This window comes from Pandoraea terrae (assembly GCF_902459695.1).
GTDB lineage: Bacteria > Pseudomonadota > Gammaproteobacteria > Burkholderiales > Burkholderiaceae > Pandoraea > Pandoraea terrae.
This window is the reverse complement of sequence record NZ_CABPRZ010000019.1, coordinates 1-57,671: the sequence shown is the minus strand read 5'-3', so window position 1 is coordinate 57,671 and position 57,671 is coordinate 1. Positions and strand designations below refer to the sequence as shown.

The window sequence follows — 57,671 nt, the reverse complement described above, 5'->3', positions numbered from 1 at the left end:
CGGTGTAAAGCTGGTCAACATCTTCCCGGACAACGCTAAGCAGGGGCTACCTGGCTTGCACTCGGTGTACGTGCTCTTCGACGGAAATACCGGTGCACCGCTGGCGACACTCGATGGCGACGTGATCACGTCGCGGCGTACGGCCGCAGCGGCGGCATTGGGCGTCTCGCTGCTCGCCAACGTCGAGGCGTCGAAGCTGCTTGTCGTCGGCGCGGGGCGCGTGGCCAGTTTGCTCGCACCGGCGATTGCCAGCGTGCGCGGACTGACAGATGTCGCAGTGTGGAACCCGACACCTGAGCACGCTGTGCAATGCGCCGAGCAATGGCAATCGATGGACATTCCCGCGCGGCCTGTGGCGGACCTCGAGCGCGCCGCGCGGGAGGCGGATATGATCAGTTGCGCCACACTTGCGACGCAACCGCTGATTCACGGCCAGTGGCTCAAGCCGGGTAGCCATCTCGACTTGGTCGGGAGCTTTACTCCTGCCATGACCGAAGCGGCACCGGCTTGCTTCGCGGGCGCGGGCGTGTGGGTCGACACAGATGAAGCAACGCAGAAGTCCGGTGACATTCTGAACGCCGTGTGCGAGGGCTCGCTGAATGCTGCTGACGTCAAGGGGACACTGTTCGACCTGTGTCGCGGTGTCTGCGAAGGACGTACCTCGGCCGCGCAACGCACGGTGTTCAAGGCCGTCGGGTCCGCGTTGGAAGACTTGGCGGCAGCCGTTATGGTTTATGAACAGAGTCGGCCTGATAGGGTCTTGCCTGGATAAATTTCATACCCGGTAAAACAATGGTGCCACCCCGACGACGAGGCGCCCTGATCGCGTGGCGCCTTGTCGTTCTGGTGGACAACCGGAGCGCGGACAGGCGGGCACAAATGCTCTTGGCGAGTGCCCGCCCTGTTCGGCGCTAGTCAGAACGACTGCCAATCGGCGTTACTTTCCCCTGACGTTGCCGGCACCGCGCGCAATGCCGTTGTACGAGTCATCGTACGAGAAACAAGGGGTTCGCGCCGCGACGTAGTTGGCACAACGGATAATGGCGTGGCCCCGGCAGAGCGCACCGCGGCCGCGCCGGCAGCGCCAGCGCCATGACCATCACTGACCCTGAACACTGCCACCGCGTCCCGCAGGATTTTCGCCTGTTCCGCCAGCGACTGCGCGGCTGCCGACGCCTCTTCCACCAGTGCGGCGTTTTGTTGGGTTACCTCATCCATCTGTCCGACGGCAGTATTCACCTGTTCGATACCGGTGCGTTGTTCGCCCGATGCTGACGAAATTTCTCCAACGATGTCGGTCACGCGCTTGACGGATCGGACAATCTCGGTAATGGTTCCGCCTGCTTCCTCAACCAGCTTGGCTCCCATATCAACGCGCGCGACCGACTGATCGATCAGCGACTTGATCTCCTTCGCCGCTGCCGCGCTACGCTGCGCCAGTGTCCGCACTTCTCCCGCGACGACCGCGAAGCCGCGTCCTTGCTCTCCGGCACGCGCCGCTTCCACCGCGGCGTTGAGCGCCAAAATGTTGGTCTGGAACGCAATGCTGTCGATCACGCCGATGATCTCGGCGACTTTCGAAGAACTCTCCGAAATGCCGTGCATCGTATCGACGACACGGCCAACCGTCTCGCCACCTCGAGTGGCCACCGCCGACGCATTCGCGGCGAGCGTAGCGGCTTGTTTTGCGTTGTCGGCATTGTGCCGCACCGTCGCGGTGAGCTCTTCCATGCTCGCAGCGGTCTCCTCCAGGGAAGCCGCTTGCTCTTCGGTGCGCTGCGACAAATTAGTGTTGCCCTGGGCGATCTCGTCGGCCGCCACCGCAATCGCATCGCTCGAGACCTTGATGCCGCGCATAATGTTCGTCAGTTGATCTTTCATGGCCGCCAACGAGAACATCAGGCTCGATCGGTCGCGCGGGTGCAAATGAACCTGGGCCAGTAGATTGCCGTTGGCGATCTCGCTGGCGAGCGTGGCCGCATCGCCGGGCTCCCCACCTAATTGTTTCGTCAGGCCGCGGGCAATGACATATGCCAGCGCGATACCCAAAACGGTCGCCACGCCCAAAACGATGAGCACCGCCAAACGCGCTGCAGCGTAAATTTGGGCAGCTTCCTTACCGGAGCGTTCGGAGCCATCGACGTTGATTTCGACAATACGTTTCAGCTTGTCATCAATTGCGTGTCGCAAACGGGAGGCATCTCCACGTACCAGTTGAAGTGCTTCCTCGTTCTTGTTCTGGCGGGACAGCGCGATAATCTTGGCATGCTCATTGAGATAATCAGTCAGCAATTTCCCGATATCACTATACAGTTGCCGCTCCTCCGGCTCGGTGATGAGCTTGGCATAGATGCTGTCGGCCTTGCGGTAATTCGCCAGCGCGTTATCCATTTGCTTCTCATACTTCGTCATGTCGGCGTCAGTGGTCGACTGTACATGCTGAAGCTCTCCGTTCCTGAACTCTCCCAGGCTGCCGGCCATCGCGGCGGAACTTTGTACGCTTGGCAACCAGTTGTCCCTGATTTCAACGGCTTGGTCGTTGACCCGGCTGAGTTCGTAGATCGCAAATACCCCAACGCCAATTAACATCGCCACCACCATCAGAAACGCGGCGAGAAGCTTATTAAATACTTTCATTTGGTTAAGAGGTCGCATGTTTTTCCGATTACCAGCATGTTTCCATTAGAAATTTGTGCGTCGGCGGCCAGCGATGGGTTTGACCAAAACATTAAAATTGTGCGACTGATTCGTGGTTTATCGACGACATCTTCCATAGCTACAATAGTGATATCGCATCGCATTTTCCCGTCGATGTTGATTGTTCATAGTACATCGAGATGACCAGATTGTGGATAGGTTCCAGTGTGTAAATGCAGGAGCGAAAAACGGAATTTTCTTGATTGCCGATGCGCTCCCGGGGCTGCGAAGTTAGCGTCACCACATTCGAGAGATTTCTTTAAACGATCGTTTGAATCCCGGCATTAATTTACAATCGAATGCGTGCGACATCGGCAGTCAACCACCAAGGCACTCGACCGACGAACACGTTCGTCGCGCGCCCTCACTAGCGGTCGATTTCAAGATCAACAGTGCCAACTTAATAACTGCAGGCAGAAGAAAGTAGAGGTGGCTCCGCTTGCTTGGGTAGTGCTTGCGCGGAAAGTCGCGAACGCTTGTGACCGGGCAAATGTAATTTGCCCCCAAGCTCCCATAAAGGGTGAAATGCATCTTCTGCGTCATTGCCCCGCAATTGTGCAGATTTTGTCGGCGCAGATGTAATCACGCGAGCCGCCGCCATTGCAATTTTTTCGAGCCGCGGTGCGCCCTTGGCGGCGCTAATCTGCATGAATGAGAACGGTCCCGCTGCGCCACAATTGGGCGCGCTGAGCGAACGGGATAACAGGGCGAGATCAGGCGGACTTCGTGAAGCGCGGAGCTTCCTCCGACGCGCTTGTGGCGTTGCCGGCGCTGTACGAGTGCGCGCCGACACCTGCGAGCCTACCATCTTGCACGATCAGATACTCGTTGCGGATCGGCCTACCTTGGAAATGGCATTCGAGAATTTCGCGGGTGCCTGCCGCGTAGCGCGCCTGTGCCGACAGGGTGGTGCCCGAAATGTGCGCCGTCATGCCGTGGTACGGCCTGTGGCGCCAAGCATGGTCCGCCGGCGCCGGCTGTGCGGGAACCACACGTCGCCCCCATCGCCCGCCAATTGAGCGCTTTCGAGCGCTGCCGCCACCGCATCCCGACCAGCCGCCATTGAGCACCCATTGATGAGACGGCAGGTAATTGCGCACGAGCGCAAGCGTGGTCATCAGGACATGCTCGGCTACGCTGTTACTGTTGCAGTAAGTGACTTCCGCGACCGTTCAAAGTCGTCCGATTTGTCACAAACGTGTCACGGCGACTGCCAAAACCCTTGATGGGCTGGTCCCCCCGACAGGAATCGAACCTGTATCTAGCGCTTAGGAGGCACTTGTTCTATCCATTGAACTACGGAGAGCAGGACCAGATCGCTGACTTGCGAAGCCCGATGGCGCGGGGCCTTGTACGGCGCGGCCCGGCGCGGCGGGTTCGGTCCGTCGCGAAGGCAAGAGTATAGCAAAGAGAAGGCGTGGTCCGTGTCGAATCTGTCCCGATGTTCATCGGGAATTTTCCCACTGCATACCCCTCACGTGCCGCGCATTGGTCCGGTCGCAACCACCGGGCCGGTCGGTTGGCCGGTGGGCGAGCCGCCGCGCGGCTCGATCGACACCGCCAGCGCGGCCTTGTCGCTCAGCTGTGCAGCGATCTGCGGCGGCAGCGTCACAGTTGCCGGCGCGTCCGGCGTGAAGACGCCGAGCGAAATCGGCTTGGCGCCCGGTGGAATCAGCCACAGTTCCGTCGACCGGTCTGTCGCGACCGTCGCAGGGGCGGCCGGCACCAAGACCATCCGGGCCCGGCGCAGATCCACCGTGACTGTCCAGTGCACGATGCCGTCGCTGCGCGCAATGGCGGCGGCCATATAGGCATCGGTGGCAGTGGCAACTTGCGGGGTAACGCGGAGCACGCCGAGACTCACGGCGAGCAGCGTAACGGCCGCCACGCTTGCGCCCATCCCGACCCAACGCCACAGCGCCAGGTTGTCCCACCAACCGCGCCGCGCCGCCGCCGCAGGTGCAGCGGCAGCGACCGCCGCCGTGCCGCCCATCAAGCCAAGATCGCGTTGAATGCGGGTCCAGACACGTGGCGGGGCGCCGATTTCGGGGACGTCTTCCGCGAGCGGAACGAGCCGTTGCTGCCAGCGCTCGAGTTCCGCACGCATTGCGGGATCGCGCGCCAGGGCGTCTTCGAACGCGCGCCGCTCGGTGGCGTCGAGCACACCCAGTGCGTATTCCGCGCAGCGGATTTCGTTATCGGGGTCGAGGGGCGTATTCATTGTTCGAGACACGTCTTGAGTTGCATCAGGCTGCGCCGGATCCAGCTTTTCATGGTGCCGAGCGGCACGCTCGCGCGTTCCGCCAGTTCACTGTATGAAACACCGGTAAAGAACGCTTCCCGGACTGCATTTTTCTGTTGCGGGCCCAGCGCCTCAAGGCAACGCTCCAGACGTTGCCGCTCCTGGCTGCTTTCAGCCAATGCGGCCGGCGACGGGTCATCGTCGGCGATGTCGATTTCCTGTCCGTCCTCGAAGAGCGTCTCGCGATGTTGGCGGATGCGGTCGATCGCGCGATTGCGCGCGAGCGAAAACAGCCACGTCAGCGCTGTGCCTCGCGCGGCATCGAATCCGTCAGCCTTGCGCCAGACGGTCGTAAACACCTCCTGAAGGACGTCCTCCGCCTCGGCGCGATCCCGCAGAATGCGCAAGACGACGCCGTAGACGCGGCAAGAGGTGAGCCGGTAGAGCTCCGCAAACGCTTGCTCGTCGCCTTGGGCCACGCGCCGCAGGTTCTGATTCAGCAACTCGCGGCGCGCCTGGTGCTGCTCGTCTGCCAATCGATTGGCTTCGTGCGCTGCATTGCCTGCGATGTCGGTCATGGGCAGAATCGGGCAAATTTCGCCCCGGCGTGGGTGTTCATCACAATATATCACCTGTCCGGGCAGCGAATTCCTGAGCATGTGATCCTCCGTGCCACGCCGAGCCTGTGGGCGAGTGGGTGAGTGGGTGGGCGATTTTGCCGGCGAAAACCGCCCCATCCACCCCCTTACGGATGACCGCATCATTCGGATGCAATCAGACGATACCTGCCGCCCTTAGCGCCGCGATCTGCTCGGGGCCGTAGCCCAGGCGTTCCTGCAGGATCGCGTCGCTGTGCTGGCCCAGGGTTGGCGGGGCCATCTCGGCGCGGACCGGCGTCGCGCTCAGCTTGATCGGATTCGCAACGAGCCGCGCCGTGCCGCCCGATGCATGCGGCAGGTCGACCTGCATGCCGCGTGCCCGCACCTGCGGATGTGCGAAGACTTCCGGCAGTGTGTTGATCGGCCCGCATGGCACGCCGGCAGTTTCGAGCCGCGCGATCCATTCATCTTTCGTCAGGGTGCGCACCATATCGGCCAGCAACGGCACGAGCAGGTCGCGATGGCGTACGCGTGCCGGGTTGGTCGCGAAGCGCGCGTCGTCCGCAAGCCCCGGCTGTCCGCCGGCTTCGATGAACTTCCTGAACTGGCCATCGTTGCCCACGGCGACGATGATCCAGCCGTCGTCGGCACACTGGAACGTCTGGTACGGCACGATGTTCGGATGCGCATTGCCCCATCGCACCGGGGCGCGCTCGCTTGCCAGGTAATTGGTATTCATGTTGGCCAGCATGGCAACTTGCGTGTCAAGCAGCGCCATGTCGATGTACTGGCCAACGCCGGTGCGGTCGCGGTGCGTGAGCGCGGCCATGATCGCAAGGCTGGCGTACATGCCGGTCATCAGGTCCGCGATCGCCACGCCGGCCTTCTGCGGGCCGCCGCCGGGCAGTTCGTCGCGCTCGCCCGTCACGCTCATGAATCCCCCCATGCCTTGCACGATGAAGTCGTAGCCCGGGCGCGCAGCATAGGGGCCGTCCTGTCCGAAGCCGGTGATCGAGCAGTAGACGAGATCCGGTTTCACGGCCGCAAGCGTTGCGTAGTCGAGCCCGTAACGTGCCAACTGTCCGACCTTGTAGTTCTCGACGACGACATCGCTTTGCGCGGCCAGCGCCCGTACTACGGCCTGCCCCTCGGGGTGCGAGATATCGAGCGTGAGCGAGCGCTTGTTGCGATTCGCGGCGAGGTAGTACGCAGCCTCCGCCGTGTCGTGGCCTTCGGCGTCACGTTGGTACGGTGGGCCCCAGGTGCGTGTGTCGTCGCCGGCGCCGGGCCGTTCGATCTTGATCACGTCGGCCCCCAGGTCGGCCAGGTTTTGTGTGCACCACGGGCCGGCGAGCACGCGCGACAGGTCCAGTACGCGGATATGGCTGAGTGCGCCCATCGATTGTCTTCTCCCTCGAATTGTCGTTATCCGGCGCGCATTGTCCGGGCGCGTCGAAGCTTGCGGAACGTTGTCTTGCTACGCGGAACATCGTGGCGAAAAGTGTACGGCCAGCGCGGCGCGCTGCAAAGTCGCATTCCGCTATGCGGATCGCTTTGTCCCCCCGGCGGCTGCGGTATCCCGGCGGTGCCGGCGGGACGTTTTCCCGTATAATCAAAAGTTTGCAAAATACCTGCCTGGCGCCGCCAGCACGTCTCCTACCGCACGCTATGAAAGCCGCAGAAATCCGGGAAAAATTCCTCAAGTTCTTCGAGTCCAAGGGGCACACGATCGTGCGCTCGTCGAGTCTCGTGCCGTCCAACGATCCGACGCTGCTGTTCACGAACTCGGGCATGGTGCAGTTCAAGGACGTCTTTCTCGGTCTCGAGTCGCGTCCATACACGCGCGCCACGACGGCCCAGCGCAGCGTGCGCGCCGGCGGCAAGCATAACGACCTGGAGAACGTGGGCTACACGGCCCGTCACCACACGTTCTTCGAAATGCTCGGCAATTTCTCGTTCGGCGACTATTTCAAGCGCGACGCAATCAAGTACGCGTGGGAATTGCTGACGGTCGATTACGGCCTGCCTCAGGACAAGCTGTGGGTAACGGTCTATCAGGAAGATGACGAGGCTTACGACATCTGGGCCAGGGAAGTCGGCGTGCCGACCGAGCGCATCATCCGCATCGGCGACAACAAGGGCGCGCGTTACGCGTCCGACAATTTCTGGCAGATGGGCGATACGGGCCCGTGCGGTCCCTGCACGGAAATCTTCTTCGACCACGGCCCTGAAGTGTGGGGTGGCCCGCCGGGATCGCCGGAAGAAGACGGCGACCGCTACATCGAGGTCTGGAATCTCGTGTTCATGCAGTTCAACCGCGACGAGCAGGGCAACATGGCCCCGCTGCCCAAGCCGTGCGTGGACACGGGCATGGGGCTCGAGCGTATCGCCGCGGTGCTGCAGCATGTGCACAGCAACTATGACATCGACCTGTTCCAGCACCTGATCAAGGCCGCCGCCCGTGAAACGGGCGTGACCGACCTGAGCGCGAACTCGCTCAAGGTGATCGCCGATCACATCCGCGCGTGCTCGTTCCTGATCGTCGACGGCGTGATCCCGGGCAATGAAGGCCGGGGCTATGTGCTGCGCCGGATCATCCGCCGCGCGATCCGTCACGGGTACAAGCTCGGCTGCAAGAAGGCATTCTTCTACAAACTGGTGCCGGACCTGGTGGCGGAAATGGGCACCGCCTATCCGGAACTGGCCGACGCGCAACAGCGCGTGATGGACATTCTCAGGCAGGAAGAAGAGCGTTTCGGCGAGACGATCGAGAACGGCATGGAAATTCTCGAAAGCGCGCTGGCCGACATGCAAACGCGCGGCGTGACCACGCTCGATGGCGAAGTGGCGTTCAAGCTGCACGATACCTACGGCTTCCCGCTCGACCTGACGGCGGACGTCTGCCGCGAACGCCAGATGTCGGTCGACGAAGCGGCGTTCAACGCTGCGATGGGCCGTCAACGCGAGCAGGCGCGCGCCGCCGGCAAGTTCAAGATGGCCGCTGCGCTCGAATACGCCGGCGCCAAGACCGAATTCCGCGGTTATGACGAACTCACGATCGAAGGCGCCAAGATCACGGCGCTGTACCTCGACGGCGTCAGCGTCGGTTCGCTGTCGGCCGGCCAAAGCGGCATCGTCGTGCTGGACCGCACGCCGTTCTATGCCGAGTCCGGCGGTCAGGTCGGCGATCAGGGCCTGCTCCTTGCGAACGGCGCCCGCTTTGCGGTCTCCGACACGCAAAAGATCCAGCCGGATGTCTTCGGTCACTACGGCACGCTCGAATCGGGTGCGCTCAAAGTGGGCGACGCGCTCACCGCGGAAGTCGATGCCGTTCGCCGCGCGCGCACGATCCGGAACCACTCGGCCACCCACCTGATGCACAAGGCGTTGCGTGAAGTTCTCGGCGGCCACGTGCAACAGAAGGGCTCGCTGGTCGACGCCGACAAGACCCGCTTCGACTTTGCGCACAACGCCGCGATGAGCGCCGACGAAATCCGCCGCGTCGAAGAACTCGTCAACGCCGAAGTGCTCGCCAATCAAGCCACGCAAGCGGCGCTGATGTCGTTCGACGACGCGGTGAAGGGCGGCGCGATGGCCCTGTTCGGCGAAAAATACGGCGATGAAGTCCGCGTGCTCGACATCGGCACGTCGCGCGAACTGTGCGGCGGCACGCACGTAAGCCGCACCGGCGATATCGGCCTGTTCAAGATCGTGATGGAAGGCGGCGTGGCTGCCGGTATCCGCCGCGTGGAGGCGATTACGGGCGACAACGCATTGCATCTCGTGCAGAAGCTCGATGCGCAGATTTCCGAAGCTGCGGCAGCATTGAAGACGCAACCGGCCGAACTGACACAGCGTATCGGCCAGGTCCAGGATCAGGTGAAGTCGCTCGAGAAGGAGCTGGCGGCGCTGAAGTCGAAGCTGGCGTCGAATCAGGGCGACGAACTTGTCGCACAAGCCATCGACGTGAGCGGCATCAAGGTGCTCGCCGCAAAGCTCGACGGCGCTGACGTCAAGACCCTGCGCGAAACGATGGACAAGCTCAAGGACAAGCTGAAGACGGCGGCTATCGTGCTGGCGGCGGTCGACGGCGGCAAGGTCAGCCTGATTGCGGGCGTTACCGCCGATGCCACGTCGAAGGTGAAGGCGGGCGAACTCGTGAACTTCGTTGCCCAGCAGGTTGGCGGCAAGGGCGGCGGCCGTCCGGACATGGCGCAAGCCGGCGGCACCGATCCGACGCATCTGCCCGAAGCCCTCGCAGGGGTTCAAGGCTGGGTGGCCGGCAAGCTGTAAGCCTTAAGCCGGTCGTGCTGCGACACGGTTCGGAAAACGCGCGCTTCGGCGCGCGTTTTTCATTGCACGCCGAAACAGTTGCGAGGGCAGGTGGCCCGGGTGCGCTCAGCCGTTTCCATGTAAAGTAATCGTCTCTCGCCTCCCACCGAAGAAGACAAACGTCGTTATGTCCGCAACGTCAACCGGAACGTCTGCCGGCGTGCCAACGCGCGAGCGCGCCGCGTGGCGCATCGCGCTGTCCTGCATGCTGGCCCTGTCCATCGCCATGGGGATCGGCCGCTTCGCTTTCACGCCGATCCTGCCGCTCATGCTGCACGAAGGCATCATCGACATCCAGCACGGCAGCTGGCTCGCCTCGCTCAATTACGCCGGGTATTTCATCGGCGCGTTGTCGTGCATGGTCCTGCGGCTCACGCCGACGCGGATCGTGCGCTTCGCGCTCGCCGCAACCGCCGTGCTCACGCTCGCGATGGGCGTGTTCGACAATTTCATCGTCTGGGCTGCCGTACGTACGGCCGCCGGCGTCATGAGCGCCTGGGCCATGGTGTTCTCCGCTGGCTGGGGTTTCCGCAAACTTGCGGAACTGCGCATGCCGAGCCTCGGTGGCGTGATCTTTGCGGGCCCTGGCGCCGGTATTGTCGTCACGGGGATCCTGGCGAGCCTGAATGCTTCGCTGCACTGGCCTGCCCGTGGCGGCTGGCTGATCTGCGGGGTTTTGGCCATCGTCCTTCTGGCCACGATCTGGCGTACCTTCGCGGCCGATTCGCCGGCACCGGCGCCGGTCCACAGCGCGAAGGCCGCATCGCCGCACGCGATCCAGCACGGCAGCGGCGAGAGCGTCGTGCCGCTGACGGTCCTCTACGGCCTCGCCGGCTTCGGTTACATCATCACGGCGACGTTTCTGCCGGTGATCGCGCGCCAGGCCTTGCCCGGCTCGCCGTGGCCCGACCTGTTCTGGCCGCTGCTCGGCCTGATGGTGATGCCGGGCGCGATCATCGGCGCGCGCGCCCCGGTCGTGTGGGATAACCGTGTGCTGCTGGCCATCTGTTACCTCATGCAGGGGCTGGGCGTCGTGCTCGGCATCCTGATGCCGAACGTCGCCGGTTTCGCCATCGGCAGCTTGCTGGTCGGTCTGCCGTTCACGGCGATCTCGGTCTACGGCGTGCGCGAGGCGCGCCGCCTGCGGGGGGATAATGCCAATGGCCTGATCGGCCTGATCACGGCATCGTACGGCATCGGCCAGATCCTCGGGCCGCTGGTGGCTGCGCCGCTTGTCGCGCACACCGGCAGCTTCAACGTGGCGCTGTTGTGCGCGTCGGGCGCGTTGGCGGCCGGCGCCGCCGGCTTCCTGTGGGAGCGCCAACGCTCGCTCGGCCGCGCGCCGTAATTTCGCCGTATCTGGAGACCAAGCCATGTCCTTTACCCTGCAAGGCGGAAAACGCGCGGCGGCGACGCCGGCAAGCGACGCCGAACGGCAAATGCGCGTCGATCTGGCGGCCTGTTACCGGCTGGTTGCACTGAACGGCTGGGACGACCTCATCTACACGCATATCTCGGCGATGGTGCCGAACGAGCCGGGCCACTTTCTGATCAATCCGTTCGGCCTCGCATTCGACGAGATCACCGCGTCCAATCTCGTCAAGATCACGCTGGATGGCACCATCGTCGGCGAGAGCGAATATTCAGTGAACGTCACCGGCTTCGCGCTGCACGGCGCAGTTCACGCGGCGCGTCCCGATGCGATCTGCGTCATGCACCTGCACAATACGGACGGCATCGCCGTGTCGATCCAGCCGCACGGTCTGCTGCCCATCTCGCAACACGCGCTGCGTTTCCATGAACGCCTCGGCTACCACGATTACGAAGGCCTGGCGTTCTCGCCGGCCGAAGGCGAGCGCCTCGCCGCGTCGCTCGCGCAGCACCCGGCGATGCTGCTGCGTAATCACGGCACGCTGACGGTCGGGCGCACCGTGGCCGAAGCCTATGTGCTGATGGCCACGCTGTGCAAGGCGTGCGAGATCCAGTTGAAGGCCTTGGCTGGTGGCGCGCCGCCCCATCTGCCGTCGCCTGCGGTGCAGGACAAGACGGCGGTGCAGCTCGAAGACGGCGGCGCCGTCGAGGGTGTGCTGGAATGGCCGGCGTTGCTGCGCAAACTCGATAAAATAGACTCCTCCTACCGCGACTGATACGAGACTTATATGCCCACATTCCATGTCGAATTGTTTGAAGGCCGCACCGTCGAGCAAAAGCGTGCGTTCGTCGAAGCCATCACCCGCGTCACTTGCGAGACGCTGCAATGCGGTCCCGAATCGGTGGATATCATCATTACGGACGTGAAACGCGAAAACTGGGCCACCGCCGGCGTGCTCTGGTCGGATCCGCGCCCCGCATAACGTGCAGGAGTCATCCATGTCCGCCCCTCTCGCGCCGAACGCGCCGCTTGCGCTGTCCCAGCATTTCGCGTCGGACAACTATGCGGGCATATGTCCCGAAGCCCTGAAATACATGGTCGAAGCCAACGGCAGCGGCCATGAAGTGGCGTACGGGGACGACACCTGGACCCAGCGCGTATGCGACGGTCTGCGCAAGCTGTTCGAAACCGACTGCGAAGTCTTTTTCGTCTTCAACGGCACCGCCGCCAACTCGCTGGCGCTCGCGTCGCTGTCGCAGTCGTATCACTCGGTGATCTGCCACGAGCTGGCCCATGTCGAGACCGATGAATGCGGCGGTCCCGAATTCTTTTCGAACGGCGCCAAGTTGCTGACGGCCAGGGGCCGCGAGGACAATGGCAAGCTGACGCCGGAGGCGATCGAAGCTGTCATCATCCGCCGCTCGGACATTCATTTTCCGAAGCCGAAGGTCATCACCCTCACGCAGTCGACGGAAGTCGGCACCGTCTACACGGTCGATGAAGTCGCGGCGATTTCGGCGGTCGCGAAGCGGCGCAATCTGCGCCTGCATATGGACGGTGCGCGCTTCGCCAACGCGGTGGCGACCCTCGGTGTGCATCCGGCCGACATCACCTGGCGGGCAGGCGTAGACGTCTTGTGCTTTGGTGGCACGAAGAACGGCTTGCCGGTCGGCGAGGCAGTCGTATTCTTCAACCGCACGCTGGCGGAGGACTTTGCCTACCGTGTGAAGCAGGCAGGGCAGCTCGCGTCGAAGATGCGTTTCATCTCCGCGCCGTGGCTGGGCATGCTGGAAAACGACGTCTGGCTGAAGAATGCCCGTCACGCCAACGCGATGGCGCAGTTGCTGGCCTCGCGCATCCGCGATCTGCCGGGCGTGACAATCATGTTCGAGACGCAATCGAATGCGGTGTTTGCCGAGTTGCCGCTGCATGTCATCGAGGCATTGCGAGCGCGCGGCTGGCGTTTCTACACGTTCATCGGCGCGGGCGGTTGCCGGTTGATGTGCGCGTGGGATACCACGCCAGAGACGGTGGAAGCCCTCGCGGCGGACATCGCCGCGCTGTGTAAGCCGTGAGTTGAACGGACGCGCCGGCATGCGGCCGGAAGGGCGGCCGGCGCAGCGCAACGGTGCGCTCGAATCACGGTCTACGCGCGGCGAGGCGCAGGCACCGTCGGTGTGAGGAACCCGTGCGCCAGCGTGTGATAGAACGGCGACGAAAATGCGCGCGAGACCTGGCTGGCAAGCAGCGCAACGGCCATCAGCGGGATGACCATCTGGTGGCCGTCGATCATTTCCATGACGATGACGAACGACGTGATAGGCGATTGCGTGACCGCCGCGAGATAGCCGACCATGCACAGCGCGGCAAGCACCGGGAGCGGCACGGATGCCGTGATCATTGACATCAGATCGCCCAGGCCGGCGCCGATCGACAACGATGGCGCAAAGATCCCGCCGGGGATGCCCGACAGGTACGACACGATCAACGCGGTGAACTTCAGCACGGCATAGAAGGGCGACAACGCCTCATGACTTTCGAGCAGGCCCCGCGCCTCGGCGTAACCGCTGCCGAACGTGGTGCCGCCCGAGACGAGGCCGATGACCGCGATCGCCACGCCGCAAAGCACGGCGAAATGCACGGGGCGGCTACGACGCATCTCCACGAGCGGCGCAGGAATCCAGCGTGTGGCATTGAGCAGCAGCCAGCAGAAAACGCCGCCTGCAGTGCCGGTCAGTACGCTTGCACCGATGACGACGGGGAACATGACCCAATGGAAATCGCCGATCGCCTGAATCCGGCCGAAGTACAGATAGTTGCCCTGTAACCCGAGCGCAACGACCCCGGAGAAGATGATTGCGGTAATCAGCGTGCCGCTGTTGCGCGCGACGAAGCTGCGGCTCAACTCTTCAATGGCGAAGACGACGCCGGCCAGCGGCGTGTTGAAGGCGGCGGCAAGGCCGGCAGCGGCTCCGGCGAGCGTGAGCTGGCGTTCGATATGCATGCTGCTGCGGTGGTAGCCGCGGCGCATGGCGTACATGAGCGACGCGCCAATCTGCACCGTCGGGCCTTCGCGGCCGATCGTGAAGCCGCACAGGATGCCGATGAACGACATGGCGATCTTGCCGAACATGATGCGCAACGACAGGAGCGAGCGGGACAGCCGCCCGTCCTGCAGCGAGGCGATCACTTGCGGAATGCCGCTGCCTTGCGCGCCGCGGAAGAAGCGCTGCGTCAACCAGATTGCGATGCCTGCACCGACCGGTGTGATGATGAACGGCAGCCATAACGCATGCGCCGTCATGTGGCGAAACGTCTCATAACCGAAATCGATCAGTTTGGCGTAAAGGACGGAGACGAGGCCGACGAGCACGGCGCCGAGCCAGAACACGCCATAGTTGAGCCAAAGGCGTTGCGCGCGGCGCGCGGTTTGGCGGGAGACGCGTGAAGTGAGCGGCATGGGAAGCGGGGGGCAGGGTGTCATGGGATTATACGCTCCGGCCCTCCCCGCGAAAACCCGCAGCGGCCGAGATGTGCAGGGCGGTGCGACTTCCGTTAACATGTTCAGATCACCCGATTCCGATCATGAGCGAACATCAATATTGCCCCCGTTGCGCGTCGCCGCTCGATATGCGCGAAATTGCCGGGCGCGTGCGCCGCGCCTGCCCCGATGCCCTGTGCGGATTCGTCCATTGGGACAACCCGCTGCCGGTCGTCGCCGGCCTTGTCGAATACCGGGGCCAGATCCTGCTGGCCCGCAATGCCGCGTGGACGGAAGGCATGTTTGCGCTGATCACCGGTTTTCTGGAGCGCGACGAAACGCCCGAAGACGGCATCCGTCGCGAGATCAAGGAAGAGACGAATCTGGACGCTCGTGCAATCTCGCTGCTGGGCGTGTACGAGTTCATGCGCAAGAACGAATTGATCATTGCGTATCACGCTGTCTGCGACGGTGACATTGCCCTGTCGGAGGAGCTGGCCGAGTACCGGCTGGTGGCGCCGGAGCGCTTGCGTCCGTGGCGTGCGGGTACCGGTCACGCCGTCGCCGAATGGCTGCGCCGGCGCAGCCTGCCGATCGAGTACGTCGATTCGGCGCGCCTGTCGATCGCCGCCGACTGAGCGGCACGGGCACGGCGTTCCCCAGGCAAGACGGAGGTGGGCACCGCACGCGTATTGCCCGGCTTCCCCGTTCGCTGGGGTAAAATCCCGACAGGCACAAGCTTATATACGAGAAGAGGGACAGAGCATGGAATTCCAGAAAGAAGTCGACGCGCGGGGCCTGAACTGCCCGCTGCCGATCCTGCGCGCCAAGAAGGCGCTTGCCGACATGCAAAGCGGTGAAGTGCTGCGCATCGTGGCGACGGATCCCGGCTCGGCGCGCGATTTCGCCGCGTTCGCCAAACAGACCGGCAACGAACTGATCGAATCGCGCGAAGAGGACAAGACGTTCTTCTTCCTGATGCGCCGCCGCTGATCGGCTGACCGAAAAAGCAAAACGCCGGCCCCGTGCATGCACGCGGGCCGGCGTTTTGTTCTTGTGCGTAGGCGCGTTATCCGTGGTTGACCGCGCGCAGATACTCGCGGAAGTCATCCTTGAGTTCCGGGTGACGCAGCGCGAACTCCACCGTCGCCTTCAGGTAGCCCAGCTTGCTGCCGCAATCGAAGCGCGTGCCCTGATATCGATAGGCCAGCACGACTTCATCCTGCAGCAGTTTCTGAATCGCATCCGTCAACTGCAGCTCACCGCCAGCGCCCGGTTTGATCTGGCGAATGCAGTCGAAGATGCGCGGACGCAGCACGTAGCGGCCGACCACGCCCAGATTCGATGGCGCATCCTCCGGCGCAGGCTTCTCGACGATATCGGAAAGCTTGACGATGTCGTCTTCCCACTCCTTGCCGTCGATGATCCCGTATGAGCGGCTTTGCTCTCTCTCGATCTCTTCCACGCCGATGATCGAGCTGTGGTACTGGTTGTAGATGTCGACCATCTGCTTGAGCACCGGCGGCTCGCCGTCGAGCAAGTCGTCGGCAAGGATGACCGCGAACGGTTCGTCGCCCACGAGCTTTTCGGCGCACAGCACGGCATGTCCCAAACCCAGTGCCTCGGGCTGGCGCACGTAGAAGCAATCGACATGTGCCGGCTTGATCGAACGCACGGCCTCGAGCAGCTCATGCTTGTTCTTCATTTCGAGTTCGGCTTCGAGTTCATAAGCCTTGTCGAAATGGTCTTCGATGGCCCGCTTGTTGCGTCCCGTGACGAAAATCATCTCGGTGATGCCCGCGGCCGCCGCCTCTTCAACAGCGTACTGGATCAGCGGCTTGTCGACGACGGGGAGCATTTCCTTGGGGCTGGCCTTGGTGGCCGGCAAGAAACGCGTTCCCAGGCCAGCAACGGGAAAAACGGCCTTGGTGACGATAGGTTTCATTGGACTCTCCCTGTAAGGATTTCTTTGGACTCAGGCCGGCAGGCGCGACAACTGCGCCTGCAACTTCTTCACTACGGCATCAAAGTCGACCAATCGTTGTTTCTCAAGTTCCACAACCGCTGCTGGCGCGCGCGCCACAAAGCTCTCGTTGCCAAGCTTGCTCTGGCATTTCGCGATTTCACCCTCGAGCCGCTTGATTTCCTTGCCCAGGCGTTCCCGTTCGGCCGCGACGTCGATTTCGACCTTCAAGGCGAGCTTGTTGGCGCCCACCACGGCGAGCGGCGCACCGTGCGCCTGGGCGTCCAGCGTCGCTTCATCGGCGAGCACCTGCACCTCCGAGAGCTTGGCCAGCGTTTGCAGATACGGGGCGATCGAGTTCAGGAATTCTACGTCGCCGGCCACCAGCAGCGGCACCCGCTGCGCCGGCGACAACGACATTTCGCCGCGCAAATTGCGGCATGCGTCGACAGCGGCCTTCAACTGCGCCATCCAGGCTTCGTCGCTTTCATCGATCTTGCCCATGTCCGCGACCGGGTAGGGCTGGACCATGATGCTTGCTTCGCCCGGGGCCTTGTCGGCCGGATAACGGCCGGCCAGCGGGGCCACCTTCTGCCACAACGCTTCGGTGATGAACGGAATGACCGGATGCGCCAGGCGCAGTACCGATTCGAGCACGCGCAGCAGCGTGCGGCGCGTGGCGCGCTGTTGCGCCGGCGTGCCATTCTGCACTTGCCACTTGGCGAGTTCGACGTACCAGTCGCAATACTCGTCCCACACGAACTTGTAGATCGCGCTGGCGATATTGTCGAAGCGATAGTCGGCGAAACCCTTCGCGACGTCGGCCTCCACGCGTTGCAGCAGCGACACGATCCAGCGGTCGGCGCGCGAGAAGTCGAGCTGGCCTTCAGGCCCGCAGTCGCCCACGCACGGCGCGAGACCGCAATCATGCCCTTCGCAGTTCATCAGCACGAAGCGCGTGGCGTTCCAGAGCTTGTTGCAGAAGTTGCGGTAGCCTTCGCAGCGCGCCAGGTCGAAGTTGATGTTGCGGCCCAGCGTGGCCATCGACGCGAAGGTGAAACGCAGCGCGTCGGTGCCGAACGGTGCAATGCCGTCCGGGAATTCCTTCCTGGTCTTCTTCTCGATGCTGGCGGCCTGTTTCGGATTCATCAGGCCGGTCGTGCGCTTGGCGAGCAGCGCGTCGAGCGACACCCCGTCGACGATGTCGATCGGGTCAAGCGTGTTGCCCTTCGACTTGGACATCTTCTGGCCTTCGGCGTCACGCACGAGCCCGTGCACGTAGACCGTCTTGAACGGCACCTGGCCGGTGAAGTGCGTGGTCATCATGACCATGCGCGCCACCCAGAAGAAAATGATGTCGAAGCCGGTGACGAGCACCGACGACGGCATGAAGTGCGCCATTTCCGGCGTTTTCTCGGGCCAGCCGAGCGACGAGAACGGCACCAGCGCCGACGAGAACCACGTGTCCAGCACGTCTTCGTCGCGCTTGAGCGCGCCCGTGCAGCCCGCCGCGCGCGCCTTTTCGAGCGCCTCGGCTTCGGTCTTCGCGACGTACGCGTTGCCCGCGTCGTCATACCATGCGGGAATCTGATGCCCCCACCACAGTTGGCGTGAAATACACCAGTCCTGGATATTTTCAAGCCACTGGTAGTACGTTGTCGTCCAGTTTTCAGGGACGAACTTGATCTGGCCGCTGCGCACCACGTCGAGGGCCGTTTCGGCGATCGACTTGCCGGGAAAGAACGTGCCTTCCGGCGCCGGCTTGCTCATGGCGACGAACCACTGGTCGGTCAGCATCGGCTCGATCACGGTGCCGGTGCGGTCGCTGCGCGGCACCATCAGCTTGTGCGGCTTGACGGAATCGAGCAGGCCTTGCTCCTCGAGGTCGGCGACCACTTCCTTGCGCGCGACGAAACGGTCGAGACCGCGATACCGTTCGGGCGCGTTGTCGTTGATCTTTGCGTCGAGCGTGAGGATGTTGATCTGCGGCAGGCCGTGACGCTGGCCCACGGCATAGTCGTTGAAGTCATGCGCCGGCGTGACCTTGACCACGCCCGTGCCGAACTCGCGGTCGACGTAGTCGTCGGCAATGATCGGAATCTCGCGGTCGCACAACGGCAGCTTCACATGCTTGCCGATCAGGTGCCGGTAACGCTCGTCTTCGGGGTGGACCATGACCGCGACGTCGCCGAGCATCGTTTCCGGACGCGTCGTCGCGACCGTCAGATGGCCCGGGCCCTCCGCCAGCGGATAGTTGATGTGCCAGAGGAAACCGTCTTCCTCCTCACTGACCACTTCGAGGTCGGACACCGCGGTCAGCAGGGTCGACTCCCAATTGACGAGCCGCTTGCCCCGGTAGATCAGGCCTTGCTCGTACAGCTGGACGAACACGTCGCGCACTGCGCGCGACATCTTGTCGTCCATCGTGAAGTATTCGCGGGTCCAGTCGATCGAGGCGCCAAGGCGGCGCACCTGATTCGTGATGGTATTGCCCGACTGCTCCTTCCACTCCCAGACACGTTCCACGAACTTCTCGCGGCCGAGGTCATGACGCGACACCTTCTGGGCGTCGAGTTGACGCTCCACGACGATCTGCGTGGCGATACCCGCATGGTCGGTGCCGGGCACCCACAGGGTGTTGGCGCCCTTCATGCGGTGGTAGCGCGTCAGGCCGTCCATGATGGTCTGATTGAACGCGTGGCCCATATGCAGCGTGCCGGTGACGTTCGGCGGCGGCAGCTGGATGCTGAAATCTTCGCGGGTGTCGTCGAGGGTCGGCTGGGCATAGCCGCGCCGCTCCCATTCGGGGCCCCAGTAGGCTTCGACGTTCTGCGGCTCGAAGCTTTTGGCTAGCGTGTTGTCGCTGTCGCTCATGGATTGGATGAACCGTGGAATGCGTTAAACATTGAATTATAAAAGATTCGGGGGCGGTTCCGCCGCGAAGGGCGATTTATAATCGTGGCTTGCCCGTTTTTTGGTCCCGACATGCCCGATTTGCTCGCCAACCTGAATCCCGAACAACTGGCCGCCGTCACGTTGCCCGACGAACCCGCCCTGATTCTGGCGGGCGCCGGCTCCGGGAAGACGCGCGTCCTGACCACGCGGATCGCCTGGCTGATCCAGAACGGGCACGTCAGCCCGGCCGGGATTCTTGCCGTCACCTTCACGAACAAGGCCGCCAAGGAAATGCAGGCCCGTTTGGGCGCGATGCTGCCCATCAGCACCCGCGCGATGTGGATCGGCACGTTTCACGGGCTGTGCAACCGCATGCTGCGTGCCCATTACCGCGACGCCGGACTGCCGCAAAGCTTCCAGATTCTCGATCAGGCCGATCAATTGTCCTCCATCAAGCGCATGATGAAGGGCCTGAACGTCGACGACGAGAAATATCCGCCCAAGAACCTGCAGTATTTCATCAACAGCGCGAAAGAGCAGGGCTTGCGGCCGAACGAGGTCGAGGCAAACGATGCTTTCAACCAGAAGTTCGTGGAACTGTACCAAGCGTATCAGGATCAGTGCCAGCGCGAGGGCGTGGTCGATTTTGCCGAATTGCTGCTGCGCTGCTTCGAGCTGCTCAAGCACAACGAACCGTTGCGCACGCATTATCAGGCGCGCTTCCGGCACATTCTCGTCGACGAGTTCCAGGATACCAACAAGCTGCAGTATGCCTGGCTCAAGATGCTGGCCGGTCAGCAAAGCGCCGTGTTCGCCGTCGGCGACGACGACCAGAGCATTTACGCCTTTCGTGGCGCCAATGTCGGGAATATGTCCGATTTTGAGCGCGAATTTCGCGTTCGCCACCTGATCAAGCTGGAGCAGAACTACCGCTCCCACGGCAACATCCTGGATGCGGCAAACGCGTTGATCGAGAACAATGCGCGACGGCTGGGCAAGAACCTGCGCACGGACGCCGGGCAGGGCGAACCGGTGCGCGTGTTCGAGGCGGCCACCGATCTGCAGGAGGCGAGCTGGCTGGTCGAGGAGATCAAGGCGCTCATCCAGCAAGGCCTGTCGCGTCAGGAAATCGCCATCCTGTACCGCAGCAACGCCCAGTCGCGGGTGATGGAACACGCGCTGGTCGGTGCGGGCATTCCGTACCGCGTCTATGGCGGCCTGCGCTTCTTCGAGCGCCAGGAAGTCAAGCATGCGCTGGCCTACCTGCGCCTGATCGAAAACCCGAACGACGACACCGCGTTCGCGCGCGTGGTCAACTTCCCGACGCGCGGCATCGGCGCCAGGTCGCTGGAGCTGCTTGCCGATGCCGCGCGCCTGTACAACTGCTCGATGTATGCCGCCGTGCCGTATATGACGGGCAAGGCGGGCTCGAACCTCGGCGCCTTCGTCAAGATGATCGAGAAGATGCGCTTCGAGACGCAACAGCTGACGTTGCCCGAGACCGTCAGCCATGTCATCGAGGCGAGCGGCCTGATCGCGCATTACCAGACCGAGAAAGAGGGCCAGGACCGGATCGAGAACTTGCAGGAAGTGGTGCATGCCGCCACGGCATTCGTCACGGAAGAAGGGTATGGACTCGACGCGCCGGCGCGTCTGCTGGCGCCTCGTCCGGCGGCGCTGAGCGCACCGGATGCGACCGGCATTCCCGTGACGGACGGGGTGGTCGATGCAGACGTGCCCGTCGAGATGACGCCGTTGGCCGGTTTTCTGTCGCACGCTTCGCTCGAGGCCGGCGACAACCAGGCCGAAGCGGGACAGGATGCCGTCCAGCTGATGACGGTGCACGCCGCCAAGGGGCTGGAATTTACGTCGGTGTTCGTGACGGGGCTGGAAGAGGGACTGTTCCCGCATGAGAACAGCGCGCTCGAACTCGACGGTCTCGAAGAGGAACGCCGCCTGATGTATGTGGCGATCACGCGTGCCAAGGAGCGGCTGTATCTGTCGTTCACGCAAAGCCGCATGCTGCATGGACAGACGCGCTATAACGTGCGCTCGCGCTTCTTCGACGAGATTCCGGAGGAACTGTTGAAATTCCTCACGCCGCGGGCGCAACCCGGCGCCCGTTTGAGTGGCGGTGGCGGGGACAGTGCCTGGGGACGCGACTGGTTTTCGCGCCCGCAGGTCGCGGCGCCGCGTCAGGAGGCGTGGGCCGCGACGCGTTCGGATCAGGCGCTGGCCGAGCGCTCACGCGCGGCCGACACCGGCTTCAAGGTCGGTCAGGGTGTGTTTCATCCGAAATTTGGCGAGGGCAAGATCACCGGGCTGGAGGGCACGGGCGCCGAGGCGCGCGTGCAGGTGGCGTTCGGCCGCCATGGCACCAAGTGGCTGGCCTTGGCGGTCGCGAAGCTTCAGGCGATCGAGTAAGGCGGGGCTGGCGCCGGTTCAGGTGTTCGGCGGCGCGACGTTCGGGTCGATCGCGCCGATTTCCTGAACCCCGAAGCAGCCGCGATAGCTCGCATAGAACGAACAATAGAGCACTGCGGTAAACAGGATCGAGAACGGCATCAGCACGATCGCAAGAAACTTGCCCAAGCCCAGCAACAGCATGATGAGGGCGATCAGCATCGGCACCAGCGTGGCGATGACACCCGTTAGCACACCGTACACGATAAACGCGCGGCCATTGCGCACGCATGCGGTCCAGCTGAAGAACATGGCCTTGGCCGGTGTGATTTCATGCCACGCGACCAGCACGGGCGCGAACCAGAACAGCAGCGCGACGGGCACGTAGGCGATCGCGGTGGCAAGCATCGCGCCGCCCATGGGGCCGGCGAAGGTTTCGTCGTCGGGCCGTCCACCGAAGATCATCAAGCGCAGCAAGTCACCGCCGTCGAACAGTGCCGAGAATACGAACACCAGTGCCATCGCTGCAGCGTAATAGCCGCCGAGCACGAGCAGGCGCCGGGCGACGACATTGCCGTGATTGCGGAAACCGTCGAGCAGCACGTTCGGAAAAATCGGCTTCTTCTGGATGGCGTCGCGACAGGCGGCCATGAAGCCGACGGACAGGCCGGGCATGAAGACCAGCGGCAGGAACGCGCCGACGATCGGCAGGACCGACAGCAGGAGGATGCCGAACAGATACGCGAACAGCAGCGTCAGGATCGCGAGCGGGTTCCTGCGAAAGAGCCAAAGGCCCTGGCGCAGCCACACATAGCCACTTTTCGGCGGGACTTCAAGCAGTTGCATAGGTCAGGGTCGGGTCACAGCCATGGCATCGAAGCCACTTCGATGCGCTGGCGCAGGATTCGTTCGAAATGACCGGGATCGTGCGGTTGCAACATCTCGGCCGAACGGGGCAAATGGAAATCATACAGGCGCGAAAGCCAGAAGCGCAGCGCACCGGCGCGCAACATGTCGCGCCAGTGCGACGCTTCGACCGCGCCGAGCGGCACAACGGTCTGATACGCCCGCAGCATGGCGAGGGTGCGTTCCTCGTCGAGTGCGCCGGTGGCCAGGTCGGAGCACCAGTCGTTGACCGTGACGGCAAGGTCGAACAGCCACTTGTCGCAACCGGCGAAGTAGAAATCGAAGAAACCGCCCAAACGCGGGTGGCCATCGGCGCCGTCGTCGAACAGGACGTTATCGCGGAACAGATCGCAATGACACGGTCCTTCCGGCAGCGCGGCGTAGTCGCCGGATGCGAAGAACGCGGACTGATGCGCCATTTCGCTGTCGAGCAGCGCGCGTTCCGGCGCGCTCAGGAAATCGTGCACTGCCGGCGCCGCTTCGCGCCACCACGGCAGGCTGCGCAGATTGGGCTGGTGCAGCGGGAAATCGCGGCCGGCCAGATGCATGCGGGCGAGCATCGCGCCAACTTGCGCGCAATGTTCGGCATTCGGCGCAAGTTGCGAGCGGCCCGAAAGTTTCGTGACGATGGCGGCGGGCTTGCCGTTCAGTTCGCCGAGAATCGCGTCGTCCCGGTCCGGCACGGGATCGGGCACCGGCACGCCATGATGCGCCAGATGCCGCATCAGCTGCAGATAAAACGGCAACTGTTCGGCGGTGAGCTTCTCGAACAGCGTCAGCACGAATTCGCCGCGCTCGGTCGTCAGGAAATAGTTGGTGTTCTCAATGCCCGAGCTGATACCTCGAAAGTCGAGAACGGCGCCGAGGTCATGGCGATCCAGCCATTGAGCGAGCTGTGCGGGCGAGACGGAAGTGAAAACGGCCATGCGGGATGTCGTTGGAGTCAAACAAAGGGCCCGCGCGCAGTGGCGGCGGGCCCGCGATTGCGCCGGTCCGGCCGGCGCGGGGTGCTCAGAACTTCAGGCCGACGGACGGCAGGCGTCCATCTTGTGCACTGTTGTCGCGAATCTTCGGCGCATTATCCAGCGGCTGTGTCAACTGGTAGTTCGTGCCGAACGACGAATGCACGTCGACTTCGGGCGATTTGCCATGGTCACGGTATTCCGTGACAACGGTGCCCTTGTCCTTGACGATAATGCTCGGATGGCGCTCCTGATTCACTTCGACGGTGGACCTGCTTGTCGCGTTGGCGCGGGCATCGGCTTCCCGCTGGGCGGCGACGGACGCCGATTCCTGACTGTGAGCCTGACCAACCAGCAGCAGCGCCGCGCCGACGGCAACCGGCAGGGCGCGCGAAAAGAACGTATTCATCTTTATTCTCCGTTGTGAGAACGCATCGGCTGGGCGCAGCGGCGCGTCTGCCCGCCAGAATGGGTTCCATGTCCTCTTCATTCTATCAAACGATCCCCCTCGGGCGCGCCAGATTCGTGCCAAACGTAAGGATTTACGCGGCTTTTCGCCGCATGTCGCCGGGCAGGTTTGCAAGAAACGTTACTTATGAAGGACTCCGGGCAACCATTTGACGCATCGGACGGCGGCCGCGATGCGGTGCGGCGCGTGACAGGGAATCTGCTTATTACCGAATGTCATAAGAAAATCGGGAAACTGTCGTTTCGCGTTCTTCCCGGCGCCGGCGGATGGCGCCTTGGTCACGAGCCCCGCAGCGGCGGGGCTCGCTTCGTTTACAGATAGAACATCTTCTCGCCGGTTACCGGTTCCGGTTCTTCGATCCGTCCGTCGTAGAAGTCGAAAACAGCCTTGAGAATCGCATCGGGATCGTCGATCACCTGAAACAGGTCAAGGTCGCTCTCGCTGATCAGGCCCATCGGCAACATCATTGTCTTGACCCAATCGAGCAGGCCTTTCCAGAACTCGCTGCCGACGAGGACGATCGGCACGGCGCGCGATTTCTGCGTCTGGATCAGCGTCAGCACTTCGGACAGTTCGTCCAGCGTGCCGAAGCCGCCCGGCAGGATGATGAATGCGTCGGAGTTCTTCACGAAAGTGACCTTGCGCGTGAAGAAATGCCGGAAGCGCAGCGAGATGTCCTGGTACTGATTGCCTTTCTGTTCGTGCGGCAGTTCGATGTTCAGGCCGACGGTCGGCGAGGCGCCGCCATGGGCGCCCTTGTTGGCCGCTTCCATGATGCCCGGGCCGCCGCCCGAGATGACGGCGAAGCCGGCATCGGAAAACTTCCGCGCGATCGTCATCGTCAATTTGTAGAACGGCGATTTCGGCTTGATGCGGGCACTTCCATAGATGCTGACGGCCGGCCGGATTTCCGAGAGGTACTCGGTTGCCTCGATGAACTCTGCCATAATCGTGAACATTTGCCACGATGCGCGCGCCTTTTTGGCAGTGGCGCGCTCATGGTCTGCGAGCATGCGCAGACTCGGTATCACTTTTCTTCTCTTGGTCATATGTCGGAATCGGAACAGCTCGGTCTGGATGGTAAGACGCTCTTATTGGTCGATGGTTCGAGTTATCTCTATCGAGCCTATCACGCCTTGCCGGATTTGCGTGGTCCCAATGGGGAGCCGACCGGCGCCTTGCATGGCATCGTCAACATGTTGCGCCGCATGCGCAAGGACGTACATGCAGAGTACAGCGCTTGTGTTTTCGACGCAAAGGGTAAGACATTTCGCGACGACTGGTACCCGGAGTACAAGGCCAATCGCCCGCCGATGCCCGATGACCTGCGCCTGCAGATCGAGCCCATTCACGAGGCGGTGCGCGCCATGGGATGGCCGCTGTTGATGATTGATGGCGTGGAGGCCGACGACGTCATCGGCACGCTCGCCAGGCGCGCTGCCGCGAAGGGCATGCGCGTTGTCGTGTCGACCGGCGACAAGGACCTCGCGCAACTCGTTGACGAGCGCGTCACGCTTGTCAATACGATGACGATGGAGACGCTCGACGTCCCGGGCGTCGAAGCGAAATTCGGCGTGCCGCCCACGCGCATCGTCGACTATCTCACGCTCGTCGGCGACACGGTCGATAATGTGCCGGGCGTTGCGAAGTGCGGCCCGAAGACTGCCGTCAAATGGCTCACGCAATATGGCGATCTCGATAACCTGATCGCGAACGCGGCGCAAGTGACGGGCGCCGTCGGCGAGAACCTGCGCCAGACGCTCGATTGGCTGCCGATGGGCCGCAAGCTGGTGACGGTGGCCACCGACTGCGACCTGACGCCGCAAGTGGAGTCGATCGAGGCGTCGCTCGTGGCGCGGCCCGAGAACACTGAGGTCTTGCGCGACTTCTTCCAGCGCCACGGATTCAAGACCTTGCTGCGCGAGGCCGAAGCCGCCGTGGTGGCAACGGCCGGATCGGAAGCGCCGGCGGCGCCCGCCGCCGATACCATCGAACGTACCTATGAAGCCGTGCTGACGTGGGCGCAGTTCGACGATTGGATGAAGACCATCGAAGCGGCCGGGTTGACGTCGTTCGATACCGAGACGACCTCGCTCGACGCAATGCAGGCGAAGATCGTCGGCCTGTCGTTGTCGGTCGAGCCGGGACGCGCCGCATATATTCCCGTCGGCCATCGCGCCCCCGGCGAGCAGGCGCAACTGCCGCGCGACGAAGTGCTGGCGCGCCTCAAGCCATGGCTTGAGAGCGCGCAGCACAAGAAGGTCGGGCAGAATCTGAAGTACGATTCGCACGTGCTCGAAAACTACGGCATTCGTCTGAATGGCGTGGCGCACGACACCTTGCTCGAATCGTACGTATTGGAATCCCACCGTACGCACGACATGGACAGTCTGGCTTCGCGTCATTTGGGCGTGAAGACGATCACGTACGAGGAAGTCTGCGGCAAGGGTGTCAATCAGATCGGCTTCGACGAAGTGGCGATCGATCGTGCGACCGAGTACGCCGCCGAGGATGCGGACATTACCTTGCGCCTGCATCTGGCGCTGTATCCCGGCATTGAGCGTGAGCCGACATTGCAATATGTCTACGGCAACATCGAAATGCCGACGGCGCGCGTGCTGCAAACGATCGAGCGTAACGGCGTACTGATCGACGCCGCGCTGCTGAACAAGCAGAGCGACGAAATCGGTCAGCGTCTGGTGGCATTGGAAACGGAAGCGTATTCGCTCGCGGGCCAGAAATTCAATCTGAATTCGCCCAAGCAGATCGGCGACATCTTCTTCACGCAATTGCAGTTGCCTGTCGTCAAGAAGACAGCCAGCGGCGCGCCGTCGACTGACGAGGAAGTGCTGCAAAAGCTGGCCGAAGACTATCCGTTGCCGAAGGTGCTGCTCGACTATCGCGGCCTCGCGAAGCTGAAGTCGACGTACACCGACAAGCTGCCGAAGATGGTCAATCCCGACACGGGCCGTGTGCATACCAACTACGCACAGGCCGTGGCGATCACCGGCCGCCTGGCGTCCAACGATCCCAATCTGCAGAATATTCCGGTGCGCACGGCTGAGGGCCGGCGCATCCGCGAGGCGTTCATCGCGCCGCCCGGCAGCCATCTCGTGTCCGCGGACTACTCGCAGATCGAGTTGCGCATCATGGCGCACATTTCCGGCGACGCAAGCCTGCTGCGCGCGTTCGCCAACGGCGAGGACATCCACCGTGCCACGGCGGCCGAGATCTTCGGCATGACGCCGCTCGAAGTCTCGTCCGAACAGCGCCGCTATGCGAAGGTCATCAACTTCGGCCTGATCTACGGCATGAGCGCGTTCGGTCTTGCGGCCAATCTCGGCATCGAGCGCGATGCGGCCAAGCAGTACATCGACCGTTATTTCATGCGCTACCCCGGCGTCGCCAAATATATGGAGGACACGCGCAAGAGTGCGAAGGCGAAGGGGTACGTCGAAACCGTCTTCGGCCGCCGCCTGTGGCTGCCCGACATCAACGGCGGGAACGGACCGCGCCGCCAGGCCGCGGAGCGCGCAGCGATCAACGCGCCGATGCAGGGCACCGCGGCGGATCTCATCAAGCTGTCCATGATCGCCGTGCAGCAATGGCTCGACGAGAAGGGCATGGCCACCCGACAGATCATGCAGGTACACGATGAACTCGTGCTCGAGGTGCCTGACGCCGAACTCGCGCAAGTGAAGAAGCGGCTGCCGGAACTGATGTGCGGCGTGGCCGGGCTGAAGGTGCCGCTCGTCGCCGAAGTGGGCGTTGGCCCGAACTGGGAACAGGCCCACTAGTCTTGCGCGGGCGGCGCCGGCGGGACGGGCGGCAAAACCGTCCGAACGCGCGTTTTTCTCCACCCGGGATAGCGAACATTTGTTGTGCGACATACCGCGCGAACGCACTCTGCGGTAAGGTATCGACGTATGCGACGGGCGCAAATGCCGACCGTCCGGACGGTTTTCCATGCTTGGGAGTTAACGTGAGTTTGCATCGCATCGTGGTGGTCGGCGGCGGCGCCGGCGGTTTGGAATTGGCAACCAAGCTGGGCGAGAAGTTCGGGCGCGGCAAGACTGCGCGCGTCACGCTTGTCGACCGTTACCCCACGCACATCTGGAAGCCGCTTCTGCATGAAGTGGCGGCGGGCAGCATGGACCCGTCGACGCATCAGCTCGAGTACGCCGCGCAGGCGCACTGGCATGGTTTCGAATTCGTGCAGGGCGAACTGATCGCACTCGATCGTGTGACCCGGACGCTCACCCTCGCTGCCGTGCCTGCTGCGCCGGATGAGGGCGGCGGCGACCTGTTGCCGCAGCGCAGCCTGCCGTATGACACCTTGGTGCTCGCCATCGGCAGCACCACCCATTTCTTCGGCGTGCCCGGCGCGCAGGAGAACACGATTGCGCTCGACACCGTCGAACAGGCCGAGCGTTTCCGGCGGCGGCTCCTTGCCGCGTGCATGCGTGCCGAGAGTGCCAGCGCGTCGGGCGGGCCGGATAGCGCGAAACATCAAGTCCACCTTGCCATCGTCGGCGCGGGCGCCACGGGCGTCGAACTGTCGGCGGAACTGCGCAATACGGCCCAGGTGCTCGGCGCCTACGGCTTGCACAGTCTCGACCCGAAGAAGGACATTCGCATCACGATCATCGAGGCTGGGCCGCGCATCTTGCCGGCGTTGCCCGAGCGCGTGTCGACGGCGACGTCCGAGCTGCTTGCCAAGCTCGACGTGGAAATCTCGGCGGGCGATCCGGTCAGCGAAGTCCGCTCCAATGAAGTCCTGACACGCAGCGGCCGGGTGATTCCTGCGGACGTTACCGTGTGGGCTGCCGGAATCAAGGCGCCGGCCGTGCTGGGGACCCTGGACGGCCTGGCGGTCAATCGCCTTAACCAGATTCAGGTGGGTCCGACGTTGCAGAGTGAAACCGACCCCAACATTTTTGCGTTCGGCGACTGCGCGAGTTGTGCCTGGCCGGAGCGCAAGAGCTTCGTCCCGCCGCGCGCGCAAGCGGCGCATCAGCAGGCGAGTTTCCTGGTCAAGGCCATCGCCGCGCGTCTGAAGGACCAGCCGCTGCCGGTCTTTGCCTATCGCGACTTCGGCTCGCTCGTATCGTTGGGCGTATTCAGCGCCGTGGGCAACCTGATGGGCGGCCTGATCGGCGGCAGCATGTTCATCGAGGGTCTGTTTGCTCGCATCATGTACACGTCGTTGTACCGTATGCACGTGACCGCGCTGCATGGGGTCTGGCGCATGCTGCTCGACACCCTGGCGCACCGGCTGCGGCGCTCAACGGTGCCTCGCGTGAAATTGCACTGATCTTATGGGAGAGGGTCATGCCATTCATGGATATCGATAGCCTGGTGCCTGAAGTCGCGCCGAAGAACCGCCGGACCTTTCTGAAAACCGCCTTGGGGTCTGCGTTCGCCGCAGCCGTGCTGCCGGTGTCCGCCGAGACCATCGCGACTGACACCCAGGGCATTGACGCCGGCGAGACCTTGCTTGATGCCAATGGTGCCAAACTGCCGGTCTACCACGCCAAACCGGCCGGCAAGACCCATTTGCCGACCATCCTCGTGGTGCACGAGGTCTTTGGCGTCCATCAGCATATTGCTGACGTTTGCCGCCGTTTCGCCAAGCTCGGTTACTTCGCGCTTGCGCCCGACCTGTTTGCTCGCGCGGGCGATCCGCAGTCTTACGGCACCATTGCCGAAATCCAGCGCAACGTCGTTGCGAAGACGCCGGATGCCCAGGCCCTGTCCGATCTCGACGTGACGGCTGGGTGGGCGGCCGCCAACGGTGGCGATCCGAATCGCCTGGGGATCACGGGCTTCTGTTGGGGCGGCCGTATCGCATGGCTGTATGACGCCCACAATCCGCACTTGAAGGCGGCGGTGGCGTGGTATGGGCGGATCATCGGCGATCCGTCGCCGAACTCCCCGCAAAATCCGATCGACATTGCCGGCAAGCTCAACGGCCCGTTGCTTGGGCTATACGGCGGCAAGGACACCGGCATCCCGGTCGCCACTGTCGAGCAGGCCAGGGCGGCGCTGGCCAAGGGCACGGCGGCGTCCAGGGCATCGGAACTGGTGGTCTATCCGGATGCGGGCCATGCCTTCTTCGCCGACTATCGCCCAAGTTATGTCGAGGCGGATGCCAGGGATGGATGGCAGGGCCTGCAAGCCTGGTTCAAACAACATGGCGTCATTTGACCGAGACTGACCCTTTGACGTGCACGGCGGGCGGCGTTTGCACGCACTGGCCCGGGAGTTTTCAGTATGCGACCCGGTGGTGTGTGCGTCGATGCCGTTTGCTTGCGCGGACAAAAGCTGGTTAAATCGCCGGCTTGTCCGCGGGAGAATTACCATCGACGCCGTCCTCGTTTTCATCGTGTTGGCTTCATTGGCTTCAGGCGTTTTGAGCCTGGCCGGCGCCGCCACGTTTTCGTTCGCCTTGCTGTCTCGTCTGATTGACAAGATGGTCAGTTTCTCGGCCGGCGTGCTGCTGGGCACGGCGCTGCTGCATCTGCTGCCAGAGAGCCTCGAGACGCACGTCGATCCCCACATCATCACGCGCTGGCTGCTGGGCGGTCTGCTGGGCTTCTTCCTGCTCGAGAAGCTGGCGTTGCTGCGCCATAGCCACCACCATGAGGGCGATGGACATCATCACGAGCATGGCCATGACGCGCATGAGGCGGGCAAGGGCGGCTGGATGATTCTGGTGGGCAGTGCGATACACAACTTTGCGGACGGCGTGGTGATCGCGGCCGCATTCCTGACGGACGTACGCCTGGGTGTTGCGGCGACGGTTTCGATCACGGTCCACGAGGTGGCGCACAAGCTCGGCGACTTCATGGTCTTGCTCAATGCCGGATTCGCGAGAAAGAAGGCGCTCGTCTTCACGCTGGCGTCGAGTTCGACGGCGTTGCTCGGCGGCATTCTCGGCTATTTCATGTTGGATCAGCTGCAGGATGTGATTCCGTACCTGCTCGCATTGGCGGCGAGCAGCTTCATCTACATTGCCGTATCGGACTTGATGCCGCAGATGCAGCGGCGCACGTCACTGAAGGACGCCTTGCCACAGATCATGTTGATTGCGGTGGGATTGGCGTTGGTGGTGTGGCTGAACGCCCATGATCACGATCACGACCACGAGCATGAACATGAGAAGGCGTCCGGCCCCGCACTGGCGCAAGCCGCCGGTCCCGGGGCGCATGACGCCGGCGATGGAGCTGGTTTTGCGAAGCAAAAGTAGCTCCGTTGGCGGCCCCGGAGGTGTGAGCGGGCGACCACCGAACCCTGCCCGACGGTGTTCACGCTGAACGCCCGGAATTCAACCCACTGAACTCAGGGCTGAGCCCCGGTCGCCACAGGCCGGCGCGGATCGGCGCACCACTCGCTCCATGACCCGGGATAAAGGCTTGCGCCATGTAACCCGGCGACTTCCATTGCAAGTAGATTGTGGCAGGCCGTCACGCCCGAGCCGCACTGCGAGATCACCCGTTCCGGGTGCTGCGTGCCCAGCAACTGCGAAAACTCGGCACGCAGCGTCGCAGCCGGCTTGAAGCGGCCGTCCGGCCCGAGATTGTCCTTGAAGAACCGATTCGCGGCGCCGGGAATGTGGCCGCCGACCGGGTCGAGGGTTTCGTTTTCACCGCGATAGCGGTCGGGCGCGCGCGCGTCGATCACCAGACGCTCGTGCGTTGAAAGATTGCGCTCCAGTGCTGCCGCGTCGGCCGTTGTCGCCAGCGGCTCACCCGGTGTGAACGTGCCTTGCGGTGGATCTTCGGGCACGGCGGCGTCGAGCGGCAAGCCGGCAGCTTGCCAGGCGGGCAGTCCGCCGTCGAGTACCGCGACCGCTTCATGGCCCAGCCAGCGCAACAGCCACCACAGGCGCGCCGCGTATACCCCGCCCTGCGCGTCGTAAGCCACCACCTGCTGGCCGTTCGATACCCCGTACGCGGCCAGAAGCCGCACCAGTTCGTCGCGGTCCGGCAGCGGATGACGGCCGTTCTTGCCCGTCGTGGGGCCCGACAAATCGCGATCCAGGTTGAGATAAAAGGCGCCGAAGATATGTCCGTCCACGTATGCGGCTTCGCCGGCTGCCGGCGCTGCCAGATCGAAGCGGCAGTCGAAGATGACGACCGGGGCGCCGCCACCGGCGGCGGTCTGCATCAGCGCATCGAGATTTTGCGGGCTGATGAGCGTGGTGAAGTGCGTATGAACCATGACGTCTCCGCGAGCATTGCAGGCAATTACCGAGGTGCGACAGCCGGGCGGCGCAGCGCGGCCATGCCGCTGGCGACGATCAATGCCATGCCGAACCAGCCGGCCAGGGCGGGCCAATCGTCCCAGACCACCATGCTAAACAGTGTAGCGAAGATTACGCCGGAATATTGCAGATTCGCGGCGACCAGCGTGTCGCCAAGGCTGAATGCCCGGGTGAGCGCCGTTTGGGCGATGACTGCAAAAAGTCCGATTCCCAGAAGCAGCGTCACGCCGCGTGGCGTATGGGTGTGCATGCCGCTGATCGCCACCCAGATCAGCCCGAGAATCACGCCCCCGACTGAAAAATAGAACACGATGCGCCAGTCAGGCTCACCGCTTGCGCCCAACGCCTTGACCTGCATATACGCGATCGCCGAGAACACGCCCGAGACGACCCCCGCCGCGCCGCCGCCCCAGGCTTGACTGTCGACCGTCGGTTGCAGCAGCAGCGCCACACCGAGAAAGCCGGCGAAGATCGCGGCCGTGAGCCGCATGTCCGTGCGGAGCTTGCCGCGCATCGCCGCCGTTGCCATCACCAGCAGCGAAATCCAGATCGGCGACATGTAATTGAGCGTCATTGCCGTGGATAGCGGCAACTGCGTCAGCGAGTAGAACCAGAGCCCCAGCGAAATGACGCCAGCGGCGCTGCGTTTGATATGAGAGCCAATATGGCGAGTGCGTAGTGTGCCGCCGCGAACCCGGGCGACGACGAGCAACACGATCATGCCGATCAGACTGCGATAGAGGACGATTTCGCCGGTGTTGTAATCGTGCGCCGCGAGTTTGATGCAGACCCCCATCAGCGAAAACATGAAGGCGGCGACCAACATCCAGAGCGATTGCATGGCGATTAGCTTGTAAAGAGGGGGCAAGCGGGGCGCTTGAGCGGCTTGCCGATCTTGTTCATATCGTAAGCACAGCGATGATTCTAACGAAAACGGCGGACACTGGGTCCGCCGTTTCGGCAAAAATGCAAGTCATCATCCGGAAGTGTTGCGTTGGTCGCACCCTCCCTCGCGGACAACGCGGCAAAGTTCAGAAATCGCCCATCTGGCGGCGCAAGAACTCATGGAAGTGCTGCATGCCGTCTTCCATCGGGCTCTGGTATGGCCCGACTTCCGATACGCCGCGCTCGTAGAGGGCGCGGCGCCCGGCGTCCATGCGTTCGGCGATCTCGTCGTCTTCGCGTGCCGTTTCCATATAGGCGGCGCGCTCCGCCTCGATGAACTCACGCTCGAACAGCGTGATTTCCTCGGGGTAGTAGAACTCGACGACATTCGTCGTTTTTTGCGGGCCGCGCGGAATCAGCCACGATACGACGAGGACGTGCGGATACCACTCGATCATCAGGTGCGGGTAGTACACCATCCAGATCGCGCCGAACTCGGGCGGTACGCCCTCGCGGTACTTCAGCAACATGTCGTGCCACTGGCGATAGATCGGGCTGCCGGGATGCGCAAGACCACGATGCACCCCAACCGTCTGCACGCTGTACCAGTCGCCGAACTCCCAGCTCAGGTCTTCGCACGAGACGAAGCTGCCGAGGCCCGGGTGGAACGGGACGACATGATAGTCCTCGAGGTAGACCTCGATGAACGTTTTCCAGTTGTAGTTGCAGTCATGCACCTCGACATGGTCGAACATGTAGTCCGAAAAGTTGAGGTGATGCTTCACGCCGAGCCTGGCCAGGTCAGCTTGCACGTCCCGGCCCGCGGCCTCGAACAGCAGCCCGTTCCAGCGTTGCAGCGGGAACTTGCCGAGGTTCAGGCAAGGTTTCTCCGGAAAATGCGGCGCGCCGAGCAGTTCGCCCTTCGTGTCGTACGTCCAGCGGTGCAGCGGGCACACAATGTTGCGTGCGTTTCCGCGACCGTTGAGCATGACGGCCTGGCGATGCCGGCACACGTTCGAGAGCAGTTCGATACCGTTCTCGTTGCGGACCAGCATGCGGCCTTCCTGCTCCGCCGGCAGGGCGAAATAATCGCCCGAATCCGGCACCATCAGTTCATGACCCACGTAACGCGGGCCATGTTTGAAAAGCGTGTCGAGTTCGCGTTGCAACAGCGACTCGTCGAAATACGTATATACCGGCAACTGGCTCGCGGCCGGCTTTAGCTGCAAAGCGCTGCTTAGATTGGACATTCCCACTCCCGTCGAGCCTGAAAGCAGTGAACAACCCAACCATCGAAAAATCGATTTAGGGGAACCGATGATTATACCCGGGACTCGCTATTCGGGGCTGCCCAGTCCATGATTTGCGTTAAATATCGTGTGAAAAGCGGCGCGCCTTGATGTGCGCATACTACGGTGTACGCGCCTTTTGCCGTAAAATGGAACATTCGATCCGAATTTTGCATCTATGGCCAAGACCGCGAAGCCGCAGGACGTAGCGCCTGAGGCGACTGACCTGCCTGAAAACTACGAAGCCGCCCTGGCCGAGCTCGAGCAGCTGGTCGGCCGCATGGAAGCCGGCGAGCTGGGGCTGGAGGCGTCGCTAGGCGCGTACCGGCGGGGCGCCGCGCTCGTCAAATATTGCCAGGGCCTGCTCGAGAAGGTGGAGCAGCAAGTCAAGGTGCTCGAAGGCGAAACCCTGCGTCCGCTCGAGCCGGCGCGCGACGAATGATCGCGGCGGAGGCTTCGTGACGGCAACGATGGAGCAGGAATTCAAGGCCTGGATGCTGGCTGTTCAGACGCGTACCGAACAGGCGCTCGACGCCGCGCTGCCGCCCGTGGCGGGCGGCCCGGCCCGGCTGCACGAGGCCATGCGCTATGCGGTGCTTGGCGGCGGCAAACGGGTGCGTCCGCTGTTGTGCTTCGCCGCGGGCGAAGTGACACAGGCGTCCGGCGAGGCGCTCGACCGTGCCGCCTGCGCGATTGAAATGATTCACGCGTATTCGCTTGTGCACGACGACCTGCCGTGCATGGACGACGACACGCTGCGCCGCGGCAAGCCCACGGTGCACGTGCAGTTCGACGAAGCCACGGCGCTGCTGGCCGGCGATGCCTTGCAGACGCAGGCGTTTGTCCTGTTGGCCGAAGGCGTCGCGACATTGTCCGCGCCGCAATCGCTCGCGCTGGTGCGGGAGCTGGCACTTGCGTCCGGATCGCTCGGCATGGCCGGCGGCCAGGCGATCGATCTGGCGAGCGTCGGCCGGAAGCTGGCGCAAGATGCCCTCGAAACCATGCATCGCATGAAGACCGGCGCGCTGCTGCGCGCGTCGCTGCGCATGGGCGCCCTGTGCGGGCGGGGCCTGGCGGACGACGAGGCGGCGGCGCTCGACTCCTACGCGGGTGCCGTCGGCCTGGCGTTCCAGGTCGTGGACGACATTCTCGACGTCACGGCCGACTCGGCCACGCTGGGCAAGACAGCAGGCAAGGACGCGGCGCACGACAAGGCGACCTACGTCACGTTGCTCGGCCTTGACCGCGCGCGGGCCCTTGCCGAGCAACTGCGTGCAGATGCTCATGCGGCAACGGCGGCGCTTGGCGCGTCGGCGGGCCGTCTGCGGGCCCTGGCCGACTTCGTGGTCGAACGGATTTACTAGGGCGCAGCGGCCGGAAAACCGGCTTCTGAGACCGCCTACAATGGAACGACGATGTACGAATTGCTAAACACCATCGATGACCCGGCCGCGTTGCGCAAACTCGACCGACGCCAGCTCACGCCGTTGGCCGAAGAGCTGCGCGCGTTCGTGCTTGAGAGCGTGTCGCGCACCGGCGGTCACCTGTCGTCCAACCTCGGAACGGTCGAGTTGACGATCGCGTTGCATTACGTCTTCAATACGCCCGAAGACCGCATTGTCTGGGACGTCGGCCATCAAAGCTACCCCCACAAGATTCTGACCGGCCGCCGGGAAGGCATGAAAACCCTGCGGCAGGCGGGCGGCATTTCCGGCTTCCCGCGCCGCAGCGAGTCGCCGTATGACACGTTCGGCACGGCACATTCGAGCACGTCGATATCGGCGGCGCTCGGCATGGCGCTTGCCGCCAGGACCAAGGGCGAGCACCGTTTCGGCATCGCCGTGATCGGCGACGGCGCAATGACCGCCGGCATGGCCTTCGAGGCGATGAACAATGCGGGGGTCTACGACGACCTGCCGTTGCTGGTCATCCTCAACGACAACGACATGTCGATCTCGCCGCCGGTCGGTGCTCTCAACCGCTATCTGGCGCGCCTGATGTCCGGCAAGTTCTACGCCGCGGCGAAGAAGGGCGTCGAGCGCATGCTGTCCGTTGCCCCGCCGATGCTGGAATTGGCGCGCAAGCTTGAAGAACACGCCAAGGGCATGATCGTGCCGGCCACGATGTTCGAGGAGTTCGGATTCAACTACATCGGTCCGATTGACGGGCACGATCTCGATTCGTTGATTCCGACACTGCAGAACATCAAGGAGCTGAAGGGCCCGCAGTTCCTGCATGTGGTGACGCGCAAGGGCTACGGATACAAGCTGGCGGAAGCCGACCCGGTGCTGTATCACGGCCCGGGCAAGTTCGACCCGGCCGAAGGCATCAAGCCCAGCACGAGCAGCAAGAAGACCTACACGCAGGTCTTCGGCGACTGGCTGTGCGACATGGCCGCGCAGGATACGCGCGTGGTCGGCATCACACCGGCGATGCGCGAGGGCTCGGGCATGGTCGAGTTCGAAAGGCGCTTTCCCGGCCGCTATTACGACGTCGGCATCGCCGAGCAGCACGCCGTGACGTTTGCCGGCGGCATGGCGACGGAAGGCATGCGGCCGGTCGTGGCCATCTACTCGACATTCCTGCAGCGCGGCTACGACCAACTGATCCACGACATCGCCTTGCAGAACCTGCCGGTGTTGTTCGCGCTCGATCGGGCGGGGCTGGTCGGCGCGGATGGCGCGACCCACGCGGGCGCCTATGATCTGGCATACCTGCGCTGCATCCCCAACATGGTTGTCATGGCGCCGTCCGACGAAAACGAATGCCGCCAGATGCTGTATACCGGCATTCAGATCGACGGACCGTCCGCCGTGCGCTATCCGCGCGGCGCGGGCGTTGGCGCGGCGATCGAGGCCGAGATGAGCGCCTTGCCGGTCGGCAAAGGGGTGGTGCGGCGCGACGGCGCGGCCGAGGCCGGGAAGCGGGTGGCGATTCTCGCGTTTGGCAGCATGGTGGCGCCTGCGATGGCCGCAGCCGCCCGTCTGGATGCGACGGTGGCCGACATGCGTTTCGTCAAGCCGCTGGACGACGCACTCGTCGCCGATATGGCGCAGACGCATGATTTCCTCGTAACGGTTGAGGAGGGGTGCGTCATGGGCGGCGCGGGTTCGGCTGTGGTGGAATCCCTCCTCGCCAGTGGGGTTAATCGACCCATACTACAATTGGGGCTGCCCGACAGATTTGTCGATCATGGCGATCCCGCCCAGTTGCTGGCGTCGTGCGGTCTTGACGCAGCGGGGATTACCCAAGCGATTTGCGCGCGATTCGACCTCAAGCCGCTTGAAAAATCGGAAAACGTCACCAAATTAGTGGCTTGAAGCGCCGGATTTGCGCCCTGCGCCGGAAACGTCCGGCGCTTTTGCCGGTCCGCGTCTCGTGCTTTGTGCGTACGCATTGCCCCCAGCCGGCTGGCCGGCACAGAAGGATATATTGATGAATCAGATGAACCCCGCTTTCGTTATGCCGGACGTGCAAAGCAGCGTCGACACCCGGCAGATCCCGATCCAGCGTGTCGGCGTGCGCGCCGTGCGCTTCCCGCTGGTCCTCAAGACCCCGGCGGGTCAGCCCCAGGCGACTGTCGGCGTGTTCAACATGGACGTGCACCTGCCGGCTGACCAGAAGGGCACGCACATGTCGCGCTTCGTGGCCTTGCTCGAAGAGAACAGGGCGCCGCTGGACGTGGCCGGTTTCCGTCACATGCTCGCGGTCATGCTCGAGAAGCTCGAAGCCGAAGCCGGCCGCATCGAAGTCACATTCCCGTACTTCATCACCAAGACGGCGCCGGTATCGGGCGTGCAAAGCCTGATGGACTATGAGGTCACGCTCGTCGGTGACGTGCGCGACGGACAGGCGCGCGTGTGGCTCAAGGTGCTGGTGCCGGTCACAAGCCTGTGCCCGTGCTCGAAGAAGATCTCGGAATACGGCGCGCACAACCAGCGCTCGCATGTCACGATCAACGCCGAGCTTGCCGGCGAGATCGGTGTCGAAGAAATCGTACGCATGGCCGAGGAAGAGGCGTCGTGCGAACTGTGGGGCCTGCTCAAGCGTCCGGACGAAAAGTTCGTGACCGAACGCGCTTACGACAATCCGAAGTTCGTGGAAGATCTGGTGCGAGACGTCGCGCAACGCCTGAACCAGGAGCCGCGCATCGTTGCCTACGTCCTCGAGGCCGAGAACTTCGAGTCGATCCACAATCACAGCGCCTACGCCGTGATCGAGCGCGACAAGCGCCTCGACGCCTGACGTTTGCCGTGATAGTGTCGGCCGGCGCCTGAGGCCGGATAAGGCCGGGCCACAAAAAAGCCGCTCTTCGGAGCGGCTTTTTGCATGTGGCTCACATTCCGCGAGCGATTTCGGACAAATCCCAGCGAGGGCGCACTGTATAGGCATAGGACGTATCGGCTTCGTCGGGCCAGTGCGTCAAGCGCATGGCGCCGGCGAAAGCGATCATTGCGCCGTTGTCGGTGCAAAAGGCAAGGTCCGGATAATGCACGCGATAGCCACGGCGCTTTGCGGCCAGGTTCAGCCCCTCGCGCAATTGTGTGTTCGCGCCGACGCCACCAGCGACCACGAGTGTTTTGAGGCTGGTTTGTTTGAGTGCGGCCATCGATTTGCTGACGAGTACGTCGACGATCGCGTCAACGAAGCCGCGGGCCAGATCGGCCTTTTCCTGCTCGCAGACGTTCGTGCCGAGGGATTTCACCTGCGTGAGCACGGCGGTCTTGAGTCCGCTGAAGCTGAAATCGAGGTTGCCCGAGTGTTTCATCGGACGGGGCAGGTCGAAGCGGCCCGGCGTGCCAAAGTCGGCCAGCCGGGAGACGGCGGGTCCGCCTGGGTAGCCGATGCCGAGCAGCTTGGCGGTCTTGTCGAACGCTTCACCGGCGGCGTCGTCGAGTGTTTCTCCGAGCATGCGGTACTGGCCGAACCCGCGTACTTCCATGAGCTGGGTATGGCCGCCGGACACGAGCAGGGCGACGAACGGGAATTCGGGCGCGTCGGGCGCCAGCAGGGGCGAGAGCAGGTGTCCCTCGAGGTGATGCACCCCGACGACTGGCTTGTCGAGCGCGAACCCCAGGGCATTGGCGACGCTCGCGCCGACCAGTAGCGCGCCCGCGAGGCCTGGGCCTTGCGTGTAGGCGATCGCATCGACGGCCGACAGCGGCTTGCCCGCGTCAGCCAGGACCTGTTCGGCGAGCGGCAGGGCGCGGCGGATATGGTCACGTGACGCCAGCTCAGGCACCACGCCGCCGTATTCCTGATGCATCGCAATTTGCGAATGGAGCGCGTGCGCGAGCAGGCCCGCGTCCGTGTCGTACAGGGCGAGACCGGTTTCGTCGCAGGAGCTTTCGATGCCTAGGACCAGCATGGCGTGAGATTCTATGGAGTGAGACGGAGAGCGCAGCAGGGTTTGCGCAATCGGCCAGTATACCAGCGCGCGGAGGCCGCTGCCGCACGGTTGCGCGACGCGGGCGCGCCGGCCCGGTACAATGCGCGCCATGGAAAAATTCGATGTCGCGATTGTGGGCGCCGGCGCGGCCGGCATGATGTGCGCCGCCGTGGCGGGCCAACTGGGCCTGCGCGTGGTGCTGATCGACCACGCGCAACGTCTGGCGGAAAAGATCCGCATTTCCGGCGGCGGCCGGTGCAACTTCACCAACATCAATGCCGGACCGGCGAACTATCTGTCCGAGAATCCGCATTTCTGCCGCTCTGCGCTTGCACGCTACACGCCGCGCGATTTTCTCGATCTGATGCGTCGTCATCGCATCGCCTGGCACGAAAAGCACAAGGGGCAGCTGTTTTGTGACGAAAGCGCCGAAGATGTCATTGCCATGCTGCGCCGGGAATGCGCTGCAGGGCAAGTGCATTGGCGCATGCCCTGTGGCGTGCATACCGTCGCGCGTGTGGAAGGCGGCCATCCGTATCACCTGACGACCGACGCCGGGCATATCGCCGCGCGGCGGCTTGTCGTTGCGACTGGAGGCTTGTCGATCCCGAAGATCGGCGCGACCGATTGGGGCTTTCGCGTGGCCAGCCAGTTTGGCCTGAACCTGATCGAGCCGCGCCCGGCCTTGGTGCCGCTGGTCTTTGATGCGCCCACGTGGGCCCCTTTCGCCGGGCTTTCCGGTGTGTCGTTGGAGGTCGAGGTCAGTGCGGGGAAGGGGCGCGACGCCGGCAGTTTCGTCGAGGATCTGCTGTTGACGCACCGGGGCCTGTCCGGCCCGGCCATTTTGCAGATTTCCAGCTACTGGATGCCCGGCCAGCCGATTTCGCTGAATCTCGCGCCGACGCTCGACGTCGGGGAGGCGCTGCTCGACGCCAAGACGAACTCGAAGCGGCAGTTGGCCAACCTGTTGGCGCAATGGTTGCCGTCCAGGCTGGCCGAAACCTGGGTCGAGCACCAGAAGCTGTCGCCCACGGCGCGTGTGCAGGAGTTGTCCGACAAGGCGCTGCGTTCCCTGGCGCAGGCCTCGAACGGTTGGGTGGTGAAGCCGTGCGGTTCCGAGGGCTGGCGCAAGGCGGAAGTCACGCGCGGCGGGGTGGATACCCGAGCCCTGTCGTCCTCGACATTGGAGGCGCGCGATGTGCCGGGGCTGCATTTTATCGGCGAGGTGGTCGACGTGACCGGCTGGTTGGGCGGCTACAATTTCCAGTGGGCCTGGGCCTCCGGGGTTGCCGCTGCGCGGGCGATGGCCGATGCCTCCGAGAAGGCGCCGGTTTGAGGGCGGGGGCTGCACGAGAGCTCTGGACGGACGTCGGGCGTATATGGTAGTCTCGTCCTTCGTGGAAATCTCCGCTAACCGAAAGTGCTGGCCGCCGGTGACTGTCGAATGCCATATCAAATGGACGCGGGGCACACTGACAAAGCCGATGACGTGACGCCGCCAGGCGTTGCCGCGTGACTGTTTGTTCCTGAAGCCCGCTTGCGGAAGTCCGAAGCGGGTTTTTGTGTTTATTTGCGGGGGCGCGCCGGTGTTGCGCGTGCGCCCCGCGCGTCCTCCCATTTGGGACGGCATGGTCTACACTGAAACGTAATCGATCCTGGAATACCCGCCCATGAGTCTGAAAGAGCGCATCACCGAAGACATGAAGACGGCCATGCGAGCCAAGGCCGCCGAAAAACTGGGGACTATCCGCTTGCTGCTCGCCGCGATCAAACAAAAGGAAGTCGACGAGCGCATCACGCTTGACGACGATGCCGCCGTGGTTGCCGTTGTCGACAAGCTCATCAAGCAGCGCAAGGACGCCATCACCCAGTTCGAGGCCGCCGCGCGTCAGGACCTCGCGGACAAGGAAGCGGCCGAGATCGAAGTGCTGCAGGTGTATATGCCGCAGCAGCTGTCTGCTGACGAAGTGGCTGCCGCAGTGAAGGCCGCAGTCGCGCAGACCGGCGCCGCCGGTCCGCAGGACATGGGCCGCGTCATGGGTATCCTGAAGGGGCAATTGGCGGGGCGCGCCGACATGACGGCCGTCTCGGCGCAAGTCAAGGCAGCGCTGGCTGCGTAACGATGCGGATCCGGTTTGCCGGCGCGCGTGCGCGGCGGACCGGTCGGTATCGGTGATGACATTCGCCTCATGATTCCCCAGGCATTTCTGCAGGAACTCCTCAACCGCGTCGATATTGTCGAGGTGGTGGGTCGTTACGTGCAGTTGAAGAAGGGCGGGGCGAACTTCATGGGGCTTTGCCCCTTTCACAATGAGAAGTCGCCCTCATTTACGGTAAGCCCGACCAAACAGTTCTATCACTGCTTCGGTTGCGGGGCGCACGGGACGGCGATCGGCTTCCTGATGGAGCACGCCGGCCTGGGCTTTGTCGAGGCGGTCGAGGACCTCGCCCGTTCGGCCGGGTTGTCCGTGCCGCGCGAGACACCCGTTGGCGGTGCGCCGGCTGCGGCGCAGCAACGGCAGCAGACCCTGGGGCTCGTCGATGTCATGACCCGGGCGAGCGACTATTACCGCCGGCAGTTGCGCAGCGCGATGCCGGCCATTGAATATTTGAAGGGGCGCGGCCTCACCGGCGAGATCGCGGCCCATTTCGGTCTCGGTTACGCGCCGGACGGCTGGCAGAACCTGGAGGCGGCGTTTTCGGACTACCGTGACGACCAACTGATGGAAGCGGGTCTCGTGATCGAAAGCGAGAAGGGTGAGCGTGACGGCGGGTCGAAGCGACGCTACGACCGTTTTCGCGACCGCATCATGTTCCCGATCCGCAATACCAAGGGGCAGGTGATCGCGTTCGGCGGCCGTGTGCTTGGCGCGGGCGAGCCGAAATACCTGAATTCGCCGGAAACACCGTTGTTCAGCAAGGGCAGTGAGCTATACGGTTTGTTCGAGGCGCGCGGGGGCATTCGCGAAGCCGGATATGCGCTCGTTGTCGAGGGCTATATGGATGTAGTGGCGCTTGCGCAGCTCGGCTTCCCGAATGCGGTCGCCACGCTGGGCACCGCGTGTACGCCGATGCATGTGCAGAAGCTGCTGCGCCAGACCGAGACGGTGGTGTTCAGTTTCGACGGCGATGCTGCGGGACGGCGCGCCGCGCGGCGCGCGCTCGAGGCCTGCCTGCCGCATGCCGACGACAACCGTAGTCTGAAATTTCTGTTCCTGCCCACGCAGCACGATCCGGACAGCTTTGTTCGCGAGTACGGCACGGAGGCGTTCGCCGCGGAGGTGGCGAAGGCCATGCCGCTGTCGCAGTTCCTGATCAGCGAGGTCATCGCCGGCAAGGAAATGCACCAGCCCGAGGGCCGTGCCCGAGCGCTGTTCGAGGCCAAGCCGATGTTGCAGGCGCTACCGGCCAATGCCTTGCGCGGACAGATCCTGCAGGCGTTGGCCGATCGGGTCGGTTCGTCGCTCGAGGAAGTGGCCAGCTTGTGCGAGCTGGCGGCTGCGCGCCGCCCGGGGCCGTGGGACAAGGCGCCTGCCAAGCGGGAAAAGCGCCGGGTCGTCGGCACGGCGCACCGGGCATTGCAGAATTTGCTGATGTACCCGTCGATCGGAAACGATTTGACGGCGGACGAGACCAAGTTACTGCAGGGTGTGAATTATCACGCCGAGATTTTTGAGGAGGTCGTGCAGCATTGCCGGGATATGGGGGGCGAGGCGGATTTCCGCTTTATGTCCGACCGTCTGCGGGCCTCGCCGAATTCGGCGAGTTACGAAGATATCTTTCGTGAAATTCTGTCTTTTGACGAGAACGCACGCGATTTGCTGTTGTTCGACCCGCAAGATGAGGCGCAGGTCGAGCGCCGCGAGGAGCAGATTCGTCTGCGCCTGGCGGAAGTGCGCAGTGCGATACGCAAGATGCATTACGACGGGTTATGCGAGGCATTGGAAGCCATTTTCAAGCAGGGCGGGTTGAGTCCTGATGAATTGCGCCGCGCCGCGGCGCTTTCGCGGGAACGCGATGAATTGAAGCGGCAGCTGGCTTCGGCCGGCACAGGCGGCACGTCGGGTTGAGGTAAGTCCGCGTGCTATAATAGAAAGTTTTCAGTGGGCTGTTTTCTGGCAAGCGAGATCGCTATGGCAAAGACGACAACGACCAGCGGAAAAAAGACGGCAAGCAAGTCGGCAGGTGTGACCAAACGTGCAGTAGTGTCCCCTGGCGGCGGGCGGGCGTCCGTATCCGCGAAGTCACATGTCTCGGCCAGACCGGCCAAGCCAGCGAAGGCAGTCAGGACAGCGGCAAAAACGATCAAGGCGAATATGACGGCCGGAGCGGCCGGGGCAATGAACGGTGCAGCGAGAGGTGCGGCGAAAGCCGCGCCGGCGGCGGCAGCGAGTGTCTCGGCGCGCAAGACGGCCACCCAGGCATCGGCGCAACGTACAGCGCAACGCAAGGCAGCGGCCAGCGAGACTGGCAAGAGGGCTGCAAAGGTGGCAGACGCCACCACGCGCAAGCGTACGACCGCCGGCAAAGCGGGTGTTTCAAAGGGCGGCGGTTCTCCGCAGGCCCGGCAACCCGTTGAAAGAAGCGCGAAGAGTGCGTCCGCACGGACAATGTCCGATGCGGCTCGCGGAAAGCTGGAAACTGCTGTCCCACGCAAGACCGGGACGGGGCGAAAGGCCGCCGTGGAGAAAGTCGCAACGGTTGCGACGGTCAAACCGGCTACTGCGACCGCGCGTGCTGCTGCAGCACGCGAGGACAAGGTGGCGACCGTAGCGACAGCCTCTTCGGTTGAGCAACACGTCTCAGCAGAGAATACATACGATCAACCCGTGAACGAAGATCAGACCAAAGTGGAAAAGCAGAAGGCGCGTGACCGTCGGGCGAAGGAAAAGGCGCTGTTGAAAGACGCGTTCTCCTCGCATCAGCCCGGAACTGCCGAGGAACTGGAAGAGCGACGCGGCAAGCTCAAGGCGCTGATCAAGCTGGGGAAGGAGCGCGGCTTCCTGACCTTCGCTGAAATCAACGATCACCTGCCCGACGACCTCGTGGAGAGCGAGGCGCTCGAAAGCGTGATCGGCACCTTCAACGACATGGGCATTGCCGTCTACGAGCAAGCGCCCGATGCCGAGACGCTGCTGCTCAACGACAATGCCCCGAACGCGGCCTCGGATGACGAAGTCGAAGAGGAAGCCGAAGCGGCACTGTCGACTGTCGACTCGGAATTCGGCCGCACGACTGACCCGGTGCGCATGTACATGCGCGAAATGGGTACGGTCGAGCTGCTGACGCGCGAGGGCGAAATCGAAATCGCCAAGCGCATCGAGGAAGGCCTCAAGCACATGGTGCAGGCGATTTCCGCTTGTCCGACCACGATCGCCGAGATCCTGGCGCTGGCTGAAAAGGTCGAGCGCGAGGAAATGCGTATCGATGAAGTCGTCGACGGCCTGATCGATCCGAACGCCGAGGCGGCTGCTGCGGAAGCAGCGGCGGCTGAAGACGAGGATTTCGACGAGGAGGCCGAAGACGAGGCGGACGAAGAGGAAGCCGACGAGGAAGACGACGACAGCAACAGCGGCGCGGGTGCATCGGCGGCGCAAGTCGAGCAGCTCAAGCGCGACGCACTGGCCAAGTTTGCGTTGATCGCGGATTGGTTCGGCAAGATGCGCCGTGCGTTCGAGAAGGAAGGCTATCAATCGAAGCCTTACCTGAAGGCGGGCGAGTCGATCCAGGCCGAGTTGATGAACATCCGCTTCACGGCGCGTACGGTCGAGCGTCTGTGCGACACGTTGCGTTCGCAAGTGGACGAAGTGCGCAACATCGAACGTGCGATTCTGCACATCGTGGTGGACAAGTGCGGCATGGCGCGCGCCGATTTCGTGTCGCGCTTCCCGGGCAACGAAACCAACCTCGACTGGATCTACACGGTCGTGGCGGACGGCAAGGCATACAGCGCGGTGGTTGAGCGTAACGTTCCGGCCGTGCAGGAACTGCAGCAGAAGCTGATCGACCTGCAGGCGCGCGTGGTGTTGCCGCTGACCGAGCTGAAGGATGTCAACCGCAAGATGTCGGAAGGCGAGCGCCGCGCCCGCAAGGCCAAGCGTGAGATGACCGAGGCGAACTTGCGTCTCGTGATCTCGATCGCCAAGAAGTACACGAACCGCGGTCTGCAGTTCCTGGATCTGATTCAGGAAGGCAACATCGGTTTGATGAAAGCGGTGGACAAGTTCGAATATCGTCGTGGTTACAAGTTCTCGACGTATGCGACGTGGTGGATTCGTCAGGCGATCACGCGTTCGATCGCCGACCAGGCGCGTACCATCCGTATTCCGGTGCACATGATCGAAACGATCAACAAGATGAACCGGATTTCGCGTCAGATTCTGCAGGAAACCGGTGTCGAGCCGGATCCGGCGACGCTGGCCGAGAAGATGGAAATGCCGGAAGACAAGATCCGCAAGATCATGAAGATCGCGAAGGAACCGATCTCCATGGAAACGCCGATCGGTGACGACGACGATTCGCATTTGGGCGATTTCATCGAGGATACGGGCACGGTAGCGCCTGCAGACGCCGCATTGCATGGTAGTATGCGCGACGTCGTGAAGGACGTGCTCGATTCGCTGACGCCGCGTGAAGCGAAGGTGCTTCGCATGCGCTTCGGCATCGAGATGAGCACGGATCACACGCTCGAGGAAGTGGGCAAGCAATTCGACGTGACGCGTGAGCGGATTCGTCAGATTGAAGCCAAGGCGTTGCGCAAGCTGCGCCACCCGAGCCGTTCCGACAAGCTCAAGTCGTTCCTCGAAGGCAACTAAGCCGAGCGACAGCCGGGTTTGATGGGCCGTTAGCTCAGCGGTTAGAGCAGGGGACTCATAATCCCTTGGTCGCTGGTTCGAACCCAGCACGGCCTACCATGCAGTACGAAAGCCCTTGGCGGTTGCGCCAAGGGCTTTTTTTATTAAAAGCAAAAACCTGCCTGGATTTTGGGCGTGCTTTGCGTTGCCGAATGGAGCGCGTTTCTCGTCTTTGGAACGTTCTTTCGCCAAGGACAAAGCGCACCATGACCCATAGCGGGGAGCACAAGTGACCTTCCCCCACAGAAGTATCCCACGGTAAAGTTAGCGACAAGGCTGAAGAAACCAGGCTGCTCGCAGCGGTGGACAGGCACTCGAATCCAATGTTGCGTTGGATTGTTCGTATCGCTATCGAAACCGGAATGCGATCGTCTGAAATCGTAACGCTGCGGCGCAATCAAGTCGATTTGACGCGGCGCGTGGTGCTGCTGGTTGAAACCAAGAACACACTGCCACGTACGGTCCCGCTCACGGTGGAAGTGACGAATCTGTTTCAGCAGGCGCTTGCTTCCCCGGTGCGTTGAATCGACACGGACCTGATCTTTTTCGCTGAGCCGGAGAAAGATGGTCAGCGTCGACCGTGCAATTTGAATAAGGTTTGGCTTGACGTCAAACGTGCAGTCGGATGCGCGGATTTCCGTTTTCACGACTTGCGTCATGGGCAGCGTCGATCGGTTGCTCATGGAGACACGGGCCCAGCGGGAGTTCGCGTCGGAGAGGTTATGCGTCGATGTACGCACGCACGGCAATATTGACAAGTTGCTTGTCGCTGTCGAAATGGGGCGGGTCGATCTCGGCATGCTGACTTTGAATTTCGCGGTACAGGCCATTGAGACCGGGGCACAGATCAAGGTGATTGCACTACACTGCATAGATGGCGAGAGGATCGCCACTGTAATCGGACAGCAACTACTTGTCGGTCGCCGGTGTGCGTTGACAGGCTTCTTGCGTGCCCCGTGGGGCGCCTGCTAATCGATTCCGCCTGTACCACTACGATGGTCGATGCTCGGTCGGCGGGCTGGATCGATGAGGAGGTGATTGCGGACGCACTGACAATTGCGACATCTCCAATTGGAGGATTGTCACGCCGTGCGGCGCAGCACTATTACGCCAACGAGCTATTGGAGACTTCCGTCGGCCCCCCCCCTAACGAACGAACCGCTGGAGAAATTCCTGTGCCCTCCTTGAGATACAAACGTGTGCGCAATGCTTTGCTCGAAGTTTTCGCCGCACCTCTGCTGGTTGCGCTGATGATTGTTCTATGGCAGGTCAGCGTACCGCTGTTTGGTATCTCACAGTTCGTGCTACCGACGCCGCTCGAAGTGCTCAAACGCATCGCAAGCGATTACACGCTGCTGCTGTCACATACCCAGGTCACTCTGTACGAGGTGTTGTTCGGCTTCGGGGCATCAATCCTGGCCGGTATTCCGATCGCGCTTGCGATCTTCTATTCTCGCCTCGTCGAGAAAGCGATTTATCCGGTGCTCGCCGGATTGCAAACCATTCCGAAGGCTGCGCTGGCGCCGTTGCTGGTGTTGTATCTTGGCTATGGGTGGGCGCCGAAGATTTTTCTGGCGTTCCTGATCTCGTTTTTTCCTATCGTGATCTCGACCGTGGTGGGCCTGCAGGCGCTCGACAAGGGCATGGTCAATTTGGCCCGTTCGATGGGGGCGTCGGAGTGGCAGACATTCTTTAAGATTCGTCTGCCGGCCGCGCTGCCCAATATTTTCGGTGGCCTCAAGGTAGGAGTCGGCTTGGCGGTGATCGGCGCCATCATTGGCGAGTATGTGGCTGCCGAAAAGGGCCTGGGTTATCTGCAATTGCAAGCCACATCGCAGTTCGACACCACACTCAATTTCGCAGCGGTGGTGATGATCTCGCTCATCGGTGTCGTGCTCTACGGCGTGCTTGGTATGTTGGAGCGCCGTGTGGTCTATCAGAAAGAAAGTGCCAAGTGAGGCGCGCGTAAACGCGACAGTCGAGTCGACTTTCAGGCGGGGATGTATATGAACCCAATGAACAGTAGCCAGGTAAGCGTGTCGGTCAACATCAACCAAGTGACAAAGACGTACGAGACGCGCGAAGGGCAGGAAATTTTAGCGCTGGATCGAACCGACATTGCCGTCAAGCCCGGTGAGTTCGTCGCCGTCGTCGGCCCCAGCGGTTGCGGCAAAAGCACCCTGTTGAGCTTGGTGGCGGGCCTGACGAAAGTCAGCGCCGGCCAGATCTGCATCGATGGCGAAGAAGTGCGGCGTGCACACCCAAAGACAGGCGTGGTGTTTCAGTCAGACCTGTTGCTGGACTGGCGCACTGTGCTCGACAACATCCTGCTGCCGATCGAAATCAAGAAATGGGATAGGACCGCGTTCGTTCCCAAGGCTGAGCAGTTGCTGGAGGCAGTCGGCCTCAAAGGCTTCGGTGCGAAGTATCCTGCCGAGCTCTCTGGCGGAATGCGACAACGCGTGGCGATTTGCCGTGCGCTGATCCAAACACCCGGTTTATTGTTGATGGATGAGCCGTTCGGCGCGCTCGATGCGCTGACTCGCGAGCAAATGATCATGGATCTGCAAAGCCTCTGGCTGTCCGTCAAAAACACAGTGATGTTCATCACCCATGGTATCGACGAGGCCGTGTTCCTGGCTGACCGAGTGCTGGTGATGTCTCCGCGCCCGGGCCGCATCGATCTGGACTTGACTATCGACATGCCGCGTCCGCGCACGTGGGAAATGCACCGCGATCCGAAATTCGTCGAATACATGCAGACAGTGCGTCGCATTTTCGAAGCCAAGGGCATCCTGCATTAGTCACTCAAGAGACAGGCACGTCAAAAATCTCGGTACTGGGTGCGGGCACCGGCGGCGCGGCTTCCGCAGTCGAGTTGATTCGAGGACGCATGCGGAGCGATAACGGCATCGAGATCGCCATCACCCAGCAGCGTGACTAACGAGCGGTCATCGACGCGCGTGATGTCGAGCCCCGGCACACGCGTCGTTACGGACCGCTTGTCGGCGGGTGCATTGAGCCCCGCCTCGATCCAGTGCGCCTCTTCCAATTGCACTTCGTACCGGTGTATCGACAGCGCCCGAGCGTAAATCGCTGCGTGGCGGAACAGGCGATTTGGGAAGAGGGGCAACGCGATGCAATCCAGCGGTCGTTTTGGCGCGCAATGCGACGTACTTGCCCTGCGACATCTCTGCTACCGGCCAGGGTGCGTCCTGCCAGAAACGCTTTAACACAACTGGCCCAACGGCACGTCGGCTCGCCGCAAGTCAAGTCCCGGCACTGTCACCTCGCCAGTGAACAGCGTCTGGGTATGTGCGTAGTTGTCGCGCGCCTTGATGGCACCCAGCAACTCTAAAAAAGTTCTGGCGGAGCCCCTTCTATGTGCGATCGCCAGCCACCCAACAGACCCGGTGACAACACCTCCCGGACCATGGACAACTGGGGGCAGGAATCATGCCGGGCCTGGCTCGCCAACTCCCCACATCGGGGAATGAAGATAGTAACGGGGCATCGAAAATGGCGATGCACAGTCATCGTGAAATTCCATTTCTCAAGTTCGAGCCGTTTTGCAACAATTTGCTTAACGCACAAGACACTTCACAAGGAGGAAGGCAAATGGCGTTTCTCGAGAATACCTGGTATGCCGCCGCATGGTCCGGCGAGGTCGGTCGTCAGTTATTGCCCCGCACCTTCTTGAATCAGCCGGTCGTGCTGTATCGCAAGGAGAACGGGGCGATCGCAGCGCTCGCAGACCGGTGCCCGCACCGATTTGTCCCATTGCACCTTGGCAAGCTGAAAGGTGACATCGTCGAATGCGGTTATCACGGATTATGCTTTAAAGACACTGGTGAGTGTTCGTTCAATCCACACGGTGATGGGGCTATTCCGAAGGCAGCGCGAGTCAAGAGTTACAAGGTCGCCGAGCGCCACGGCGTTGTGTGGATCTGGATGGGCGATGCCGATCTGGCAGACGAGTCGAAGATCCACGACTTCGGCCAGTTCGGCGATAGCGAACGCTACGCTAGCGTGTTCGGGTATTTACATGTCGCCGCGAATTACCAGTTGATTACGGACAATCTGCTTGATTTGACGCACGGTCAATACATTCATCCGCTTTTCGCCAATCCCGCCGGCCCATCGACAATGGAGCCTAACCCACCCTATGACGAGAATACCGTGTGGGCGAAATTCATTCGACGTAATCAATACCCAAACAAGTATTTTGAGATGCTTGGCTACCCGGGCGATCGGCGTGGCGATCACCGCAACTATATGCGCTGGAATCCGCCCGCCTTACTCCTGCTGGATGTCGGCATGACCGGTGTTGGGGAACCTCACGACAAAGGCATTTCGATCCCAACCGCCCATTTATTGACACCCGAAACTGAAAGTACGACCCATTATTTCTGGGGGATGGCTCGCGATTTTCGCCGGGACGACACCGCGCTGGGAGAAATACTGCTGCAGATCGGTACCAATGTCTTCGACAACGAGGATAAGCCGATTATTGAAGCGCAACAGAGGTCTATGGGCTCGACGACCGAGCTGCTGGCGCTGAAGCCGGTGTTGCTGCAAACCGATGCGCCGGCCGTGCGCGCACGGCGAATCCTTGGGGAATTGATCCAGAACGAAGAGCATGGCAAGCAAGCGGCGAGCAACGTTGCTTCTTAGTTCGAACCGACCGACTGCGCCCCTTTGGGGCGAGCGACGAGGGGCAGCCCGAGGAGTACATCATGCAAGATTGGATCGAGGTCCAGATCCGCACAAAGACGGTTGAGGCGACCGATATCTGCTCATTTGAGTTGGTGGATCCAACCGGCGCGCCGCTTCCGCCTTTCACTGCCGGCGCGCACGTCGATGTTCAGGTTCTGCCTGGCTTGACGCGCCAATACTCACTTTGCAATAAGCCGTCTGAACGGCACCGTTACGTGATAGCCGTTCTGCGTGATCCTGCGTCACGCGGTGGCTCTCGGGCGATGCACGACGAGATTCATCAGGGAGCGCTCATAAAAATTGGCAAACCAAGGAATTTATTTCCGCTTGATGATAAATCACTCAATGTTCTGCTGTTGGCCGGCGGCATAGGTGTTACTCCGATCTTGTGTATGGCCGAGCAGCTCGCTGAAAAGAAGGCAAGATTTTCGCTGCACTATTGCGCTCGCTCGGCAGGGCGTATGGCTTTTCGCGAGCGAATTGAGAGCTCAGCTTTCGCGAATCGCTCGGTGCTTCACTTTGACGAAGGGCCACCCAGCCAGCGCCTCGACATTTCGATGACGCTCGCGGAGTGCGGGTCGGAGACACACATATATGTGTGTGGGCCGACCGGCTTCATCGAATGGGTCTTAGGCAATGCGCGTCAGCGCGATTGGCCCGAGTCCAGGCTGCATCGGGAATATTTCGCCGCGCCAGCGCAAGCCGTTGCCCAAGAGAGCTCGTTCGAGGTGCAACTCGCGCGCACGGGAAAGATCTACACCGTCCCTCCCGAAAAAAGCGTCGCGGAGGTGCTGGCCGCGCATGGCATTGATATTCCCGTTTCGTGCGAGCAAGGTGTGTGCGGAACTTGTCTGACCCGAGTTCTTGCGGGGGAGCCGGAACACCGGGACACGTTTCTCACACCACTGGAACGCGCGCGGAACGACCAATTCACGCCGTGCTGTTCGCGCGCACGCGGCGCCCGGTTGGTCATAGATTTATGACCTCGTGTCGATGCGAAAGCCGGCAAACGAGGGAGGGGCTGCCTGAGAGACCATGCTTCGAGCAGTGTGCACCATCAACGCACGAAACCAACGTGATGCGGGATCCTGATCCTTGTGCCAGTGCCATTGCAGCACATCGGTGAGGATAGGCAAATCGACAGGTGGAGTAAGGATGCGGAGTGGCAGGTGTTCTGCATAGTTTTGGGCCATGCTGGTGGGCAGGGCCGCAATGTGGTTCGTTCCGATCACTGTTTGGGGAATCAGCGTGTAACTCGGGGAAACGCGTGCCACGTTGCATTTTTGTCCAAATTGCTTGGCGAACCAGTCCTCGATTAGCGTGGGTCGCTCTGAGAATGCGATGACATGCCCCAGATTCAAGAACTGGTCGATTGAAAGGCTATCACCGACGAGCTCATTGCCGGACCAGACGACACATGAAAAACGTTCGCTGCAGAGGATTTCGCTGGGATGATCCGGACTCGCAAAACGGTCTGGGACCACCAGAAAATCAGCATTTCCGTTGACGAAGTGATGTCCTGAGCCCGCATACCAGACTTTCGCAAGTGGCGCCTGCCGCGCTGTCTCCTGAAGTACTTTGAACATTAGCGAGGCCCAGACATAGTCGGAGCATGCAACGGTAAAGCAGTGCGAGGATGCCGCCGGGTCAAACATGATACTGGTCGACAATAATTTTTCGGTTTGATCGAGTATCGACCTGAGCGGATCCGCTAATTCCTCGGCGAATGGAGTGAGGACGGTTTTTCGGCCCACTTGAACTATGAGCTGATCCCTGAAGTATTCGCGCAACCTCGCCAATAGCCCACTCATCGTTGATTGGCTGACGTGCAGCCGCTGTGCGACGCGCGTGATGTGCGGATCGGCAAGGATTGCATCCAATGCAATCAACAAATTTAAGTCCAGTTTATGAAAACGCATCGTCTTTCCTGGTGTGATCACGACTCTTAAGGTCGTCGATACGGCGTCGCACCACAACAGTGTAGCGCTGTGCGTCGCAGGGTTGGGTTACCACGCATTGACACCCTAGCTACAGCAGGGCTAATCTTTATGTGATATCAAATTGTGATCACATCAATATATATCATACCCCATATTGGAGGCAGCTATGGCGGACTATTCCGTGATTTTGTTTCGGCGAATCTTATCTTCTTTCCTGGTGCTCTCGCTTATCGGTGCGATGTCGACCCAAAGTTGGGGGGCGGATAGCCTTAACGTTCGATTTAGCTGGAAGCTCAAGTCGGAATATGCTCCATTCTATGTTGCCAAGGAAAAGGGCTATTTCATCGATGAAGGCTTGGCGGTAAAGCTTGGCGAAGGAGCCGGGGCTCAAGCGGCATTGGGTTCGCTCGTTCAGGGCCGGGAAGATGTCGTCGTACTGCCAGGCATCTACGCGATCAACGCAATCCGCAAAGGAATGCCTCTCAAGCTGATCGCGATCTATCACCCAGTGACACCTATGGCCTTTGCGTCGAGACCCGAAAATCCAGTCCGAGTGCCGAAAGATCTTATCAACAAGACCATCGCGGCGTCGGTTGGCGATACGACAACGGAATTCCTCAAAGTACTCTGCAATCGAAACGGTTTGAATTGCTCCGCCCTACGCCTGGTCAATACGGACAGTATGTCGCGCCTGCCGCTCGTGATCTCAGGTAAAGCTGACGTCGCTGGAATCTACTACAACTGGGATTTACCTATGCTGGAGGCGCGTCATACCGAGGTGGTCACAATGGATCTGGCGAAATACGGGCTGGCCGTCCCGGGTTTGGCGCTGGTCACGAGCGATCAAGCCAACGCAACCAAGGCAGATGCATTGCGGCACTTTCTTAAAGCGCTTGATAAAGCAATGACGGAATCCCGTCGCGATCCGACGGAAGCTGCCGAACTATTCTTAAAGAACTGGGCTGGCGGATTGGATAAGTCAGTTGTCGCGAAACAGATCCGGATCACGATGGAATATGTACCACAATCCACGAACCATCCCGCGGGCTGGATCGATCCCAATGTAATTAAAACGGCACTGGGCATACTCCAGTCGGGGGATCAAATCCAGAACATGCAACCGCTCGCGCACTACTACACCAACGACCTTTTCTCGACTGCCAAATAATCGGGAGCATGCGTACGTCCGATGGACGATGCGGGCGAGTTGTACGTGGACGAAGGAATTTTACGCCCATGACCACCATGCCACGCCCCGCTACCCGGGGCGAGGACTGGCGGTGGTCGTGCTCACGGATCTCAACTTGCGTCTCCGCGTGACTGGCGTTGGCCCAGCAGTGCCAACCAATGATCGCTGGCGGACGAAGGCGTGAATATCACGGCATGGTATGGCTTGCGCTGTTGCCGATGCTGCTGATGGGTATCGGTGCCCCCGTCACACCATCGGTGTGGCCATTTTGCGTGCGCTGGCGGTATGCCGATGCGTTACGCACTTTGCCGGCGAACTCTGGGCCATTGCTGACGGCGATGCGATCTTGCCGCACCAGACGGAGGCAGCCACTCTTAAAAGCTTGACAATCGCATTGTGATCACCAACAATTATCACTAAATGTGATCTATATATGTGATCACATTTTACCTGGCCATAAGCTGGCAAACCAAATTCTGCGTAACCGTGTGGGGAGATAAGGTGTGTTTAAACTAAAGGTAGCCATCGGTATTTTCGCGTCAGCCGTGTCTGTTTCCGCCGCTTACGCTCAATCATCGGTCGTCTTGTTCGGTCATTTCGATACCAGCCTCGCGTTCACTCAAAATGGCGGAGGTAATGTGAGTGTTTCAATGAACAGCGGCAATCATATCGGCGCTGGTTTCGGTCTTATGGGCAGTGAGGATCTGGGGGGAGGACTTAAGACAGTGTTCAAGGTGGAGAATGGCTTCGGCGCCAACGACGGCACTTTCGCAAGTTCCGGCAGCACCCCTCGGATGTTCGGTCGGCAAGCTTGGATCGGGTTGAGCAAAGACAACATGGGCACGTTGAGCTTTGGTCGCCAATATGATTTCATGTTGACGGGTCTTTGCAAGTATGCGAGTGGTTGTCTGCTCGGCGCCCCGTTTGACCGCGCGGGGACGTCGATCATCAGTGGCTTGTTGGGCGGCAACGGCAGTAATCCCGATATCGATCGCCTTGGCGGTGCGCGCGTAGATAACTCGATCCGGTATGTGAGCCCGAGTTTTGGGGGCAGCGGGCTATCGTTTGGGGCAATGTACGGTCTCGGGGGGGCACCTGGAAGCCTCACGCAAGGATCCACATCAAGTTTTTACTTGGGATATGCAGCGAATCCGATCGATTTGGGCATCGCATATACGAGTCGGCAAGATCCAACATCGCACGCTCGGTACTCCAACGTCGCGCTTGGCGGCTCATACGAGGTTGGAAAATTCACGCTAAATGCACTGTTAACGCAAGCGCGATGGAGTGCCACGGGGGACACCGTGAGTGGCATCGACTTTAATTTTCGCTACCAATTTAACGGTGCAGCGTCGCTCCTCGTTGGCTACACTTTCAGCAGCCCGAATCACGGTCTGAGCAATCAACTTATGCTGGGCAAGCGTCACACGTTTGGAACAGAGGTTGATTACTTCCTTTCCAAACGAACCGACCTCTACGCATCCGTCGCCTATCAAAAGGCTACCGAGGGACAGAAGGCTCAGTTCTTGTTCATGGCGCCGAGCCGTGCGAATTGGGCGGCTATGACACAAGTGGGGATCCGCCATCGCTTCTAGCCGTTGACTCTTCTTTGTCACTTTAGAGGCTTTCGTGAAAGTCACCGTTCTCGGTGCCGGCGTCGTCGGCCCCGCCCAGGCTTGGTTTTTACGCCAAGCCGGCCACGACGTCACCGTCATCGACCGTCAACCCACCACAGGCCTGGGAACCAGCTTTGCCAATGGTGGCCACATTTCTGTCAGTCACGCCGAACCGTGGGCCAATCCGAGCGCACCGCTCAAGGTGTTGAAATGGTTGGCACGTTCGGACGCGCCGCTGCGGTTCCGTCTGCGCGCCGACTGGCATCAATGGCGGTGGTACCAACAATTCCTACGCGAATGCACGCCCGCGCGCACGCGCCGCAACATCATACAGATCGTTAATCTGGGTCTTTACAGCCATGCCACGCTGAAAGCGTGACGGTTACCCAGAGGCTGGCTGCGCTTGCCGTCCAACGGGGCGTGTAATTCCGCTATGGCACTCGTATCCAGTGTTTGTGTCCGGTCGGCGATTGTCTCGATGGTGTGATGGTGGCTGACGAGCAAGGGCGTGCCGAACTGCTACGTGCGGATGCATATGTCGTGTCATTGGGCAGCTACAGCCCGATGCTGTTGCGGCCGCTGGGTATCAACCTGTCAATCTACCCGGCTAAAGGGTATTCGGTGACGCTGCCTGTGCATGACCCGTCGCTGGCGTATCAGGTCAGTTTGACTGACGGCGAATATAAGCTCGTGTTTTCGCGACTGGGGGACCGTTTGCGTATTGCGGGTACCGCCGAGTTGAACGGTTACAGCACTGCGCTGAACCAGGTGCGCCGTCACGCCATCGTGCGGCGTGTGCGCGAATTATTCCGTGGCATGGCCAAGTATTTTCGTTGCGTACGCATCGTTGTCGGTGGCATCGAAACTGTGCACATGATCGCCAAGGGGCAGATGAAATGCCCTTGGGGACCCCGTTTGTCCACCGCGCGGCAATTCTATTCCCTGGTTTCATCGGTCTGCGCGTTCCCCCGTCGGCTTCGTCAAACCTCCTTATCGCGACAAAACCCTTCTACCCGCTTGGCTCGGAGCAGCTGAGGGGGCGAAAAATTTCCCTTGCCGGTAACAGAATATCCTCGCGACTCGCCATGGATTGCCCCAGGGCCGTCGCGCGCCCTGTCTTGCTAACGAGGCTAATGGCGCGTCTAATGATCGGAGGCAGGCGATGGCCATAAGGGGGCGATATGCGCTGCACAAATTGCGGGTTCG

The 57,671-nt window shown here is 61.9% G+C and carries 47 protein-coding genes, 2 tRNA genes and 2 pseudogenes (1 of these 51 running past the window's edge); 30 read left to right on the top strand and 21 right to left on the bottom strand.

Annotated features, from left to right (window positions below):
- Positions 1-772 carry the 3' portion of a bifunctional Delta(1)-pyrroline-2-carboxylate/Delta(1)-piperideine-2-carboxylate reductase gene (gene lhpI, locus PTE30175_RS19745; RefSeq protein ID WP_150698778.1) on the top strand. Its footprint begins 185 nt before the window's first position, so the window shows 772 of its 957 coding nt (coding positions 186-957); the start codon falls outside the window, past its left edge; it ends in the stop codon at positions 770-772.
- Positions 773-915: 143 nt separating this feature from the next.
- Here lhpI and PTE30175_RS29070 read toward each other — a convergent pair whose 3' ends face one another.
- The 6 genes and pseudogenes from PTE30175_RS29070 to PTE30175_RS19715 form a co-directional block, all read right to left on the bottom strand.
- Complete coding sequence (locus tag PTE30175_RS29070) at positions 916-2,637, bottom strand: methyl-accepting chemotaxis protein (RefSeq protein WP_150698777.1); 1,722 nt, start codon at positions 2,635-2,637, stop codon at positions 916-918.
- A gap of 773 nt (positions 2,638-3,410) precedes the next feature.
- Positions 3,411-3,869, bottom strand: a pseudogene (locus PTE30175_RS19735) (hypothetical protein); the annotation flags it as partial.
- Positions 3,870-3,928: 59 nt separating this feature from the next.
- Positions 3,929-4,003 (bottom strand) — tRNA-Arg (locus PTE30175_RS19730).
- 168 nt (positions 4,004-4,171) lie between these two features.
- Positions 4,172-4,918, bottom strand: coding sequence for an anti-sigma factor (locus PTE30175_RS19725; RefSeq protein ID WP_150698776.1), 747 nt, complete (start codon positions 4,916-4,918; stop codon positions 4,172-4,174).
- Positions 4,915-5,517, bottom strand: coding sequence for a sigma-70 family RNA polymerase sigma factor (locus PTE30175_RS19720; RefSeq protein ID WP_150698775.1), 603 nt, complete (start codon positions 5,515-5,517; stop codon positions 4,915-4,917). The genes PTE30175_RS19725 and PTE30175_RS19720 overlap by 4 nt, the downstream gene beginning before the upstream one ends.
- Before the next feature lie 196 nt (positions 5,518-5,713).
- Positions 5,714-6,937, bottom strand: coding sequence for a CaiB/BaiF CoA transferase family protein (locus tag PTE30175_RS19715; protein ID WP_150698774.1), 1,224 nt, complete (start codon positions 6,935-6,937; stop codon positions 5,714-5,716).
- 269 nt (positions 6,938-7,206) lie between these two features.
- Here PTE30175_RS19715 and alaS point away from each other — a divergent pair, with 269 nt between their 5' ends.
- The 5 genes from alaS to PTE30175_RS19690 all read left to right on the top strand — a co-directional run bounded on the left by alaS (position 7,207) and on the right by PTE30175_RS19690 (position 13,317).
- On the top strand, positions 7,207-9,831 hold the full coding sequence (alaS, locus tag PTE30175_RS19710) for an alanine--tRNA ligase (protein ID WP_150698773.1): 2,625 nt from the start codon (positions 7,207-7,209) through the stop codon (positions 9,829-9,831).
- A gap of 166 nt (positions 9,832-9,997) precedes the next feature.
- Positions 9,998-11,218 (top strand): YbfB/YjiJ family MFS transporter, encoded by a 1,221-nt coding sequence (locus tag PTE30175_RS19705; RefSeq protein ID WP_150698772.1) that lies wholly within the window; start codon positions 9,998-10,000, stop codon positions 11,216-11,218.
- Positions 11,219-11,243: 25 nt separating this feature from the next.
- Complete coding sequence (locus PTE30175_RS19700) at positions 11,244-12,017, top strand: class II aldolase/adducin family protein (RefSeq protein WP_150698771.1); 774 nt, start codon at positions 11,244-11,246, stop codon at positions 12,015-12,017.
- Between the two features lie 12 nt (positions 12,018-12,029).
- Entirely contained in the window at positions 12,030-12,224 is a 195-nt protein-coding gene (locus PTE30175_RS19695; RefSeq protein WP_150698770.1) for a 4-oxalocrotonate tautomerase, read from the top strand.
- 16 nt (positions 12,225-12,240) lie between these two features.
- Positions 12,241-13,317, top strand: a complete 1,077-nt coding sequence (locus PTE30175_RS19690) for a threonine aldolase family protein (protein WP_150698769.1) — start codon at positions 12,241-12,243, stop codon at positions 13,315-13,317.
- 71 nt (positions 13,318-13,388) lie between these two features.
- On the opposite strand, the gene PTE30175_RS19685 is transcribed toward PTE30175_RS19690, so the two are convergent.
- Entirely contained in the window at positions 13,389-14,726 is a 1,338-nt protein-coding gene (locus tag PTE30175_RS19685; protein WP_224788880.1) for a chloride channel protein, read from the bottom strand.
- 101 nt (positions 14,727-14,827) lie between these two features.
- Between PTE30175_RS19685 and PTE30175_RS19680 the strand changes: the two genes are divergently transcribed.
- The gene (locus PTE30175_RS19680) at positions 14,828-15,361 is read left to right on the top strand and encodes an NUDIX domain-containing protein (protein ID WP_150698768.1); all 534 of its coding nucleotides are present in this window, start codon (positions 14,828-14,830) and stop codon (positions 15,359-15,361) included.
- 127 nt (positions 15,362-15,488) lie between these two features.
- Positions 15,489-15,716 carry a sulfurtransferase TusA family protein gene (locus PTE30175_RS19675; RefSeq protein WP_150698767.1) on the top strand — a complete coding sequence of 76 codons (228 nt, stop codon included), beginning with the start codon at positions 15,489-15,491 and terminating at the stop codon, positions 15,714-15,716.
- Positions 15,717-15,792: 76 nt separating this feature from the next.
- On the opposite strand, the gene galU is transcribed toward PTE30175_RS19675, so the two are convergent.
- Together galU and PTE30175_RS19665 are read right to left on the bottom strand one after the other, a co-directional pair.
- Positions 15,793-16,668, bottom strand: coding sequence for a UTP--glucose-1-phosphate uridylyltransferase GalU (gene galU / locus PTE30175_RS19670; RefSeq protein WP_150698766.1), 876 nt, complete (start codon positions 16,666-16,668; stop codon positions 15,793-15,795).
- Positions 16,669-16,698: 30 nt separating this feature from the next.
- Entirely contained in the window at positions 16,699-19,560 is a 2,862-nt protein-coding gene (locus tag PTE30175_RS19665) for a valine--tRNA ligase (protein ID WP_150698765.1), read from the bottom strand.
- Positions 19,561-19,671: 111 nt separating this feature from the next.
- Here PTE30175_RS19665 and PTE30175_RS19660 point away from each other — a divergent pair, with 111 nt between their 5' ends.
- Positions 19,672-22,005, top strand: coding sequence for a UvrD-helicase domain-containing protein (locus PTE30175_RS19660; protein WP_150698764.1), 2,334 nt, complete (start codon positions 19,672-19,674; stop codon positions 22,003-22,005).
- A gap of 18 nt (positions 22,006-22,023) precedes the next feature.
- On the opposite strand, the gene PTE30175_RS19655 is transcribed toward PTE30175_RS19660, so the two are convergent.
- From PTE30175_RS19655 to PTE30175_RS19640, 4 genes are all read right to left on the bottom strand, one after another.
- The gene (locus PTE30175_RS19655; protein ID WP_150698763.1) at positions 22,024-22,830 is read right to left on the bottom strand and encodes a BPSS1780 family membrane protein; all 807 of its coding nucleotides are present in this window, start codon (positions 22,828-22,830) and stop codon (positions 22,024-22,026) included.
- Between the two features lie 14 nt (positions 22,831-22,844).
- Positions 22,845-23,816, bottom strand: a complete 972-nt coding sequence (locus PTE30175_RS19650; RefSeq protein WP_150698762.1) for a homoserine kinase — start codon at positions 23,814-23,816, stop codon at positions 22,845-22,847.
- Positions 23,817-23,901: 85 nt separating this feature from the next.
- Positions 23,902-24,261, bottom strand: coding sequence for a hypothetical protein (locus PTE30175_RS19645; RefSeq protein WP_150698761.1), 360 nt, complete (start codon positions 24,259-24,261; stop codon positions 23,902-23,904).
- A gap of 371 nt (positions 24,262-24,632) precedes the next feature.
- Positions 24,633-25,370 carry an LOG family protein gene (locus PTE30175_RS19640; protein WP_150698760.1) on the bottom strand — a complete coding sequence of 246 codons (738 nt, stop codon included), beginning with the start codon at positions 25,368-25,370 and terminating at the stop codon, positions 24,633-24,635.
- On the opposite strand from PTE30175_RS19640, the gene polA reads away from it, so the two are divergent.
- The 4 genes from polA to PTE30175_RS19620 all read left to right on the top strand — a co-directional run bounded on the left by polA (position 25,371) and on the right by PTE30175_RS19620 (position 31,570).
- On the top strand, positions 25,371-28,118 hold the full coding sequence (gene polA / locus PTE30175_RS19635) for a DNA polymerase I (RefSeq protein WP_150698759.1): 2,748 nt from the start codon (positions 25,371-25,373) through the stop codon (positions 28,116-28,118).
- A gap of 191 nt (positions 28,119-28,309) precedes the next feature.
- Complete coding sequence (locus PTE30175_RS19630) at positions 28,310-29,635, top strand: NAD(P)/FAD-dependent oxidoreductase (RefSeq protein ID WP_150698828.1); 1,326 nt, start codon at positions 28,310-28,312, stop codon at positions 29,633-29,635.
- A 17-nt stretch (positions 29,636-29,652) separates the two neighbouring features.
- Complete coding sequence (locus PTE30175_RS19625; RefSeq protein ID WP_150698758.1) at positions 29,653-30,528, top strand: dienelactone hydrolase family protein; 876 nt, start codon at positions 29,653-29,655, stop codon at positions 30,526-30,528.
- A gap of 91 nt (positions 30,529-30,619) precedes the next feature.
- On the top strand, positions 30,620-31,570 hold the full coding sequence (locus PTE30175_RS19620; protein ID WP_150698757.1) for a ZIP family metal transporter: 951 nt from the start codon (positions 30,620-30,622) through the stop codon (positions 31,568-31,570).
- A 92-nt stretch (positions 31,571-31,662) separates the two neighbouring features.
- On the opposite strand, the gene PTE30175_RS19615 is transcribed toward PTE30175_RS19620, so the two are convergent.
- The 3 genes from PTE30175_RS19615 to PTE30175_RS19605 all read right to left on the bottom strand — a co-directional run bounded on the left by PTE30175_RS19615 (position 31,663) and on the right by PTE30175_RS19605 (position 34,722).
- Complete coding sequence (locus PTE30175_RS19615) at positions 31,663-32,544, bottom strand: sulfurtransferase (protein ID WP_150698756.1); 882 nt, start codon at positions 32,542-32,544, stop codon at positions 31,663-31,665.
- A 26-nt stretch (positions 32,545-32,570) separates the two neighbouring features.
- Positions 32,571-33,428, bottom strand: a complete 858-nt coding sequence (locus PTE30175_RS19610) for a DMT family transporter (RefSeq protein WP_150698755.1) — start codon at positions 33,426-33,428, stop codon at positions 32,571-32,573.
- Positions 33,429-33,618: 190 nt separating this feature from the next.
- A complete protein-coding gene (locus tag PTE30175_RS19605; RefSeq protein WP_150698754.1) occupies positions 33,619-34,722 on the bottom strand; it encodes an aromatic ring-hydroxylating oxygenase subunit alpha in 1,104 nt (367 codons plus the stop codon).
- Between the two features lie 217 nt (positions 34,723-34,939).
- Between PTE30175_RS19605 and PTE30175_RS19600 the strand changes: the two genes are divergently transcribed.
- The 4 genes from PTE30175_RS19600 (at position 34,940) to folE2 (ending at position 39,006) form a co-directional block, all read left to right on the top strand.
- Positions 34,940-35,203, top strand: coding sequence for an exodeoxyribonuclease VII small subunit (locus PTE30175_RS19600; RefSeq protein ID WP_150698753.1), 264 nt, complete (start codon positions 34,940-34,942; stop codon positions 35,201-35,203).
- Between the two features lie 28 nt (positions 35,204-35,231).
- Positions 35,232-36,125 carry a polyprenyl synthetase family protein gene (locus PTE30175_RS19595; RefSeq protein WP_191629148.1) on the top strand — a complete coding sequence of 298 codons (894 nt, stop codon included), beginning with the start codon at positions 35,232-35,234 and terminating at the stop codon, positions 36,123-36,125.
- A gap of 51 nt (positions 36,126-36,176) precedes the next feature.
- Positions 36,177-38,081 (top strand): 1-deoxy-D-xylulose-5-phosphate synthase, encoded by a 1,905-nt coding sequence (gene dxs, locus PTE30175_RS19590; RefSeq protein WP_150698752.1) that lies wholly within the window; start codon positions 36,177-36,179, stop codon positions 38,079-38,081.
- Between the two features lie 115 nt (positions 38,082-38,196).
- Entirely contained in the window at positions 38,197-39,006 is an 810-nt protein-coding gene (gene folE2, locus PTE30175_RS19585) for a GTP cyclohydrolase FolE2 (protein WP_150698751.1), read from the top strand.
- A 91-nt stretch (positions 39,007-39,097) separates the two neighbouring features.
- Here the strand turns inward: folE2 and tsaD are convergent, their stop codons facing one another.
- Positions 39,098-40,129 carry a tRNA (adenosine(37)-N6)-threonylcarbamoyltransferase complex transferase subunit TsaD gene (gene tsaD / locus PTE30175_RS19580; RefSeq protein ID WP_150698750.1) on the bottom strand — a complete coding sequence of 344 codons (1,032 nt, stop codon included), beginning with the start codon at positions 40,127-40,129 and terminating at the stop codon, positions 39,098-39,100.
- Positions 40,130-40,259: 130 nt separating this feature from the next.
- On the opposite strand from tsaD, the gene PTE30175_RS19575 reads away from it, so the two are divergent.
- The 3 genes from PTE30175_RS19575 (at position 40,260) to dnaG (ending at position 44,220) form a co-directional block, all read left to right on the top strand.
- A complete protein-coding gene (locus PTE30175_RS19575) occupies positions 40,260-41,486 on the top strand; it encodes a BaiN/RdsA family NAD(P)/FAD-dependent oxidoreductase (protein ID WP_150698749.1) in 1,227 nt (408 codons plus the stop codon).
- Between the two features lie 334 nt (positions 41,487-41,820).
- Positions 41,821-42,270 (top strand): GatB/YqeY domain-containing protein, encoded by a 450-nt coding sequence (locus PTE30175_RS19570; protein WP_150698748.1) that lies wholly within the window; start codon positions 41,821-41,823, stop codon positions 42,268-42,270.
- A gap of 69 nt (positions 42,271-42,339) precedes the next feature.
- A complete protein-coding gene (dnaG, locus tag PTE30175_RS19565; protein ID WP_150698747.1) occupies positions 42,340-44,220 on the top strand; it encodes a DNA primase in 1,881 nt (626 codons plus the stop codon).
- A gap of 14 nt (positions 44,221-44,234) precedes the next feature.
- On the opposite strand, the gene PTE30175_RS28785 is transcribed toward dnaG, so the two are convergent.
- Positions 44,235-44,864 carry a hypothetical protein gene (locus PTE30175_RS28785; RefSeq protein ID WP_224788885.1) on the bottom strand — a complete coding sequence of 210 codons (630 nt, stop codon included), beginning with the start codon at positions 44,862-44,864 and terminating at the stop codon, positions 44,235-44,237.
- On the opposite strand from PTE30175_RS28785, the gene rpoD reads away from it, so the two are divergent.
- Positions 44,761-46,965, top strand: coding sequence for an RNA polymerase sigma factor RpoD (gene rpoD / locus PTE30175_RS19560; RefSeq protein WP_224788878.1), 2,205 nt, complete (start codon positions 44,761-44,763; stop codon positions 46,963-46,965). The two genes, PTE30175_RS28785 and rpoD, sit on opposite strands and share 104 nt — an antisense overlap.
- A gap of 23 nt (positions 46,966-46,988) precedes the next feature.
- Positions 46,989-47,064, top strand: a tRNA-Ile gene (locus tag PTE30175_RS19555).
- 44 nt (positions 47,065-47,108) lie between these two features.
- Here the strand turns inward: PTE30175_RS19555 and PTE30175_RS29325 are convergent.
- Positions 47,109-47,663, bottom strand: a complete 555-nt coding sequence (locus PTE30175_RS29325; RefSeq protein ID WP_263596290.1) for a hypothetical protein — start codon at positions 47,661-47,663, stop codon at positions 47,109-47,111.
- Here PTE30175_RS29325 and PTE30175_RS19545 point away from each other — a divergent pair.
- Genes PTE30175_RS19545 through PTE30175_RS19535 form a run of 3 tightly spaced genes read left to right on the top strand, consistent with a single transcriptional unit; the run spans position 47,662 to position 49,808 of the window.
- Positions 47,662-47,976 (top strand): hypothetical protein, encoded by a 315-nt coding sequence (locus PTE30175_RS19545; protein WP_150698746.1) that lies wholly within the window; start codon positions 47,662-47,664, stop codon positions 47,974-47,976. The two genes, PTE30175_RS29325 and PTE30175_RS19545, sit on opposite strands and share 2 nt — an antisense overlap.
- A gap of 23 nt (positions 47,977-47,999) precedes the next feature.
- Complete coding sequence (locus tag PTE30175_RS19540) at positions 48,000-48,962, top strand: ABC transporter permease (protein WP_224788877.1); 963 nt, start codon at positions 48,000-48,002, stop codon at positions 48,960-48,962.
- Between the two features lie 48 nt (positions 48,963-49,010).
- Positions 49,011-49,808, top strand: coding sequence for an ABC transporter ATP-binding protein (locus tag PTE30175_RS19535; protein ID WP_224788876.1), 798 nt, complete (start codon positions 49,011-49,013; stop codon positions 49,806-49,808).
- A 20-nt stretch (positions 49,809-49,828) separates the two neighbouring features.
- Here PTE30175_RS19535 and PTE30175_RS19530 read toward each other — a convergent pair whose 3' ends face one another.
- Positions 49,829-50,137, bottom strand: a complete 309-nt coding sequence (locus PTE30175_RS19530; RefSeq protein WP_150698745.1) for a hypothetical protein — start codon at positions 50,135-50,137, stop codon at positions 49,829-49,831.
- 485 nt (positions 50,138-50,622) lie between these two features.
- Between PTE30175_RS19530 and PTE30175_RS19525 the strand changes: the two genes are divergently transcribed.
- The gene (locus tag PTE30175_RS19525; protein WP_191629146.1) at positions 50,623-51,678 is read left to right on the top strand and encodes an aromatic ring-hydroxylating oxygenase subunit alpha; all 1,056 of its coding nucleotides are present in this window, start codon (positions 50,623-50,625) and stop codon (positions 51,676-51,678) included.
- Between the two features lie 62 nt (positions 51,679-51,740).
- Complete coding sequence (locus PTE30175_RS19520) at positions 51,741-52,703, top strand: PDR/VanB family oxidoreductase (RefSeq protein WP_150698743.1); 963 nt, start codon at positions 51,741-51,743, stop codon at positions 52,701-52,703.
- Here the strand turns inward: PTE30175_RS19520 and PTE30175_RS19515 are convergent.
- Complete coding sequence (locus tag PTE30175_RS19515; RefSeq protein WP_150698742.1) at positions 52,698-53,639, bottom strand: LysR family transcriptional regulator; 942 nt, start codon at positions 53,637-53,639, stop codon at positions 52,698-52,700. The genes PTE30175_RS19520 and PTE30175_RS19515 overlap by 6 nt on opposite strands.
- A 187-nt stretch (positions 53,640-53,826) precedes the next feature.
- Between PTE30175_RS19515 and PTE30175_RS19510 the strand changes: the two genes are divergently transcribed.
- From PTE30175_RS19510 to PTE30175_RS19500, 3 genes and pseudogenes are all read left to right on the top strand, one after another.
- Complete coding sequence (locus PTE30175_RS19510; RefSeq protein ID WP_150698741.1) at positions 53,827-54,828, top strand: ABC transporter substrate-binding protein; 1,002 nt, start codon at positions 53,827-53,829, stop codon at positions 54,826-54,828.
- Positions 54,829-55,352: 524 nt separating this feature from the next.
- Positions 55,353-56,444 carry a porin gene (locus PTE30175_RS19505; RefSeq protein WP_150698740.1) on the top strand — a complete coding sequence of 364 codons (1,092 nt, stop codon included), beginning with the start codon at positions 55,353-55,355 and terminating at the stop codon, positions 56,442-56,444.
- A 34-nt stretch (positions 56,445-56,478) separates the two neighbouring features.
- A pseudogene (locus PTE30175_RS19500) lies at positions 56,479-57,281 on the top strand (FAD-dependent oxidoreductase); the annotation flags it as partial.
- Positions 57,282-57,671 lie beyond the last annotated feature (390 nt).

Bases quoted from the DNA above. Each gene is read 5' to 3' on its own strand.
- PTE30175_RS19535 (WP_224788876.1), top strand. From the start codon at position 49,011: ATGAACCCAATGAACAGTAGCCAGGTAAGCGTGTCGGTCAACATCAAC.
- PTE30175_RS19625 (WP_150698758.1), top strand. From the start codon at position 29,653: ATGCCATTCATGGATATCGATAGCCTGGTGCCTGAAGTCGCGCCGAAG.
- PTE30175_RS19680 (WP_150698768.1), top strand. From the start codon at position 14,828: ATGAGCGAACATCAATATTGCCCCCGTTGCGCGTCGCCGCTCGATATG.
- polA (WP_150698759.1), top strand. From the start codon at position 25,371: ATGTCGGAATCGGAACAGCTCGGTCTGGATGGTAAGACGCTCTTATTG.
- PTE30175_RS19515 (WP_150698742.1), bottom strand. From the start codon at position 53,639: ATGCGTTTTCATAAACTGGACTTAAATTTGTTGATTGCATTGGATGCA.
- PTE30175_RS19620 (WP_150698757.1), top strand. From the start codon at position 30,620: ATGCCGTTTGCTTGCGCGGACAAAAGCTGGTTAAATCGCCGGCTTGTC.
- PTE30175_RS19690 (WP_150698769.1), top strand. From the start codon at position 12,241: ATGTCCGCCCCTCTCGCGCCGAACGCGCCGCTTGCGCTGTCCCAGCAT.
- PTE30175_RS19685 (WP_224788880.1), bottom strand. From the start codon at position 14,726: ATGACACCCTGCCCCCCGCTTCCCATGCCGCTCACTTCACGCGTCTCC.
- PTE30175_RS19700 (WP_150698771.1), top strand. From the start codon at position 11,244: ATGTCCTTTACCCTGCAAGGCGGAAAACGCGCGGCGGCGACGCCGGCA.
- PTE30175_RS29070 (WP_150698777.1), bottom strand. From the start codon at position 2,637: ATGAAAGTATTTAATAAGCTTCTCGCCGCGTTTCTGATGGTGGTGGCG.
- PTE30175_RS19540 (WP_224788877.1), top strand. From the start codon at position 48,000: ATGGTCGATGCTCGGTCGGCGGGCTGGATCGATGAGGAGGTGATTGCG.
- PTE30175_RS19615 (WP_150698756.1), bottom strand. From the start codon at position 32,544: ATGGTTCATACGCACTTCACCACGCTCATCAGCCCGCAAAATCTCGAT.
- tsaD (WP_150698750.1), bottom strand. From the start codon at position 40,129: ATGCTGGTCCTAGGCATCGAAAGCTCCTGCGACGAAACCGGTCTCGCC.
- dnaG (WP_150698747.1), top strand. From the start codon at position 42,340: ATGATTCCCCAGGCATTTCTGCAGGAACTCCTCAACCGCGTCGATATT.
- PTE30175_RS19510 (WP_150698741.1), top strand. From the start codon at position 53,827: ATGGCGGACTATTCCGTGATTTTGTTTCGGCGAATCTTATCTTCTTTC.
- PTE30175_RS19520 (WP_150698743.1), top strand. From the start codon at position 51,741: ATGCAAGATTGGATCGAGGTCCAGATCCGCACAAAGACGGTTGAGGCG.
- PTE30175_RS19715 (WP_150698774.1), bottom strand. From the start codon at position 6,937: ATGGGCGCACTCAGCCATATCCGCGTACTGGACCTGTCGCGCGTGCTC.
- PTE30175_RS19595 (WP_191629148.1), top strand. From the start codon at position 35,232: ATGGAGCAGGAATTCAAGGCCTGGATGCTGGCTGTTCAGACGCGTACC.
- galU (WP_150698766.1), bottom strand. From the start codon at position 16,668: ATGAAACCTATCGTCACCAAGGCCGTTTTTCCCGTTGCTGGCCTGGGA.
- PTE30175_RS19725 (WP_150698776.1), bottom strand. From the start codon at position 4,918: ATGAATACGCCCCTCGACCCCGATAACGAAATCCGCTGCGCGGAATAC.
- PTE30175_RS19650 (WP_150698762.1), bottom strand. From the start codon at position 23,816: ATGGCCGTTTTCACTTCCGTCTCGCCCGCACAGCTCGCTCAATGGCTG.
- PTE30175_RS19660 (WP_150698764.1), top strand. From the start codon at position 19,672: ATGCCCGATTTGCTCGCCAACCTGAATCCCGAACAACTGGCCGCCGTC.
- PTE30175_RS19610 (WP_150698755.1), bottom strand. From the start codon at position 33,428: ATGCAATCGCTCTGGATGTTGGTCGCCGCCTTCATGTTTTCGCTGATG.
- folE2 (WP_150698751.1), top strand. From the start codon at position 38,197: ATGAATCAGATGAACCCCGCTTTCGTTATGCCGGACGTGCAAAGCAGC.
- PTE30175_RS19705 (WP_150698772.1), top strand. From the start codon at position 9,998: ATGTCCGCAACGTCAACCGGAACGTCTGCCGGCGTGCCAACGCGCGAG.
- PTE30175_RS19575 (WP_150698749.1), top strand. From the start codon at position 40,260: ATGGAAAAATTCGATGTCGCGATTGTGGGCGCCGGCGCGGCCGGCATG.
- PTE30175_RS19525 (WP_191629146.1), top strand. From the start codon at position 50,623: ATGGCGTTTCTCGAGAATACCTGGTATGCCGCCGCATGGTCCGGCGAG.
- PTE30175_RS19570 (WP_150698748.1), top strand. From the start codon at position 41,821: ATGAGTCTGAAAGAGCGCATCACCGAAGACATGAAGACGGCCATGCGA.
- PTE30175_RS29325 (WP_263596290.1), bottom strand. From the start codon at position 47,663: ATGACGCAAGTCGTGAAAACGGAAATCCGCGCATCCGACTGCACGTTT.
- PTE30175_RS19695 (WP_150698770.1), top strand. From the start codon at position 12,030: ATGCCCACATTCCATGTCGAATTGTTTGAAGGCCGCACCGTCGAGCAA.
- alaS (WP_150698773.1), top strand. From the start codon at position 7,207: ATGAAAGCCGCAGAAATCCGGGAAAAATTCCTCAAGTTCTTCGAGTCC.
- PTE30175_RS19655 (WP_150698763.1), bottom strand. From the start codon at position 22,830: ATGCAACTGCTTGAAGTCCCGCCGAAAAGTGGCTATGTGTGGCTGCGC.
- rpoD (WP_224788878.1), top strand. From the start codon at position 44,761: ATGTCCGATGCGGCTCGCGGAAAGCTGGAAACTGCTGTCCCACGCAAG.
- PTE30175_RS19605 (WP_150698754.1), bottom strand. From the start codon at position 34,722: ATGTCCAATCTAAGCAGCGCTTTGCAGCTAAAGCCGGCCGCGAGCCAG.
- PTE30175_RS19640 (WP_150698760.1), bottom strand. From the start codon at position 25,370: ATGACCAAGAGAAGAAAAGTGATACCGAGTCTGCGCATGCTCGCAGAC.
- PTE30175_RS19720 (WP_150698775.1), bottom strand. From the start codon at position 5,517: ATGACCGACATCGCAGGCAATGCAGCGCACGAAGCCAATCGATTGGCA.
- PTE30175_RS19645 (WP_150698761.1), bottom strand. From the start codon at position 24,261: ATGAATACGTTCTTTTCGCGCGCCCTGCCGGTTGCCGTCGGCGCGGCG.
- PTE30175_RS19675 (WP_150698767.1), top strand. From the start codon at position 15,489: ATGGAATTCCAGAAAGAAGTCGACGCGCGGGGCCTGAACTGCCCGCTG.
- PTE30175_RS19545 (WP_150698746.1), top strand. From the start codon at position 47,662: ATGGGCAGCGTCGATCGGTTGCTCATGGAGACACGGGCCCAGCGGGAG.
- dxs (WP_150698752.1), top strand. From the start codon at position 36,177: ATGTACGAATTGCTAAACACCATCGATGACCCGGCCGCGTTGCGCAAA.
- PTE30175_RS19600 (WP_150698753.1), top strand. From the start codon at position 34,940: ATGGCCAAGACCGCGAAGCCGCAGGACGTAGCGCCTGAGGCGACTGAC.
- PTE30175_RS19665 (WP_150698765.1), bottom strand. From the start codon at position 19,560: ATGAGCGACAGCGACAACACGCTAGCCAAAAGCTTCGAGCCGCAGAAC.